This is a genomic window from Arcobacter sp. CECT 8985, from assembly GCF_004116495.1.
Classification (GTDB): domain Bacteria; phylum Campylobacterota; class Campylobacteria; order Campylobacterales; family Arcobacteraceae; genus Malaciobacter.
Map to the genome: position 1 here is coordinate 1 of NZ_PDKC01000004.1, position 57671 is coordinate 57671.

At 26.5% G+C, this 57671-nt stretch carries 56 protein-coding genes (1 of these 56 running past the window's edge); 25 read left to right on the forward strand and 31 right to left on the reverse strand.

Features of this window, described 5'->3' with window-relative positions:
* The 5 genes from CRU93_RS03035 to CRU93_RS03055 all read right to left on the reverse strand — a co-directional run.
* The coding region (locus tag CRU93_RS03035) for a fumarate hydratase (RefSeq protein WP_258238816.1) at positions 1-274 on the reverse strand (274 nt) is incomplete at its 3' end.
* A gap of 50 nt (positions 275-324) precedes the next feature.
* Positions 325-1308, reverse strand: a complete 984-nt coding sequence (locus CRU93_RS03040) for a CoA ester lyase (RefSeq protein WP_129102713.1) — start codon at positions 1306-1308, stop codon at positions 325-327.
* A gap of 125 nt (positions 1309-1433) precedes the next feature.
* Positions 1434-2486 (reverse strand): MaoC family dehydratase, encoded by a 1053-nt coding sequence (locus CRU93_RS03045; RefSeq protein ID WP_129102714.1) that lies wholly within the window; start codon positions 2484-2486, stop codon positions 1434-1436.
* A 10-nt stretch (positions 2487-2496) separates the two neighbouring features.
* Entirely contained in the window at positions 2497-5016 is a 2520-nt protein-coding gene (locus tag CRU93_RS03050) for an aldolase/citrate lyase family protein (RefSeq protein WP_129102715.1), read from the reverse strand.
* Between the two features lie 14 nt (positions 5017-5030).
* Positions 5031-6164 carry a CoA ester lyase gene (locus CRU93_RS03055; protein ID WP_129102716.1) on the reverse strand — a complete coding sequence of 378 codons (1134 nt, stop codon included), beginning with the start codon at positions 6162-6164 and terminating at the stop codon, positions 5031-5033.
* A 414-nt stretch (positions 6165-6578) separates the two neighbouring features.
* Here CRU93_RS03055 and CRU93_RS03060 point away from each other — a divergent pair, with 414 nt between their 5' ends.
* On the forward strand, positions 6579-7310 hold the full coding sequence (locus CRU93_RS03060) for an IclR family transcriptional regulator (RefSeq protein WP_129102717.1): 732 nt from the start codon (positions 6579-6581) through the stop codon (positions 7308-7310).
* A gap of 13 nt (positions 7311-7323) precedes the next feature.
* Here the strand turns inward: CRU93_RS03060 and CRU93_RS03065 are convergent, their stop codons facing one another.
* The 3 genes from CRU93_RS03065 to ccsA all read right to left on the reverse strand — a co-directional run bounded on the left by CRU93_RS03065 (position 7324) and on the right by ccsA (position 12161).
* On the reverse strand, positions 7324-8613 hold the full coding sequence (locus CRU93_RS03065; protein WP_129102718.1) for a M20/M25/M40 family metallo-hydrolase: 1290 nt from the start codon (positions 8611-8613) through the stop codon (positions 7324-7326).
* 58 nt (positions 8614-8671) lie between these two features.
* A complete protein-coding gene (locus tag CRU93_RS03070) occupies positions 8672-9286 on the reverse strand; it encodes a thioredoxin fold domain-containing protein (RefSeq protein ID WP_129102719.1) in 615 nt (204 codons plus the stop codon).
* 79 nt (positions 9287-9365) lie between these two features.
* The gene (gene ccsA, locus CRU93_RS03075; protein WP_258238821.1) at positions 9366-12161 is read right to left on the reverse strand and encodes a cytochrome c biogenesis protein CcsA; all 2796 of its coding nucleotides are present in this window, start codon (positions 12159-12161) and stop codon (positions 9366-9368) included.
* Between the two features lie 191 nt (positions 12162-12352).
* On the opposite strand from ccsA, the gene cmoB reads away from it, so the two are divergent.
* A complete protein-coding gene (gene cmoB, locus CRU93_RS03080) occupies positions 12353-13267 on the forward strand; it encodes a tRNA 5-methoxyuridine(34)/uridine 5-oxyacetic acid(34) synthase CmoB (RefSeq protein WP_129102721.1) in 915 nt (304 codons plus the stop codon).
* On the opposite strand, the gene CRU93_RS03085 is transcribed toward cmoB, so the two are convergent.
* From CRU93_RS03085 to CRU93_RS03095, 3 genes are read right to left on the reverse strand one after another with little or no spacing between them, the layout of a single operon-like run.
* Positions 13264-14238, reverse strand: a complete 975-nt coding sequence (locus tag CRU93_RS03085) for a GGDEF domain-containing protein (RefSeq protein WP_129102722.1) — start codon at positions 14236-14238, stop codon at positions 13264-13266. The two genes, cmoB and CRU93_RS03085, sit on opposite strands and share 4 nt — an antisense overlap.
* A 9-nt stretch (positions 14239-14247) precedes the next feature.
* Positions 14248-15207: a GGDEF domain-containing protein gene (locus tag CRU93_RS03090; protein ID WP_129102723.1), complete on the reverse strand. Its 960-nt coding sequence runs from the start codon at positions 15205-15207 to the stop codon at positions 14248-14250.
* A gap of 12 nt (positions 15208-15219) precedes the next feature.
* On the reverse strand, positions 15220-15813 hold the full coding sequence (locus tag CRU93_RS03095) for an MBL fold metallo-hydrolase (protein WP_129102724.1): 594 nt from the start codon (positions 15811-15813) through the stop codon (positions 15220-15222).
* Positions 15814-15875: 62 nt separating this feature from the next.
* On the opposite strand from CRU93_RS03095, the gene CRU93_RS03100 reads away from it, so the two are divergent.
* The gene (locus CRU93_RS03100) at positions 15876-16694 is read left to right on the forward strand and encodes a ferritin-like domain-containing protein (protein ID WP_129102725.1); all 819 of its coding nucleotides are present in this window, start codon (positions 15876-15878) and stop codon (positions 16692-16694) included.
* 4 nt (positions 16695-16698) lie between these two features.
* The gene (locus CRU93_RS03105) at positions 16699-17232 is read left to right on the forward strand and encodes an AAA family ATPase (protein WP_129102726.1); all 534 of its coding nucleotides are present in this window, start codon (positions 16699-16701) and stop codon (positions 17230-17232) included.
* A 17-nt stretch (positions 17233-17249) separates the two neighbouring features.
* Here CRU93_RS03105 and dnaJ read toward each other — a convergent pair whose 3' ends face one another.
* Positions 17250-18380, reverse strand: a complete 1131-nt coding sequence (gene dnaJ / locus CRU93_RS03110) for a molecular chaperone DnaJ (protein ID WP_129102727.1) — start codon at positions 18378-18380, stop codon at positions 17250-17252.
* A 70-nt stretch (positions 18381-18450) separates the two neighbouring features.
* Here dnaJ and recR point away from each other — a divergent pair, with 70 nt between their 5' ends.
* A complete protein-coding gene (gene recR, locus CRU93_RS03115; RefSeq protein WP_129102820.1) occupies positions 18451-19023 on the forward strand; it encodes a recombination mediator RecR in 573 nt (190 codons plus the stop codon).
* Here recR and CRU93_RS03120 read toward each other — a convergent pair.
* Complete coding sequence (locus tag CRU93_RS03120) at positions 19020-19436, reverse strand: PAS domain-containing protein (protein WP_129102728.1); 417 nt, start codon at positions 19434-19436, stop codon at positions 19020-19022. The genes recR and CRU93_RS03120 overlap by 4 nt on opposite strands.
* 13 nt (positions 19437-19449) lie before the next feature.
* Complete coding sequence (locus CRU93_RS03125; protein WP_129102729.1) at positions 19450-20847, reverse strand: methyl-accepting chemotaxis protein; 1398 nt, start codon at positions 20845-20847, stop codon at positions 19450-19452.
* Positions 20848-21092: 245 nt separating this feature from the next.
* Here CRU93_RS03125 and CRU93_RS03130 point away from each other — a divergent pair, with 245 nt between their 5' ends.
* From CRU93_RS03130 to CRU93_RS03140, 3 genes are read left to right on the forward strand one after another with little or no spacing between them, the layout of a single operon-like run.
* On the forward strand, positions 21093-21266 hold the full coding sequence (locus tag CRU93_RS03130; protein ID WP_129102730.1) for a uracil-DNA glycosylase: 174 nt from the start codon (positions 21093-21095) through the stop codon (positions 21264-21266).
* Positions 21267-21303: 37 nt separating this feature from the next.
* The gene (locus tag CRU93_RS03135; RefSeq protein WP_129102731.1) at positions 21304-22800 is read left to right on the forward strand and encodes a PAS domain-containing sensor histidine kinase; all 1497 of its coding nucleotides are present in this window, start codon (positions 21304-21306) and stop codon (positions 22798-22800) included.
* A gap of 2 nt (positions 22801-22802) precedes the next feature.
* Entirely contained in the window at positions 22803-23723 is a 921-nt protein-coding gene (locus CRU93_RS03140; protein WP_129102732.1) for a dUTP diphosphatase, read from the forward strand.
* 16 nt (positions 23724-23739) lie between these two features.
* On the opposite strand, the gene CRU93_RS03145 is transcribed toward CRU93_RS03140, so the two are convergent.
* Positions 23740-24786 (reverse strand): sensor histidine kinase, encoded by a 1047-nt coding sequence (locus tag CRU93_RS03145; protein WP_129102733.1) that lies wholly within the window; start codon positions 24784-24786, stop codon positions 23740-23742.
* 72 nt (positions 24787-24858) lie between these two features.
* Here CRU93_RS03145 and CRU93_RS03150 point away from each other — a divergent pair, with 72 nt between their 5' ends.
* Entirely contained in the window at positions 24859-25611 is a 753-nt protein-coding gene (locus CRU93_RS03150; RefSeq protein ID WP_129102734.1) for a response regulator transcription factor, read from the forward strand.
* A gap of 52 nt (positions 25612-25663) precedes the next feature.
* Positions 25664-26221: a response regulator transcription factor gene (locus CRU93_RS03155; protein WP_129102735.1), complete on the forward strand. Its 558-nt coding sequence runs from the start codon at positions 25664-25666 to the stop codon at positions 26219-26221.
* Positions 26222-26233: 12 nt separating this feature from the next.
* On the opposite strand, the gene CRU93_RS03160 is transcribed toward CRU93_RS03155, so the two are convergent.
* From CRU93_RS03160 to CRU93_RS03185, 6 genes are all read right to left on the reverse strand, one after another.
* Entirely contained in the window at positions 26234-26734 is a 501-nt protein-coding gene (locus tag CRU93_RS03160; RefSeq protein WP_129102736.1) for a gamma carbonic anhydrase family protein, read from the reverse strand.
* Positions 26735-26792: 58 nt separating this feature from the next.
* Entirely contained in the window at positions 26793-29378 is a 2586-nt protein-coding gene (locus CRU93_RS03165) for a M14 family zinc carboxypeptidase (RefSeq protein ID WP_129102737.1), read from the reverse strand.
* Entirely contained in the window at positions 29379-30878 is a 1500-nt protein-coding gene (locus tag CRU93_RS03170; RefSeq protein WP_129102738.1) for a helix-hairpin-helix domain-containing protein, read from the reverse strand.
* On the reverse strand, positions 30841-31791 hold the full coding sequence (locus CRU93_RS03175; protein ID WP_129102739.1) for a RimK family alpha-L-glutamate ligase: 951 nt from the start codon (positions 31789-31791) through the stop codon (positions 30841-30843). Before CRU93_RS03175 ends, CRU93_RS03170 begins: the two co-directional genes overlap by 38 nt.
* The gene (locus CRU93_RS03180; protein WP_129102740.1) at positions 31784-32890 is read right to left on the reverse strand and encodes a M20 family metallopeptidase; all 1107 of its coding nucleotides are present in this window, start codon (positions 32888-32890) and stop codon (positions 31784-31786) included. Before CRU93_RS03180 ends, CRU93_RS03175 begins: the two co-directional genes overlap by 8 nt.
* Before the next feature lie 166 nt (positions 32891-33056).
* Positions 33057-34292, reverse strand: coding sequence for an argininosuccinate synthase (locus CRU93_RS03185; protein ID WP_129102741.1), 1236 nt, complete (start codon positions 34290-34292; stop codon positions 33057-33059).
* A gap of 67 nt (positions 34293-34359) precedes the next feature.
* Between CRU93_RS03185 and CRU93_RS03190 the strand changes: the two genes are divergently transcribed.
* The 4 genes from CRU93_RS03190 to lptB are packed head-to-tail and all read left to right on the forward strand — an operon-like array spanning position 34360 to position 36746.
* Positions 34360-34617 carry an RNA-binding S4 domain-containing protein gene (locus tag CRU93_RS03190; protein WP_129102742.1) on the forward strand — a complete coding sequence of 86 codons (258 nt, stop codon included), beginning with the start codon at positions 34360-34362 and terminating at the stop codon, positions 34615-34617.
* Between the two features lies 1 nt (position 34618).
* Positions 34619-35605, forward strand: a complete 987-nt coding sequence (gene trpD, locus CRU93_RS03195; protein ID WP_129102743.1) for an anthranilate phosphoribosyltransferase — start codon at positions 34619-34621, stop codon at positions 35603-35605.
* A gap of 6 nt (positions 35606-35611) precedes the next feature.
* The gene (gene tsaE / locus CRU93_RS03200) at positions 35612-36031 is read left to right on the forward strand and encodes a tRNA (adenosine(37)-N6)-threonylcarbamoyltransferase complex ATPase subunit type 1 TsaE (RefSeq protein WP_129102744.1); all 420 of its coding nucleotides are present in this window, start codon (positions 35612-35614) and stop codon (positions 36029-36031) included.
* Positions 36024-36746, forward strand: coding sequence for an LPS export ABC transporter ATP-binding protein (gene lptB, locus CRU93_RS03205; RefSeq protein ID WP_129102745.1), 723 nt, complete (start codon positions 36024-36026; stop codon positions 36744-36746). Before tsaE ends, lptB begins: the two co-directional genes overlap by 8 nt.
* Here lptB and CRU93_RS03210 read toward each other — a convergent pair.
* The 3 genes from CRU93_RS03210 to CRU93_RS03220 all read right to left on the reverse strand — a co-directional run bounded on the left by CRU93_RS03210 (position 36736) and on the right by CRU93_RS03220 (position 40330).
* On the reverse strand, positions 36736-38055 hold the full coding sequence (locus CRU93_RS03210; protein WP_129102746.1) for a diguanylate cyclase: 1320 nt from the start codon (positions 38053-38055) through the stop codon (positions 36736-36738). The genes lptB and CRU93_RS03210 overlap by 11 nt on opposite strands.
* A gap of 69 nt (positions 38056-38124) precedes the next feature.
* Entirely contained in the window at positions 38125-38850 is a 726-nt protein-coding gene (gene kdsB, locus CRU93_RS03215; protein WP_129102747.1) for a 3-deoxy-manno-octulosonate cytidylyltransferase, read from the reverse strand.
* Between the two features lie 13 nt (positions 38851-38863).
* Positions 38864-40330 (reverse strand): PAS domain-containing sensor histidine kinase, encoded by a 1467-nt coding sequence (locus tag CRU93_RS03220; protein ID WP_129102748.1) that lies wholly within the window; start codon positions 40328-40330, stop codon positions 38864-38866.
* A gap of 65 nt (positions 40331-40395) precedes the next feature.
* On the opposite strand from CRU93_RS03220, the gene polA reads away from it, so the two are divergent.
* From polA to CRU93_RS03245, 5 genes are all read left to right on the forward strand, one after another.
* Positions 40396-43077, forward strand: coding sequence for a DNA polymerase I (gene polA, locus CRU93_RS03225; protein WP_129102749.1), 2682 nt, complete (start codon positions 40396-40398; stop codon positions 43075-43077).
* 102 nt (positions 43078-43179) lie between these two features.
* A complete protein-coding gene (locus CRU93_RS03230; protein WP_129102750.1) occupies positions 43180-43881 on the forward strand; it encodes a response regulator transcription factor in 702 nt (233 codons plus the stop codon).
* A gap of 14 nt (positions 43882-43895) precedes the next feature.
* A complete protein-coding gene (locus CRU93_RS03235; protein WP_129102751.1) occupies positions 43896-44087 on the forward strand; it encodes a hypothetical protein in 192 nt (63 codons plus the stop codon).
* Positions 44087-44347 (forward strand): DUF2116 family Zn-ribbon domain-containing protein, encoded by a 261-nt coding sequence (locus CRU93_RS03240; RefSeq protein WP_129102752.1) that lies wholly within the window; start codon positions 44087-44089, stop codon positions 44345-44347. The genes CRU93_RS03235 and CRU93_RS03240 overlap by 1 nt, the downstream gene beginning before the upstream one ends.
* Complete coding sequence (locus CRU93_RS03245) at positions 44319-45617, forward strand: PAS domain-containing protein (RefSeq protein WP_129102753.1); 1299 nt, start codon at positions 44319-44321, stop codon at positions 45615-45617. The genes CRU93_RS03240 and CRU93_RS03245 overlap by 29 nt, the downstream gene beginning before the upstream one ends.
* On the opposite strand, the gene lgt is transcribed toward CRU93_RS03245, so the two are convergent.
* The 4 genes from lgt to argF all read right to left on the reverse strand — a co-directional run bounded on the left by lgt (position 45607) and on the right by argF (position 50142).
* On the reverse strand, positions 45607-46428 hold the full coding sequence (gene lgt, locus CRU93_RS03250) for a prolipoprotein diacylglyceryl transferase (RefSeq protein WP_129102754.1): 822 nt from the start codon (positions 46426-46428) through the stop codon (positions 45607-45609). The two genes, CRU93_RS03245 and lgt, sit on opposite strands and share 11 nt — an antisense overlap.
* A gap of 4 nt (positions 46429-46432) precedes the next feature.
* Complete coding sequence (locus tag CRU93_RS03255) at positions 46433-47728, reverse strand: (Fe-S)-binding protein (protein ID WP_129102821.1); 1296 nt, start codon at positions 47726-47728, stop codon at positions 46433-46435.
* A 119-nt stretch (positions 47729-47847) separates the two neighbouring features.
* Positions 47848-49215 (reverse strand): oxygen-independent coproporphyrinogen III oxidase, encoded by a 1368-nt coding sequence (hemN, locus tag CRU93_RS03260; RefSeq protein ID WP_129102755.1) that lies wholly within the window; start codon positions 49213-49215, stop codon positions 47848-47850.
* Positions 49216-50142 carry an ornithine carbamoyltransferase gene (gene argF, locus CRU93_RS03265; protein ID WP_129102756.1) on the reverse strand — a complete coding sequence of 309 codons (927 nt, stop codon included), beginning with the start codon at positions 50140-50142 and terminating at the stop codon, positions 49216-49218. It abuts the gene before it with no gap.
* 195 nt (positions 50143-50337) lie between these two features.
* On the opposite strand from argF, the gene CRU93_RS03270 reads away from it, so the two are divergent.
* The 3 genes from CRU93_RS03270 to CRU93_RS03280 are packed head-to-tail and all read left to right on the forward strand — an operon-like array spanning position 50338 to position 53243.
* Positions 50338-52452: a ribonucleoside triphosphate reductase gene (locus CRU93_RS03270; protein ID WP_129102757.1), complete on the forward strand. Its 2115-nt coding sequence runs from the start codon at positions 50338-50340 to the stop codon at positions 52450-52452.
* Entirely contained in the window at positions 52430-52591 is a 162-nt protein-coding gene (nrdD, locus tag CRU93_RS03275) for an anaerobic ribonucleoside-triphosphate reductase (RefSeq protein WP_129102758.1), read from the forward strand. The genes CRU93_RS03270 and nrdD overlap by 23 nt, the downstream gene beginning before the upstream one ends.
* Positions 52572-53243: an anaerobic ribonucleoside-triphosphate reductase activating protein gene (locus tag CRU93_RS03280; protein ID WP_258238817.1), complete on the forward strand. Its 672-nt coding sequence runs from the start codon at positions 52572-52574 to the stop codon at positions 53241-53243. The genes nrdD and CRU93_RS03280 overlap by 20 nt, the downstream gene beginning before the upstream one ends.
* Here the strand turns inward: CRU93_RS03280 and CRU93_RS03285 are convergent.
* A complete protein-coding gene (locus CRU93_RS03285; RefSeq protein ID WP_129102760.1) occupies positions 53220-53909 on the reverse strand; it encodes a response regulator transcription factor in 690 nt (229 codons plus the stop codon). The genes CRU93_RS03280 and CRU93_RS03285 overlap by 24 nt on opposite strands.
* 210 nt (positions 53910-54119) lie before the next feature.
* Here CRU93_RS03285 and gshB point away from each other — a divergent pair, with 210 nt between their 5' ends.
* The gene (gene gshB / locus CRU93_RS03290) at positions 54120-55151 is read left to right on the forward strand and encodes a glutathione synthase (protein WP_129102761.1); all 1032 of its coding nucleotides are present in this window, start codon (positions 54120-54122) and stop codon (positions 55149-55151) included.
* Between the two features lie 7 nt (positions 55152-55158).
* Positions 55159-55368, forward strand: a complete 210-nt coding sequence (locus CRU93_RS03295; protein WP_129102762.1) for a hypothetical protein — start codon at positions 55159-55161, stop codon at positions 55366-55368.
* Positions 55369-55385: 17 nt separating this feature from the next.
* Here CRU93_RS03295 and CRU93_RS03300 read toward each other — a convergent pair whose 3' ends face one another.
* Both CRU93_RS03300 and hemB read right to left on the reverse strand, forming a co-directional pair.
* Positions 55386-56612: a PAS domain S-box protein gene (locus tag CRU93_RS03300; protein WP_129102763.1), complete on the reverse strand. Its 1227-nt coding sequence runs from the start codon at positions 56610-56612 to the stop codon at positions 55386-55388.
* Between the two features lies 1 nt (position 56613).
* Positions 56614-57591, reverse strand: coding sequence for a porphobilinogen synthase (gene hemB / locus CRU93_RS03305; RefSeq protein ID WP_129102764.1), 978 nt, complete (start codon positions 57589-57591; stop codon positions 56614-56616).
* Between the two features lie 60 nt (positions 57592-57651).
* Here hemB and ribA point away from each other — a divergent pair, with 60 nt between their 5' ends.
* Positions 57652-57671, forward strand: partial view of a GTP cyclohydrolase II gene (gene ribA, locus CRU93_RS03310; protein WP_129102765.1) — the beginning only. Its footprint extends 562 nt past the window's final position; only the first 20 of its 582 coding nucleotides appear in the window; it begins with the start codon at positions 57652-57654; the stop codon falls past the right edge of the window.

Below are 57671 nucleotides of genomic sequence, written 5' to 3' on the forward strand. Positions count from 1 at the left end.
CTTCTAGTTCTTTACTTAATTCTAATTTTGCGTTTAATCCCACTTTGATAAATATATTTACTGATCCTGTATCTTGGCATAATGGTCTGTGCCCCATCGCACACATCTTTGAGTTTATTAGAATCTGCGCTATCGCATTTTTTGCTGCTTGTGATTCCTCTTTTTCATATGCTTCTACCATTGCTTTTACAAAATCTTCTGGATGATAATATGATATATATTGACAGGCCCCTGCTATACTATCTATTATATCTTGCTCTTTTATTATTTTCATTTACATTATTTCCTTTCACTTACGAAGTGACGCATATTATACATATTTGTTTATGAAAAAAATCTTTTTGTCACTTCTTCTTGTAATTTTTGTCCAGAAAAGTGACCTCTTTGCACAAGTTCCCAAAAATATCTGTATGTAGCTCTATCATGAAGCTCTCCATCATACTGAATTGGTCCCCATTCAGCATCTTGAGCTTTCAATAAAATATTTTGCGCTGCTTGTAATTCTGTAAAGTCTGGTTTCATTGCATCTACAATAGATTGAATTTGTGTTGGATAAATTGACCACATTCTCATAAATCCAAATTCATTTCTTGCAATTTCTGCATCTTTAAATGTTTGATATGGATTTTTTAAATCAAGTGTAACATTATGACAAGGAATAACATGATTTTGGATAGCTGCTTGACAAACTCTAGCTTTTGCTGCAGCTATTAATCTATGAGTAAATTGCCCAGGACTTCTCATATTACTTGCTGGAATTGCTCCTTGATAACCAGAAACAAAATCCATTAAACCAAAATCTAATACTTGAAGCCAAGGTAAAGTAGCAATTTTTTCTACATCATTTAATGCACCATGAGTCTCTATTAAAATATGAATAGGTATTTCTTTAGTGATGCCTGATTCTTTTGCTACTTTTTGAATATACTCAACTTGAGTTTTTACATCTTCATAACAAGTTGATTTTGGTAAAGTAATATAAGCAAGCTTTTCTCCAGCACCAGCTACTAAAATATCAACATCTTGTCTCCAATCTGCATGAGAAAAATCATGAATTCTTGTCCCCGCCATACCATATGGATTTGCTTCAGAATTTACAACTCTTACAATCATATTTGCATGTTCTACTTCTTTTCCTGTTTCTGCTCCATCTTCGCAGTCACAAGTGATATCAAATACTGGACCTAATTTTTTTTGCATTTCAAATGCTTTTAAAATTAGTTTTTCACTTCCCGCAAAATGCTCGCATGAAGGGATAATTGGTAAAGATTTTCCTGATTCGAATAGTGCTTTATTTGGATGTGTCATAATATTTTCCTTTTTAAGTTTTATAAATTTTAATGTTTGTCTTTTATTTAATGTTTTCTTTTTTATGTAAGTAAATTTTACTAAAAGAAACAAAATCCTAAAGAAGGCAACGAATTACCTTTGTCTTATTTACTTTTTTTGGGAATTACTACAGTGTAATCTAAATCTAAAACTACATTTGGTAGGTATTTACCATTTTCATCAAATATTGTTTTAGTCTCTTCAGGTCTTTGGTTTTTAAGACCAACAGTTCTTAATCTTAGTAATCCAATATCATCTCTTTTGTGATCAATTGTTTCAATTATTTCAGTATATGCATAGATTGTATCTTTTGCATAAGTTGGATTTGCATGTGCTCCACTATTTATAGAGTAAATCCATTGTGCATTTTGTAAACCGTTAAATGAAATACTTCTTGCAATAGAAATAACATGACCACCATACATAAGTCTTTGACCCATTAGTGTATCTTTCATCATAAAATCATCAAAATGTACTTTTGCATTATTTTGGTATAATTTTGTTGCTAAAGTATGGTCACTATCATCAATTGTAATACCTTCTGGATGATTTAATCTTTCACCTTTTTCATAATCTTCAAAGAAAAACTTTCCACCTGTTGCATTTGTATCAATATCTTTTTGAATAGGAATATTAATATTTTCTACAATTGGTTGAGTTTTTTCAAATGTTGGAATCTGTTTTATTCCAGTTATTTGATCTTTGTTCTTTTTATGAACCATAACCCATCTTTTTAAATTTAGAACCTCTTGCTCATCTTGGTTATAACCAATTGAATGAACATAAACAACTCCACTTTTTCCATTTGAATTCTCTTTTAATCCAATTACTTCTGTTTCTAGTCTTACAGTATCACCAACATATACAGGATTTGCAAAACTAACTTCTGCATAACCTAAATTTGCAATTGCATTTAAAGATATGTCTTGAACTGACTTACCAAATGTTAAGTGAAACATTAATAAATCATCAAGGGGTTTGTTTTTATAACCCATTTTTTGAGCTAAAACATCTGACGAATGCAATGCAAATCTACTTCCTGTTAAGGCGATGTAAAAAGATACATCACCATCTGTAATTGTTCTTGGAAGAGGGTGTACTATTTTCTGTCCAATTTCGAAATCTTCGAAAAAGTTACCTAAATTAATTTTAGACAAAATAAACTCCTTACTTATCAAAAAGGTTTTGACCTAATGCTTTATATGTTTCATATAAAGAAATTCTTTTTTTGGCCCATTTTATTCTAGAACTATCAATTAGTTTATTGTTATAAACAATAACTTCTCTACCATCTTTTGCTGCTTCTTCATATTTCTCTATCATCTCTTCGTATGCAGAAATATCTGTTTGTTTTGGAGTAAAAATATCATTTATATACTCAATTTGAACTGGATGAATTAATGATTTTCCATCAAATCCTAAATAATAAGCATCTTTTGTTGAATCTTCACAAGCAAATTCATCATGTACATCATAATATGGTCCATCTATTACAAATTTACCAAATGCTTTTGCAGCAAGTGCAATTTGTGATAGATAATTAAACATAGCTTTTGAGCCTTTTTTCATATCTATTTGAAGTCTATTAGCAAGTTTATTTGAACCAGCAACAACAACTTCAACTCTTGAACTTGCACTACAAATTTCTTGAATATTTAAAACAGAAATAGGTGTTTCAATCATTATCATTAAAGTTAAATTTTTATCAATTTCATCAATAAGTCTTACCGCTTCTAAAACATCATCTTTTGAGTCAATTTTAGAAAATAAAATACCATCAATATCGATTTTTTTTGCTAACTCTAAATCTTTTTTAATATCTTCTGTATTTAAGTTATTAACTCTAATAACTTTTTCAGAGTCACCAAAATTCCCTTTAAATTCATCAAAAACAGATTTTAAAACTTCTCTTCCTACTTCTCTTTGTCCTTGTAAAATTGCTTCAAAGTCAAAAATAACAGTATCTGCTAATACAGTTTTTGCTTTTTGAACATTTTGTTTATTGTATGCAGGAACAAAAAGCATAGATCTTCTTGCTCTATATTCAATAATATGTTCTCCTGCTGCTCTTGCTTCTTCTGCATCTTGAATATTTTTTATAAGTTGTTTTCTTAATACTTTTCCGTTTTTAGTTCTTGGATAATCTTTTAAACTAAATATTTTTTTAGGAGCTTTATATTTAGCTAAATTTGCTTGTGCAAATGCTAATATTTCAGCTTCTTGTTCTTTAGTTAATTCTTTATGACCAATAACTGCAATAGAAACTAATGTTTTATCTTTTTCTAATTCAAATCCAAAAGCAACACAATCTGCTACTAATTTATGAGTTTTTACTACTCTTTCTACTTCATGTGGAGATACTCTAAATCCAAATGTATTGATGATGTCATCTTTTCTACCAATAAACCAGATATATCCATCTTTATCTTTTTTTGCATAATCACCAGTAAAGAAATATCCATCATGCTTAGCTTTTAATGTCTCTTCTTCTAATTGCCAATATTCCAAAAATAGTCCTGGATCATCAACACCAATACTGATCATTCCTTCCTCTTCAACACCAACTTCTTCAAGTGTTTCAGGATTTAAAAGTTTTACAGTATGTCCTGGTTGAACAAAACCTGCACTTCCTGGTCTAATTGGATTATTAACTGAATGTGAAATATAATAAGAACATTCACTCATTCCAATTGCTTCAAAAATATCTTGTTTAAATCTTTTTCTCCAAGCTTCAATCATCTCAGTTGAAAGATGTTCTCCTGCACTCATACAATATCTCAAACTTGGACAATCATCAATTGTAAAATCTGTTTTTTGAATGATTTGTCTATATATTGTAGGAACACCAATAAAAATTGTACACTCATGTTTTTTGATTAGATCAATCCATGTTGAAGCATCATTTGCTCCTTCATATGCAATAACTGTATGTCCATTATATAAAGGATCCATTAATGCAGAACCTAAAACATAAGTCCAGTTAAATTTCCCAGAATGCATAATTCTGTCATTTTTCTTAAAGTTAAACCAATATTCAGTTGCAGGAGTTCTTCCTACAAGTGATCTATGAGAGTGCAATACTCCTTTTGGATAACCAGTTGTTCCTGATGTATAAACTAAATATGCAGGTTCACCTGATTTTGCATTATAATGATTTGGTGTTTTATCTGTATTTTTTAATATTTCATTTAGTGCATATACATTAATACCTTTTGGTTTTTTGTAATCATCTATACTATCTATTCCTGCAACTATAATAGTTTTTAAGTTATCCACATTTTCTAAATATGGAACTAAATTCTCATACATAGATGAAGACATAACAATTGCACTTGCTTGTGAATCTTCTGCAAGGTATTTAACTTCTGATCCACTTAAAAGTGTTGATGTAGGAACAGCAATAATTCCTGCTTTAATAGCACCAAAAAATGAAATAGGGTATGCAATAGAGTTTTTTAAGCATACTAATACTCTATCTCTTGGTTCTAATCCAATTTGTGTAAGGAAGTTGCAAACTTGGTCAGATTTTTCAGATAATTGTTTATAAGTTATTTTATCTGTTCCAAGTTTATCATCTTCAATTATCATTGCAGTATTGTTTTCATTTTCTGTTCCTAAATGTGCAGAAGTACAAGCAACCCCAATATTTAAAAATTCAGGTACATTAATTTTAATTGTAGAACTCATCTTTTAACTCCTTACTATATTTGACCATATGGCCAGTTTTCTCTAAATGTATGTATTGGCATTTTATTTAGTACTGTTAATGCAAAATCTTGATGTTCTGTACTCAAACTTCTTAAAGCGTATGCTCTTAAAATATTTTGTAATGCTTTTCCGAACATTGGTGGATCTAACATCTCACCTTCAAATCGAATAGCTCCACTTAATAGAGCATCTGCTTCAATAGCAGCTTTTAGTATACCTACATCTTTTTCTATTTCTTTTGGACTTGGTGTAAATGCAACTTTACATACATTAATATGGTTTGGTGTAATTACTTGTTTACCTGTAAGTCCCATTGCACACTCTTTTTTTGCATGAGAATATACATGTCTTGAAGCATCATCTCCATGTAAATCTAACCATCTTCTAATATCTTTTTTCTCTAAACAAGAATCTGGAAGCGAGTTTGGAGTAAGCATTACTTCAACTCCACCAATTACTCCTGCACCTTTAATTCTTGCTTCCATTGTAAGAATATTAAAAAATGTTTTTAATTCATCAATCCATCCATCTGGAGTGATTTTATAAGCCATTGCTTTAGAAAAATCATGAATTCCAAAAACTACATGTTTTACAGTAGAATAGTCCATCAAATCAGCTGCAATTTGTAGTGACTTAGGATGTTCAATAATTGGTTGAATTGTTAAATTTGCATTTATTGAAACTAACCAAGATGAAAGATCTCTAATCTCTGCATCACCATATACTTCTCCTGCTTTTGCTAAAACAATAACATCAATATATTTATGAATTTGTTTTAACATTTTTAAATCCTCTTCATACTCTTCTGTTCTAAAAGGATTAATTCTTACTGCTATTTGAAAGTTTCTTTGGGGAAACTTTGGTAATTCTTGAATCAAAAGCTCTCTACTCATTGCTTTTTGTCTACAGCCATCTTCTAAGTCAAAAAGTACAGTATGTGCTTTTGTTTTATATGCATGTTTTTGCAATCTTAGTTTTGCTTGTTCCATACTTTCATATGAACCATCTAATGGATTAAATTTAATAGGTGGATAATATATTTGAATACCCGGCCAATAACCACCAAGAACTGGAGTTAAATCATCATTTGCCGTTAATTTTGATAAATCTAAGTGTGATGAAGTCATAATTTTACCTTTTAATTTATTTTCTATTATTTGTTTATGAATTTTTCCAAATGGATCTCATTTAGAAAAATTAGGTAAAATCACAGGATTACTGTGATGTCTTGATGACATTAAGACATATGAAAAATAAACTATTACATAATTTTTACATATAAAAATATAATTAATATTAATTTAATAATCTCTGTAGATACCATCATATAGTCTCTTTTGTGAGAATTATAAAAGGGAGTTTCACATAGTGAGAAAAATATTTTTGTTCTTCTCATATACTAAAAAAAATATTTTGAAAAAAAATTAAATTTTACATATTTGTAACATAATTTATCTTTGGTGGTTAATAAAATGGTATATAAATTCTGTTTAATAAAAACAAAGGTATCATAATAAAAAAATAAAAAAAAGAAGATTATTGTGCAAAGACAAAATAAATCATTATCAAAAGGTTTATGTGTTTTAAAAGAGATTATGTCTAGTAATAAACCCTTAACTGCAAATATTTTATGTCAAAAATTACAAATAGATAAAAGTACAATGTCAAGATTGATTACAACATTAATGCAAGAAGAATTTATTGAGTATAAAGATAATACAAAAGAGATTATTCTAAGTGATATCTTAAGAAAAGTAATGCATAAAGACAGTAGAGAAAAAGTTGTTGAGAAAACAAAAGCTTTACTCGATGAAATTTTTTATTTAACTGATGAATGTGCATATATTGGAATTTTAGATAATAATTCAGTTTTATATTTAAATCAAGTTGATAAATCAAAAAGAGTATTAAAAACTATAGATTCTGTTGGTTTGCATGCTCCTTTACATACAAATGCTTTTGGTAAAGTTATATTAGCTTTTTCTAAAGATGTTGATATAGAAACAATTGAATTAAAAAAGTTCACAACAAATACAATTACTAGTATAACAAAATTAAAAAAAGAAATAGAACTTGTATCTCAAAAAGGGTATTCAGTTGGTATTGAAGAACATGAATTTGGTTTATGTTCTGTTGCTGTTCCATATTTTAATAAAAGAGGGCAGTTTGTTGGACCTGTTGGAATATCTGGATTGTCAGTAAGAATGAATGAAGAAAAACTTCATCAATTGGGACAAAAAATATTTAAACTTGTAAATTCAAAATTTGTATAAAAGAGTTTTTCTTTTATACAAATTTATCTGTGATCTCTTTTACTACTTCAAAAACTTTTTCAACTGATTTTATACTAACTTGCTCTTTTTTCGAGTGAGGGAAGTTTATAGTAGGTCCTATAGAAGCTACTTTTATATCAGGAAACTTATCTTTGAAAATAGCACACTCTAGTCCTGCATGAATTGCTTCAAGTGAAGCATCTTTATTATATTTTTTATATGTTTCTAATACTATATTTGTAAATTCATTAATATCTGGTTTCCAAGCTGGATATTTTCCTGCTGTTGTTACTTCAAAGTTGTGATTTTTAAGAAGAACTACTGTTTCTTCTTTAATAGCTTTTAATTCACTATTTTCCATTGATCTTGCACTTAACTCTACATTTATACTATCTATTGTAGTTTCTATTTTAGCTAAGTTAATAGAGTTTAAAACTACACCTAAGTTTTTATCATATCCTCTTACTCCATTTGCAAAAGTATAAAGAAAATCAATAATTTTGTCATCAAAAATATTTAAATGTTCTGATTTTGTATCAATTTTTTCAATTTTCATATTTTCATGTGAAGAGATAGGAGTTTTGTTTGTTGCAATTATTGCTTTTGCATTTGCTGGTATTGAGTTGATTCTCTCACCTGCATTTATATCTAAAAGTTTTGCATCACACTCTTTTAATGTTTTAGCTAATAGTTTAATAGCATTAGGAATATTTTTATCAATATCAACGCCACTATGTCCACCTTGTAAATTTGATATTGAAATTTCATATAAATCAAGATTTTCATCATTTTTTATAATTTTTTTATTAAAGTTTTTTCCAAAAATATCAACTCCTCCTGCACAACCAATACAAATTTCACCTTCTTCTTCGCTATCCAAATTTAGCATATATTTTGATTTTAATTCCAAATTTAAATTATTTGCTCCAATAAGTCCAATTTCTTCATCACTAGTAAATAAAAATTCACAATCATAATTTTGGCTCATAAGATAAAGCATATATGAACATCCCATTCCATTATCACTTCCAAGTGTAGAGTCCTTTGCTTTTAAAATGTCACCTTCTTGAAGGATTTGTGGAACACAATTATCACTTAAGCAAACAATATCATAGTGGCTTTGAAAGCTTAATTTTGAATTTGAATTCTCTTTTTTACATAAAATATTATTTGTTTCATCTATTAAACATTGATAGTTATATTTTTTAGCGTACTCTTTCATAAAGTCTATAAATGGCTGATGAGTTCCACTACATCTAGGAATATTAGTAATTTCTTTAAATATTTCAATTATTTGGCTCAATATTAATCCCTTTTATTTAAGATAAAAAAGATTATAACCTTTTAAGATTAAGATATTTTTATTTTATAAAGCTTTTTATAGTAATATTATTTTTTTTATAATATTCAATCAAACTATTATATACTTCACCACTTTTTCTATCTTTATTTTTATAAAGCCGATTTTTTATAAATTCTAAAGTTGAAATTAGCTGTTCTTTTGATATTAATCCTGTTAATGAAAATATTTCATAATTGTGCATATCAAGAAAGATTAAAGTAGGGGTTGTATCGATATTATATAAACTAGTCATAGTTTGTGTATCTATTTTAAGTTGTTTATCTTCATAGTCTATTATATGGCTTTGTTTTTTACTTGTATCTATATAGTATGCATTTACATTAATTTTTAGTTTATTTTGCAACTCTTTTGATGATAATAATATTTCTTTTAATTTAGTTGATTTGTTACTTTTGTCATTTGTAAAAAATATTATGGAATCTTTTTTATCTAAAATGATTTTTGAATTATTTTTAAAAATTGATTGAACTTTTTTATCAATTACTGATATTTTTTTCTCTTTTTTTTCTATTTCTTTTTTTGAAGGCTTTTTCTCAAAAAAATAGTTTTCATTGTAATATATTCCAAATGAAAATAAAATTGCAAAGATTGTTAAAAAAATTAAGTTTTTCATTTGATAACTTTAGCAAAAGATTGCTTAATAAAAATTAGAAAAAACTAAGAAAGAGAACTTTCTTAGTTTTATGAGATATTTATTTGATAGTATCTTTCATATCTCTGTTTTTTGAAGCTAACGCAATAGTAATAATTACAGTTGCTGTTACATAATATACCCACATTGGAATTGGAACAGGATCACCTGTTGCATATGAATGCATTCCTGATAAGTAGAAGTTTACTCCAAAATATGTCATTAAAATTGTACCAAATGCTACTAATCCTGCAACAGATAAAGCAAAAGGAGTATTTAAGTTTTTAATAAATCTCATATGTACAACAAATGCATAAATTACAATTGAAACATAGGCCCAAGTCTCTTTTGGATCCCATCCCCAATATCTACCCCATGATTCATTTGCCCAAACACCACCAAGGAAGTTTCCTATTGTAATTGCACTTAATCCAATAATTAACGCAACTTCTGTAATAGCAACAACATTTTTAATATTTTCGTCTAAATGTGGTCTATTTTTTCTAAAAATAAACATAATTAAAGACATATAACATAAAATTGCTGCTAATCCAAAGAAACCGTATGAAGCTGTTAATATAGATACGTGAATAGTTAACCAATATGATTTTAATACAGGAACTAGATTTGTAATTTGTGGATCTATACTTGTTAAGTGAGCAGTAAACATAAAGATACTTGCAACAATTATTGCAGCACTTAAAGCCAATAATGATCTTCTAAAGAATACAACTCCTGCAAATACTGCTGACCAAGAGATATATAATAATGACTCATAAGTATTAGACCAAGGTGCATGTCCCGAAATAATCCATCTTACACCCATTCCAGCTGTATGAATTGTAAATAAAATAGCTAATAAAATAAAGAATACTTTAGTAATTTTAACTGGTTTGATTTTTGGATTAAATACAACAAAAAATGCAACAATAAGCATTATAAGACCAAGTATTAAATAAGCAATTGTTAGTTTAAAGAATACATCAAGTTTATTAAATAAAATCTCTTGATTTATCTTTGATTCACTTGGAATAATATCTGCACCAACTTTTTTCTGATATGTACTAATCATATCAATAAATTTATTAGCTGATTTATAATCTTCATTTATAACAGAGTTTACAAAACCTCTTGTCATTGTCTCTACTGCTACTTTATTTTGTCCTTTAAAATAAGTGAAAGCATCTAATGGAGTGTACCATGTATTATTTTCATTTGATGTACTATCTTTTACTTTTGGAAAGATTTTAAATAAACTTGCATTAAAAACCATATATGAAACATTTAGTTTTTCATCTAGTTTAATAATATCTTTTTCAAAAGTTCCTCTTTCAGAAGGTTTTGCTCTTGAAGCTATTTGTGCTTCTTTTTGAAGTTTATATTTACCATCTTTTGTAAATACATCAGAAAATGCAATATATTTTCTTGATACATCAATTCCTAATAGTTTTTTTAGTTTTGGAGTTTTGATTTTAATCATTCTAATGTTTCTCCAAACTGAAGGATTAGTTAACATTCCAAGAACAATTTGATTTGCATCCATACCAAACATAGAACCTCTTGAAGATATTTTGTGAAGAATTTCATCATTTAAACTATCAATAGGTTTCATTCTACCCATACCACTTTGAGTTACCAATTGTGCAAATTTATCTGCAGTTACTTTTGAATCTTTTTTAAAAGCATTTAAATAATTCATAACTGTATCTTGAGAAGATATTGCAATACTTTGAGTTTCAATTGCTTTTGCATCAGTTGTAAGTGAAAAACTTAATAAACAGGCTAATGCTAAAGAAGCAGCTGTATTATTTTTTAGATATTTTGTTAATTTCCAAAATCTACTTTTTTTATCAAAAAGGTTCCAAATTAAACCAAGTGATAATAAAAAGTAACCTAAGTAAGTTGGCCATTTTCCTGGATCATGATTTACAGACAATACTGTTCCTTTTTCATCTTGATCATATGAGCTTTGGAAGAATAAGAAATTTCCTTCATGTAAAGTTCTATTCATAAAAATTCTATAATCATATGGATCTTTATTTGGTTTTAAAACTGTTACTTCAGATGCATAAGATGATGGTGCCATACTTCCTGGATATCTATCAAGTTGGAAGTCTCTTAATTTTATTGCAAAAGGAAGTTTAAGTAGCTTTGAACCATATTCTAAAGTTACAACAGTATCCCCAAAGTCTTCTACTTTCACTACACCTTCTTGTCCTCTTTTACCTGGAAGTTTTATAGTTTTTGTTTTTCCATTTAATGTAACATCTACTGATAAAATTCCCATTGAAGCTTTACCTTTTTTAACAAAAAGATATTTGTTATATTCTATATCTAAAACTTTATCATTAAATCTTATTTTATGCTCAAAATTATTTGTAGCTTTTACAATACTAGCAAATATTTTTTTAGAAAAAGAATTATTATCATCACCGTAAATAGTGCTTGCAAACTCTTTTTTATACTCTTTATAGTAAGTCGCATCTTTTTGGTTTATTTTTATTTGTAAATAAGGTTCTAAAGATATCATTTTATCTTGGCTTTGACCTTCTCTTATGTGCATGATACCTTCATAACCTATATATCTTGTAATACCTGCACCTAATAAAATAACTACAAATGCAGTATGAAAAATAAATCTTGCTGGATGCTTCCACATCTTGTATTTAAAGATTATTCCACAAAGGTTTATAGTTGTTAAAACCAATGCTGTTTCATACCAAATGTTGTTATATACTAAAACTCTAGCTGTTGAAGTACCATAATCGTTTTCTATAAATGTAGCAACAGCTGCACCAACTGCTAAAATCATTAGCAAGGTAAGTGTTGTTTTAAAAGAAAACAAAACATTTGTCACCTTTTTCAAATTAAATCCTTTTATCTTTTTATCATTTAATAATACGCATATATTATATAAATTCATCGTGAATTTTATGTGTAGTTTTCTACATATAAAATTAATCAAGGATTATAACAGAATAGATTTTTATTTTTTATGAACAATATTATTAAAACATCTTTTTAACAAATACTTAATATAATTGCGTTATGAATATAGAAGAACTAAAAAAAGAAAAACAAAAGTGTTTAGAATGGAAAAATGTAAAGCCTTGGTATGAGCAGGTAAAAAAATCTTTTGGTATTACTAAAGATAATTTACATATAGATTATGGTGATTGGTTTACTGTTGGAAATAGACAGGATTTAACTGATGAAGAGTATCAAACAATTGTTGATACTGCAAAAAAATTAATACCTTGGAGAAAAGGTCCATTTAATTTATTTGGATTAGAAATAGATAGTGAATGGCAAAGTAATATTAAATATAATCTTATTCGTCCACACTTTAATTTAAAAGATAAAGTTGTTGCTGATATTGGTTGTAACAATGGATATTATATGTTTAGAATGCTTGAAGATAAACCAAAAAGATTAATTGGTTTTGATCCATCAGCTTTAACAATGTTACAGTTTGAGTTTATAAATCATTTTGTTAAATCCAATATTATTTATGAAAAATTGGGAGTTGAGCATCTAGAGTATTATAATCATACTTTTGATTTTATTTTTATGTTGGGAGTTTTATACCATAGAGCAGATCCAGTAGGGTGTTTAAAATCACTTGCAAAAGGATTAAATAAAAATGGTGAAATATTAATTGATACTTTTATGATTGATGGTGAAGATGAAGTTGCCTTAACGCCAAATAAAAGATATTCAAAAATACCAAATATATATTTCATTCCAACAATTTCAGCACTTAAAAATTGGCTTACTAGAGCAGGGTTTGAAAATATTGAAGTACTTGCTGTTACAACAACAACATCTGAAGAACAAAGAAAAACACAGTGGTCATTTGATCAAAGTTTGGAAGATTTTTTACATAAAGATGATAAAACAAAAACAGTAGAAGGTTATCCTGCACCTAAAAGAGTTTATGTTAAAGCAAAGAAGAAGAATTAGAATAAATCTATTGTATCTTCTTCTGATAAGTCTTGATAGTTAAATACTTGGCTTCTACCTTTATTTTTGGCTTCATATAGAGCAATATCAGCATTTTTTATAGTATTGTCAATAGATTTATTATCACTAAACGAATATGTATCATAACCTATACAAATAGTTTTTTTAAGTATTTGTTCAGGATTATGTGATACCTTAACACCAACTTTAGCAAAGTTTTCAATGATTCGATTAGAGATGTTTTCTACTTCACTATCATTTTCTGTGCTTAAAATTGAGATCAAAAATTCATCACCTGTTAATCTTGCAACCATATCAAATTCTGATATATTTGAATGAATAACTTTAGCAAGTTCAATTAAAACTCTATCCCCAATATCATAATCAAATTCATCAATAACAGCTTTAAAGTGATCAATTCCTACCATTAAAAAATAGATTTTTTTATGCTCTTTCCCAGATAAAGTTATCTGTTTATTTAAATTTTCTACTAAGTAGTGTCTATTATAAACATTAGTAACAGAATCTAAAGATTGAGATTCTATATAATTTTTCTTAATTATTCCATTTTGTAAAATAGGAGATATTTGAAAAAATGCTGATTCAATTATTGAATATTTGTTATCTAAAATATCAAAATGAGATTCTGATGATGCACAAAAAGATACTATTGCATTTAAATTAGTATGTGTATTAATAATAAAGAAAAAAGACAATTTATCATCTAAATAAAATTGGTCACCTTTTTCTAATATCTCTTCTTTACTATTTGTTTCTATATTAAATAAAGAAATTGTAATATTATCTATATCAAAAGTTGAGTGTAACCAATTATAAATATCATCACACATTTGCAATATATTTGATGCAAATTGCAATTGATCATATAAAGCAAAGATATCTTCTAATGCTTTAAAATCTTCTTTATTTGTTGCCGATGATTTAATTAAATTTAAAATATTTTTTCTCAATGTTATATCCTAAAATAGATCTATTGTATGCATTTTATTTTCACTATATAAAAAACACTTATTTCTACCCATATTTCTTGCTTCATAAAGTGCATTATCTGATGTTCGCAAAATCTCTTCAATGCTATAAGCATCCTCAGGGAATAAAGAGATTCCAATACAAATTGTCTTGTAAAGAGTTTGCTTTGTTGCTTGGTTTACAATTACACCTTCTTTACTAAACAAATTAATAATTTTCTTTGCAAGCATCTTTGCATTTTCTTCATCACCTACATTTAGTAAGACAACAAGAAACTCTTCTGCTTCAACTCTAACAACAAGATCAGATGCTCTAACAGTTCTTTTTAACAAATTTGCAAGTGTTGTTAGAACCTTATCTCCAATTTTATAGTCAAACTCATCAATTACAGCTTTAAATTTGTCAATTCCAATCTTTAAAAAAGCAATTTTTTTACCTTCTCTTTTAGATAAAGATAAAATATTATCTAAATAAAGTTCCAAATATTTTCTATTATAAAGTCCAGTAATTTGATCCTTTAACGAAAGTTGCTTTATGCACTCTTCTAAATATTTATTATAAAGTGTTTGAGAGATAATGTCAAATGTTGTTATCAAAACTTCATAATTATCTTGTAATTTATGATAATTTTTCTTATTATTAACTATTAGTTCATATGTAATTTGAGTATTTTTGCTTAGGTTAATACTATAATCAAGAATAAAATCATTTTTTTCATTCTCTTTAGATTTATAAATATATTCAGAATATTTATTTATCTTATCACTAAATAATATATTAATTCTTGATATTTCATAACAGTTTTTCAAAGATAATTCTAAATATTTTAAAGAATCTGAAAAAATTTTAATTAACTGTTTCTCTTCATTTATTGTAAATTCAGAATATAAAAAATCTTGATCTTTTTCTTCTAATATTTGTTTAAAAGAATTAACCATTTTATTACTCATCTAGTGCCTTTATTATAGATAATTTAACCAATTTCTCAATGACTCTTTTTCTTGAAAAAGAGTTGTATGTGCTCCATGACCTGGAAAAATTCTGAAATTTTTATCCCATTTTAAAACTCTATTAATACTATCTTTCATATCTTTAGGATTTGAAAATGGAAAATCACATCTTCCAATAGAGTTTTTGAAAATAAAATCACCTGTAAAAAGGTTATCTTCTATTTCTATGGCTGAACAACCTGGAGTATGTCCTGGGAAAAAGTGAAATTTTACTTTTATTCCATCAAAGTCTATTTCTTCATCATGTTCAACTAATATATCAGCATTTGAAGGAGGAAGTTCAAGACCACGTAAAGGATTTCTTAACATAAATTCATCATCTTTGGGACAATAAATTTTTATATTTAAATCTTCACTTAATTGTGCATTTGACCAAACATGATCAAAATGACCATGGGTATTTAAAATAGCAATTGGATTAGTTGTATTTTGTTTTACCCATGAAGTTGCACCTACACCTGGATCTATTATTAAATCTTTTCCATCAATTGTGACAATATAACAATTTGTTTGATAATCACCCATAGGTTGTCTTTTTATTTGCATATGTTAAACCTTACTTAGATAAAATCTATATAATATATATTATAACAATATAGAGGTAAAAGATGCATTATTTTAAACAATTAGAAGAGATTTTGTTAGCTCAAGAACCTAAAAATAAATTTGAATTATTCGAAATATTTTATAAAGAGTTTAAAAAAACTACGATTGATTTCTTAGATTCATATCAAATTAAAAATATCAAAGAACCCTCTTATCAAAATATTTTAAATATTGTTCCTCCCAGTGAAGCTAAACCAAGAAAATATGTAAATACAAAAGAGGGTAAAGCTTTTTTATTACATACAATTGCTCATATTGAATATAGTGCAATTGACTTAGCTTTGGATGCAGCACTTAGATTTAAAGGACTTCCTAGAAAATATTATGAAGATTGGCTTGAAGTTGCAGAAGATGAAATAAGACATTTTTTAATGATAGAAAAACTTTTAAATGAACTTGGTACTAAATATGGAGATATACCTGTTCATACAAATTTATTTGAAGCAATGGTTTTGACTCCAGATTTATTAAGTAGAATGGCAGTTGTTCCAAGATATTTAGAAGCCAATGGATTAGAACAAAATCCAAAAATTATGGAAAAATTGAAATCTAATCCAGATCAGTTTAATAAAAAAATATTAAATGCTTTAAATATAATCTTAGAAGAAGAGATCACACATGTACAAAAAGGTGATAAGTGGTTTAAGTTTGAGTGTAAAAAACAAAAATTAAATCCAGAATCTACATATCTTGAAATATTAGAAAAAGTCTATCCTGGTAGTACAAATAAAAAGTATAATATAAATTTTGAAGCAAGAAAACAAGCAGGGTTTTCTTGTAATGAATTGAAATTTTTATCAAAACAAGAAAGTTGTCTTTAATAATATGAACGAGTCATCAATAATAATTTTAATTGTAGGCGCAAGTGGAGTTGGTAAGGATACTTTAATTAGACAATTTAAAAATAAAGAAGATATTAATGTTGTAAGAAGATATATAACAAGAAAAAGTAATGAACATGAAAATAATCATTTTATAACAAAAGATAATTTTAAAAAGTTACAAATGCAATCTTTTTTTATCTCTTCATGGTTTGCACATGACAATTTTTATGGTATTCCTAAAAATAGCTTAAAAGCTAAAACAAATATTATTTCAGTATCTAGAAGTGTAATAAAAGATTTTGAAAATAAATTTAACAACGTTTTTACTATTAATATTACACTTGAAAAAAATGAATTAAAGCAAAGATTATTAAAAAGAAGCAGAGAAAGCCTTGAACAAATAGAAAAAAGGTTAAAAAGAGCTGATTACGAAGTTGAAGCAAAAAATTTAATAGAATTTGAAAATAATGAATCCATTGAAGTATCTAAAAGTAAGTTTTATGATTTAATAATAAGTATAAGTAAAGAAGTTTAATCTTCTTCACTTATATTTTATGAGAACCATTTTTTTACTTTATCAAACATATTCTCAAAGCTTGATTCATGTGGTTTACTCTCTATACCAAAACTTTCTTGAAGTTTTTCAAGAAGTTCTTTTTGTTCTGCATTTATTGATTTTGGATAATTTATTTTAACTTGAACAATTAAATCACCTTTTCCATAACCTTGAACAGATTTTACACCTTCATTTTTAAATGTAAATTGTTGTTTATCTTTTGTACCTTGTGGAATTGTTAATTCAAGTTCATTTCTTAAACCTGGAATTTTAATTTTTCCACCTAGTGCCACTTGTGTAAAGAATAGTGGAATTTCAATATAAATATCATCACCATTTCTAACAAAATGAGAATCTTCTTTTACTGAAATTTGAATATATAGGTCACCTCTTGTTCCATCTGGAGCAATGTTACCTCTTTTTGAAACCCTAATTCTATTTCCATCATTTACACCTTCTGGAATATCGATTTCAAATGTATCTTCTGTTTCATGATATCCTGTACCACCACATTTTTTACAATCATCAATTTTTGCTTCACCTGTACCATTACAAGTAGGACATGTTTGTGCAAATGTCATAAATCCTTGTCTCATATGCACTTGACCTTGACCTTGACAAGTAGGACATGTTGATAATTTACCATCTTTTGCACCAGTTCCTTTACAAGAACTACACGCTTCTTTATATTTATAAGTTATATCTTTTGCAGCTCCAAAGACAGCTTCATTAAACTCTACAACTATCTCTATACCAATATCTAGATTATAGTTATAAGATTTTTTTTGTCTTCTGCTACCAAAACCACCGCCACCACTGAAGGCAGACCCGAACATCTCTTCAAATATTGAACTTAAATCATCAAAGCCAGCACTTGAAAAACCACCACCTTGTCCGTGACCTTCTAGTCCTGCTTTACCATATCTATCATATATTGCTCTTTTTTCTTCATCACTCAATATCTGATATGCTTCATTTATAGCTTTAAATTTTTCTTCGGCTTGAGTATCATCTGGATTTTTGTCAGGGTGATACTTCATTGCCATTTTTCTATAAGCTTTTTTTATTGAACTTTTGTCTGCATCTCTACTTATTTCTAATAATTCATAATAATCTATTTCAGTCAATATTAGTACTCCTAACATATTTTTGGCGATTTTATCTAAATTATGATAAATGTTTGATATAATAATTTCTATGAAAAAAGGATTAGAAAAATTTTATGAATTAGTTGAGGCTTTTGAGTCTTTACCAACAGTGGGTAAAAAGTCTGCATTAAGACTTGCTTATCATATTGTAATGAACGATAATTATTGTGGTGTAAAATTAGCACATAGTATAGAAAGTGCAATTAAAAATATAAAAAAATGTACTAAATGTGGCTCTATGAGTGAACATGAAATTTGTGAATTTTGTTTAGATGAAACAAGAAACCAAAAGATGCTTTGTATAGTTCAAAGTGCAAAAGATATATTTGTTATTGAGGAATCAAAGCAGTTTGACGGATTATATTTTGTTATTGAAGAATTAGATGAGCATAATATGAATAAATTAATTGATTTAGTAAATGAAAATAGGGTGACAGATATTTTATTTGCTATAACTCCATCAATTTCAAATGATGCTTTTATACTTTTTATAGAAGATAAGCTTAAACAGTTTGATATAAACTTTATGAAAATAGCACAAGGAGTGCCAACAGGTGTTAGCTTAGAAAATGTAGATTTGATATCCCTTTCTAAAGCAATAGAAAGTAAGGTTATTATTTAACTAGCCTTACTTATATTCTCTTCTTCTATCCATTGCTTATAAATTACTTCAATATCTTTTATTTCTTGCTGTGAAGCTCTTCTTCTACAAGATAAATATCCATCTTCATTTTTAGAGTTTTGAAATGGATATATTGTTGCATAAACCCAATAATATCCACCAGATTTTGTGGCATTTTTTACATAGCCAGTCCAAATTTTATTTTGTTTAATTGTATTCCATAAATCTTTAAAAGCTTTTTTTGGCATATCTTTATGTCTTACAATATTATGAGGTTTACCAATTAATTCATCAAGAGTATATTCTGCAATTTCACAAAAATCATCATTTGCAAATGTAATATTACCTTTTTTATCTGTTTCACTAACTAAAAATGCATATTCATTTAATACTGTTTCTTGTCCATTAGCCATAATTATTTCCTTATTAGAATTTTTTATTTTTGGCATCTTCAACTAGGTTTTGAGCCATATTTGAGATATTTTGTGCAATATTTGTTACTTGAGAAGTTTGATTTGCATTTTCTTGTGTAACTTTATCAAGCATTGTTATTGTGTCATTGATTTGTTCAATCCCTGTCATTTGCTCTCTTGATGCACCACTAACATTATCAATAATTGATATTGTTTCTTCAATTCTATTATTTAACTCTTCATACCCTGTAATCATCTCTTTTGAAATAACTTTACCTTCATTTGCTTTTGAAGTTGCATGTTCAACTAAATTTTTAATCTCTTTTGCAGCTTCGGCACTTCTATTTGCAAGGTTTCTTACTTCTTGAGCAACAACAGCAAAACCTTTACCAGTTTCACCTGCAGTTGCTGCTTCAACTGCTGCATTTAATGATAATATATTTGTTTGAAATGCAATTTGATCAATTACTGTAATTGCTTCATTGATAGAGTTGACTTGATCATTTATATTTTCCATTGAACTTGCAGTTTTTGTAGCTAGTTCTCTACCATTTGTCACTGAATTTCTAACATATGTGCTAAGTTCTGCCATCTCTTGAGCATTTGATGCATTACTTCTTGTTATTGATGTAATCTCCTCAACAGCAGCAGCTGTTTGTTCTAAACTAGCAGCTTGTTCATTTGCCTTTGTAGATAAACTATTCATTGCATTTTTCATTGTGATAGAGTCACTTTGCAATAATTGTCCATTTTTTAAATTTAATTTCGCATTATCAATTAAATTATTTCCAAGTATATTAATACCTTCCATTACACTTAACATTCTATCTTTTAATGTATCTGGAATATCTATATTTTTAGTAAAATCATTTTCAGAATATTTTTTAAGAGTTGATTCTAGATTCTTCATATGTTCTTCTGTAGTATCTAACATGTTATTAATTGTTTTTTTTAGAGTCATAATCATAGGATTTTGTGTATCTGAATTAACTCTACAATCATAAATACCTTGTTCAACTTTATTTAACACTAAAACAACTTCGCCCAATACTCTCATATCATTTTTTCTCATTTTATCAAATGAATCGCAATAATCATTCAGATTTTTTAAAATATCACCAATTTCATCTTTTTTTATATACTCAGCTTTTTTAATTTTATTTGATTTCATAAAAGCATATTCCATGAAATCATCTAAAAAAACCCTTATTCTATTTATTCCACCTGTAATTCTATTCATTGCTGAATAATTTGTATATGCAATAATAATTGCAAAAAGAATATTAACTATAATAATTGAGCTAATATTTGGTGTAGTAATTATTGATGTAATACTAATAACAGCAAAGGCAATTTGTGCCAAAATCATGTTGATTAGTATTTTATATTTAGTATGAATGTTTTTAAACATTTAAACCCTTATTCTGTATTTATATTAAGTAAATTCAATAGTAAAATATTTACTATGCAGAATTTATTCCCTAAGTCATAAAATAATAAAATTATTATTTTTGACACTGTGTTTATGACTTTGCTTCCATAAAAAATAAAACAAATTCAAAGATTATAAAAGTGTAATATTTATTAATTAGTAATTTTATTTAAAGAATTCTTAATATAAAATGAATGTTAATAAATTTTTGCTATAATTACAAAATGAATGAAAAAATCGTATGTCAAAAGTGTCAGTATTATTATGTAACATGGGAACCAAATAATCCACATGGATGTAAGGCTTATGGGTTTAAATCAAAAATGATACCTTCAATTGTTGTAAAAAGTTCAAGCGGTAAAGCCTGTACATTCTATAATCCAAAACAAAGAGAATAAATAGTAAAATTATTATAATTATTTACATAGGTTTTCAATGAATTTACAAAATTACATTAATCTTTTTGAAAAGAATAAAAATTTAATAATTAATGATTGGCTAAAAAACAATAAACTTAAAGAGATTTTAGATTTAAAAAATATTAATGAAAATCTATTTACTCAAAATTACGCTAATTATATTTTTAATTATTTTTTAATTATTATAACAAAAAAAGAAGAATCTAATAATTGTCCTTCAATTGATAACTTAATTAAATATTTTAATATGTGTGGTTTTAATTCTGAAGAACTTTTTTATGTATGTTCAGCTTTTAAAAGGGCTATTATTAAATTTACATATGATAGCAAAATAAATAGTTTTGAACTTACTGATGAACTTTCAAATTTCTTTGATTTAAATTTTTCTATTGTTTTATCAAAATATACAAAAAAAATAAAAAATGTAGAATATAAATTAAAAAAATCTTTATCTATTGTGAATAAATATATTATATTATCAAAAACTGATAAATATGGCGTAATTACTGAAGTTTCACAAGCTTTTTGTGATATCTCTGGATATTCTCAGAATGAATTAGTAGGTAAAAAGCATAATATTGTTAAACATCCAGACACAAATATATTTATTTTTAAAGAGCTTTGGCAGACAATTTTATCAGGAAAAGTATGGAAAGGCGAATTAAAAAATAGAAAAAAAGATGGTACAGCTTATTGGGTTTATGCAACTATTGAACCTATTTTTGATAAACTAGGTAAAATACAAGGTTTTTATGCTATAAGACAAGATATTACATCTAAAAAAGAGTTTGAAGAACAACAAAATATATTAATTCAACAATCAAAATCTGCAGCCATGGGAGAGATGATTTCTATGATTGCTCATCAATGGAGACAGCCTTTACAAGCTATTTCTATTTTAATACAAAAACTTCCATTGATGAAAATGATTGAAGGTGATATACCTGATGAAATAATAAATCAAGTTGTAACGGATGCAGGAATTCAACTTGATTATATGTCAAAAACTATTGATGATTTTAGAGACTTTTTTAAACCAAATAGAAAAAAACAAGAGGTTAAAGTTTCTGAATTAATAAATAAAACAATAGATTTTTTAGCGTATATGTTAAAGATTGATACTATTAAATTAACTAAAGTTATAGAAGTTGATTCTACTTTAATAGTACATAAAAATGAAGTTGTGCAAGTTTTAATAAATATAATCAAAAATGCACGTGATGTAATGGTTGATAATGATATAAAAAATAGAACAATTGATATTAGATGTTTTAATCAAAATAATCATGTAATTATTGAAATAGAAGATAATGCAGGTGGAATACCTGAAAATATAATATCAAAAATATTTGAACCATATTTTTCAACAAAAGAGAATAAAAATGGAACGGGTCTTGGTTTATATATGAGTAAAACTATAATAGAACAACATAGTTTAGGAAGAATTTCAGCTTTTAACTCAGATAAAGGTGCCGTTTTTAAAATTGAATTACCACTAAATACAGGAGAATAAATTTGTTATACAAAGATTTAAAAATAGTTACAAAATCATTGGGATTTTTAACAATTGAAGATTTTGCCAAGTATATTGGCGTAACACCAAAAGATGTTTTACAATGGGAACAAAAAGAAGAAGTTCCATATACTATATCATTGATTATACATCTTTTAAAAGGTGAAAAACCTTTACCAAATAATAGCACTTTAGATAATTTAGTTGAAGAGTGTTTACCTCTTGCAACATTGCTAGAAGAAGCTTCATCTTTCCCTCATAAATTAGAAGAGATGTTTTTATTACAAAAAGAGTTAAATGACTCTACAAATGGTAAAAATTGGGAATTGGGAATTAATAAATTTGATAAAGAGATTAATTGGTTAAGATGTATTCATATGGAAGTAGCAGAACTTATTGATTCTGCACCTTGGAAACATTGGAAAAATATAAATGCTGAACCTGATATGAATAATGTACATGTTGAATTAGTAGATATTTGGCATTTTCTAATGTCTTATATTCTTCAAGAAACAAATGTGCCTAAAGCTGTTTCTTTAGTAAATACACATTGTATTTATGAGGCAAATGAGGAAGTAGATGTTAAATCAATGATAAAAGAATCTGAAAAATTATCATATATTGCATTAGCTATTCAAACAAATAATATGCCTTCATTTAGTGGAATTGAAAGATTTATTGACCAATTCTTTAGATGTTGTAAAATTTCTGGACTATCGTTTATGTGGTTACAAAAGCTTTATATAGGTAAAAATTGTTTAAATAAATTTAGACAAGATAATGGATATAAAGAAGGAACTTATTTAAAAGAGTGGGATGGTAAAGAAGATAATGTAGTTATGATTAATATTTTAAAACAAACAGAAAATGTAAGTTTTAAAGAGTTATATCAAAAATTAGATGATGCTTACAAAAGTCTTTAAAATATAGAGTTTATCTCTATATTTTAATATCAATATAAAAACAAGCCCCATTATTTTGATTTTTAACATTAATTGAACCATTAAAATGCTTTTCTAATATAACTTTACACATATGAAGTCCTAGTCCAGTACCATTTTTTTCATGTTTAGTTGAGAAATATGGTTCAAATACTTTATGTATAATTTCTTTGTTTATTCCTCCTGCATTATCACAAATAATAATTCTTATATAATCTTTTGTTGTTTTAAATTTAATAGATATATGTCCATTTTTTATATCATTCTCTTCAATTGCATCAATAGTATTATTTAATAAATTTATAATTATTTGAATAAGTTCATTTTTAAAAGTAAAAATTTTGTCTAATTTTTGGTTATCTAATTCTATTGTAATTTTTTTTGATTTTAAAGTTGGTTCAATCATATCTACTGCAATTTTTATAATATCTTTTATATCTAAATACTCTTTTTGTTTATCTTCTTTAAAAAAGTTTCTAAAATCATCAATTGTTTTGGACATATATTGAAGATAGTTATTTATATTATCAAAGTCATCATCTAATATCTTTAACTCTTTACTATTAGATTTTAAACTCTTAATCTTTAATTTTGCAATAATAGAGCTAATTGCAGATAATGGTTGTCTCCATTGATGTGCAATCATTGAAATCATTTCTCCCATGGCTGCTAGTCTAGACTGCTTGTAAAGAAGTGAGTCTTTTTCTCTAAACTCTCTTAGATCAAGTATTGTTACAATCTTATAATCTTGTCCATAAAGATTAATATCTTGTATTTTTAAAATGGCAGGAATTAAATCTCCATTTGTTGCTACTAAAGTTACTTCTTGAAATAAATGTTTATTAAATTCAAGAAATTTTTCTGTAGTAGATGGAATTAGTACTCCTGTTGCAAGATTTCCTATTAATTCATCTTTTGTTTTATATTCTAATATTTGTAATAAAGAATTATTAACATTAACAATAAAACCATTTTTTACTAGCAATGCACCTTCAATTAAAGCATCTAGTATTCTTTCAGTATCATTATATTCATATGAATTCATTTTTTTATCTTACTAATTAATTTATTATATTGTATAATTTTTTATCTTACTAATAATTGATTTGGAGGAAGAATGGTAGATTATGTTCTGTTAGAAGAGTATTGTAAAGATATTTCAATTTTATTTGTTGAAGATGATAATAGTATAAGAAAAGAGATGAAAGAGCTTCTAAAAGAGTTATTTCACACTGTTGAAATATCAAATAATGGAGAAGATGGGTGGAATAAATATCAAGAATTTTATAATACCAATAATAAAAATTTTGATATCGTTTTGACAGATGTAAAGATGCCAAAAATTGATGGTTTAGAATTAATAAAAATGATATATAAACAAAATCCTTCTCAAATAATTATTGTATTGTCAGGAGAAAGTGAAACTTATCATCTAATAGAATTTGTAAATTTAGGAATAAATCATTTTTTAGAAAAACCATTAAATTACGACAATTTTATAAATGAAACATTTAAATTATGTGAAAAAATTTATAAAAATAAAAATCAAAATAAAATAGAAAATTTTAACCATATTAAGTTAAATGATAATCTCATATGGGATATACAAACAAAACAATTATTAAAAAATAATAAAGATGTAAAATTGACTAAAAAAGAGAATCTTTTAATTGAACTTCTTTTAAAGGTCCCTGAAAAAACAACTTCAATTGAGCAAATAGTTTCTATTTTATGGGAAGATAATATTGATAAAAATGTAGATATAAAAAATCTAAAAAATATAGTTTCAAGATTAAGAAAAAAATTACCAGAATTAAGTATAGAAAATATTTATGGCTTAGGTTATAAAATCAATATAGTAAAGAATTAACACTTTTATAATACCATTTTTTTATATAATTGCCTTTGTGAGGAGAAGTTATATGAATAGTAAAATAAATTTAGAATTAATGGAAGATTTAACAGTTTTATACGTTGAAGATGAAAAAGATATTAGAGATAATTTAGAAAAATGTTTTCTTTCTATTTTTAAAAAGTGTATTGTTGCAAAAGATGGGAAAGATGGTGTTCAAACTTATATGAAACATCAAAAAGAGATTGATATAATTATTACAGATTTAAATATGCCTTATATAGATGGTATTGAAATGATAAAACAAATAAAAGCAATAAATCCAAAAATTTCTTTTATAATTACAACTGCATATAGTGATAAACAATATTTAATAGATTCAATTAATTATGGAGTAAATCACTATATTTTAAAACCTTTCAAAATAGAATCTTTATTAAAAGAAGTAGAAAAATCATACCTATCAACACATTTTGTAAAAAAATTAAAACAGCAAAGTGAACAAATTGAGAGTTTATCTAAAGTTTTTAATAGTACTAAAGATGACTTAATGAAAGAAAATGATAAAGAGTTAAATAGTAAATTGGTTTTAATTGATGAAATTATACAGTTATTAGATAGAAGATAAAACTCCTATCTATTAACAAAAATCATTTTTATATTCAACATAATGTTGGGCATGATTAATTAATTTATCTACATCTTCTTTTGAAAGTTGTTTTACAACTTTTGCAGGACTTCCCATAATTAAACTATTTGCAGGGAATTCTTTACCTTGTGTTACAAGTGAATTGGCTCCAACAATTGAACCTTCACCTATTACTGCATTATCTAAAATAGTTGCACTCATCCCAATTAAACAATTGTTTTTTATTGTACACCCATGTAACATTACTTTATGTCCTATTGTTACATTGTCTCCTATAATTGTTTGAGTATTTGTATCTGTATGAATCATTGATAAGTCTTGAATATTACTTTTTTTACCAATTTTAATTTTATTTATATCTGCTCTTAATACACAACCAAACCAAACTGAAGAGTCTTCTGCTATTTCAATATTTCCAATTAAATCAGCACTTGGTGCAACCCAAGCACTATCATGTATTTTTGGGTAAAATTCTTTAAATTTTAAAATCATAACTCATCCTTTTTTTAAAGTAAAATATTATATCTTCTAAAATAAAAAAATTCAAATACTATTTTGCTTTATACTCCAAAATAATTGGTTTTGAGTAATTAGGCACATCATCATATGTAAATATTGCAAAATATTTATCTTTATCTTTTGCTCCAAAATCATCATATGTATAGTTATCTTTGCCTGCATATATTTTTTGACCATCATGTGAACTAAGTGGTTTTCTATATGGGTTTTTGATAACTTTTACACCAACTAAATCTTCTTCTTTAGGATTTTCCCATGATATTTTGATTTTTCCATTTTCTATTTCATATTTTGCATTTGAAATTTGAGCTAAAGGAAATCTTCTTTTTGGGATATGTTCAATAATCAGCTTGGGAGCTAATTTATCATTTGATATTTCCCAAGATATTTTTTTATTTTTTATTGATTTTATAGAAGAGGTTGGTGTTAAAACAAATAAAATATTTGCTTTATCTTTTAGTCTTTCATTCAATTCTCTTTTTGCAAATGAATCAAATACAAAATATTGAGTTTGATTGTTTTTTAAATCATTTGCACTAACATCATATCCTATATTTTGAATGATTTTTCTTTTTAAAATGCTACTGTAGTTTTTCTTTGTCGTATTATCAATAAATTCTAGGTGGAACCTTATATCATCTTTTATATAGTTATTTGTTGAATTAAGTTCAATATATGCATTTGTAATAACTGTATACTCATATGAAGGTAAAGATGATAGATTGAATTCCAATGCACAATAAATTTTATTGCCATTTTGATCAAATCCAGAATTTATTTCATTTTCAAATATTTTTTGTTTTGCTATTGTAAAAATAGATTTTGCATATAGTTTATTTATTGTTGGCTCAATTGTATATGTAAGTTCTAGTCTTGGACGATAATTTAATCCAAAACCAAATTTTCCATAACCTATGTCCCATTGCATCATTTGAGATTTTCTTCCTACTTTTAGTTCAGTTGGTCCCTCAACTCTAAAAATCACTTTTTCATTTTCGATTTGTGATGTAAGAGCTAAGGATTCAATTCCTGATAATTCCCATTTTCTCCATATCCCTTGTGTAAGTTGATCACTTTTTGTTGGTCTTCCTATATAACTAATAACTTTTGCATTTTCAACTTCATCAAAATCTGTAATATCTTCAATGGAGTCTTGATCAATTATAGCAATATTCCATTCACCAAATTTTTCAATTGTTGTGGATACTCTGTTTATTGGATATAAATTTAATGAAGCTGATTTAATTACAGCATTTGCAGGAATTGTTTTTAAATCAATTGTAATGATTGAGTAAGAAACGCCTTTGTTCTCATCTACTCCAACAAATAAAGAATTTACACCAAAATGCTTATCATTATTATTTACATTTTCAGCTACATATCCTGTTTGAGATGCATTTGCATAATAAGTTCTTGAGTATTCATCATATTCAACATCTGTTCTTATCTTTATTTGAGGAGAGAAGGGTGATTTTAATTTTTTTCTTTTATTGACAGCTCTTATATTAAAATAATAGTTTGTATTTGATTGAAGATTTGTATCACTAAATTCCAAAGCTTGTGTTCTTGCAATAAGATTTGATTCTTTACAATACATTTTATCTCTTTTATTTCGATATATTTCAAAGAAAATGTCTTTTGTTACTTTTGCATTCCAACTTAAATTTACATGATTTGATCCAATCTCTTTTACTTCAAAATTTTCTACTCTTTTTAATGGATTATCCTTATCATAATTTGGAACTTCTTTAAGAGCTTCAATTAGTGCAGGAATATGTTCTCTTAAGTGCTCATTCATATCATCCAAATAATCACTTATATTTCTTGTTCCTACCTCAACAACAGTTGCTAATATATCTTTTGAATAATAAAATTCTCTTCCACTTCCTCCAATTAATTTTGCAGGTGGCTTACCTTGGTGTATTCCATACTCTCTACTTGATATTTTTTTTATTTTATCTGCCATATTTGCACATAATACATTTAAATCTGTTGTTTCAAGTGTATCTTCGTGCCTAAAATCATGTGCGGGGAAAAATACATTTCCTTGACTATGATAGTCAAGAGCAATAGTAATATTTTCATGACTTTCAACGAAGTCTTTTAAAGCTTTTGTTTCTGGTTCACTAAAAGGTTCTGGACCTCCATATATATTTGATGTTGTCAAATTTGATTTAATAAACCCTACACTAAAGTTTCTATTTAAATCCACACCATATGTTCCATCTGCATTAACTCTTCTATTTTTTCTCCAAAATGAAAAATGTGTTTGTGAATATGTAAAACCATCTGGATTTGCGCATGGAACCATATAAATGGTAGCACTTTTTAAATATGCTTCTAAAGTAGGATCTATATCAATATTATTTAAAATATATTCAGCAAATACAATTGATAACTCATGTCCAATCCATTCTCTTGCATGAATTGTCCCAGTAAAGAATAAAGCAGGCTTTTTGTGGGCAGTCTCAATATCTGCTGAAATTGTAATAATATTTATATCTCTTTTTTCCCAAGTCTTCCCAATCGATGATAACTCAAAATTTTTAGGAAATTTTTTTTGAAATTCTTTAAAAATTTGAGTTGATTCATCATAAGTTCTATAAAGCCTTTTCATCTATTCTCCTATTTTAAATCTGGATTTTAATTGCGATAATTTTCTTTTTCCAATACCTTCAATATTTTCAAGTTCATCTAATGTTTCAAATTTCCCAATCTCTTTTTTATATTCTAAAATAATTTTAGCAAGTTTTTTCCCTATACCTTTTATTTTTAATAACATTTCGCTATTTATATTATTAATATCAACTCTCATATCGCAAAGGTTATTATCCCAACATTTTAACATTTGTTCATCAATTGCTTCTAATTCAAGTAAATCTGTAGAATCAGTAATAATATTTTCTTGTATAAACTCATGTATTTCAATAGCTAATTCTTCTTGCATAGATTGAAGAGTCATTATATCAGTTAATGAAGCATTATTTAGATTTAATTTTTTTAATTGTTTTTCCTCTGCTTTTTTATTTTTATCAAAATATTTAGATAATTCAAGTCTTGTTTCTACTATATTATTTGGAAAATCTTTATAAAAACTTTCACAAACTTTTTCCATATCAAAATTTTCAGTATCATTTTTTATAAACTCACCATCTGAACTTGGTTTATATTTTGAAAAACCAATATGTCTCATAGTTCTTAATAACTTAGAATCAATTTTGCCTAACTCTTCCCATGAATATATTGGAACATGTGGGATTTTGAATTTTCCTTTTGTAAAATCCCACATTAGGTATTGTCCAATCCAATCTCTTATATAAGGAAATGCAGCAAATGCAGTCGCACACTCAAGTATAAATGCTTTGCCTGTTTTTTCACATATAGCAATATCACAAGCCCAATATTCTGCTTTTGCAGCTTTACTTGCTTTAACTGCTAATTCAAGTGCATTCATTGGAACATTGTTATAAGACATATGTCCACCTTGAGAAGTATTTGTAATCCATTGATTTTTACCTGAATATCTCCAAAATGCACAAACTGGTTTATGTCCTATTAACATAACTCTTATGTCTCCATTATCTTTTAAATTAATTGCATCTTGTGTATAAATAGGATTATATTTCTTTTTATTAATTAACTTTTCTGCTTCATTATAATTATTTACTTTATGTACATAATATCCTCCATAATTTGAAGGGCCATAGCTTCTTTTTATTATTTGTGGATATGAAGCTTTGTGTTTTAAATATTTTAATCCTTTTTCTTTTTCATAAAAGATCTTTGTTTTTGGAATACTTAAATTATGTTTTTTACAAAACATTGTTACATTTTCTTTTGATTTATTAGAAAATTGACTTTGTATAGATGGAACAAATCTAACATTTGGTAACTCTTTTGATATCTCAACAAAAGTATCATATGCTGTTGCAGGAATATTACCTATTAGAACATCAATTTTTTTCTTTTTAATCTCTTTTATAAATCTTTCTTTGTCATTTTTCCAATGATATACAACTTTTTCTATTTTATCTGGCCAACCTTTGAAATTTGAATTATCAAAAAATCTCAAAACGTAATCAAGATACAAGAAACCTAACTTTGGTAGCTTTTTCATAATATTCCTTTTTATTATATGTTTTTTTATCAATTAAATCTACAATCAAATCAATTTTCTTATCATTGTAGTTAATACCTAATTTTTCTTGTTCAGGAGTTGCAAAAGCTGGTATTCCATTTACTTCTAATACAACATATTGTTTTTTCTTTTCATCATAAATGATATCAACACCTGCAATTTCTAGTCCTGTGATTTTTGCTGCTTTTAATGCAAGATCTATTACTTCTTGATTCTCTTCTCTTAAAAATACACTTCCTCCACTTGTAATATTTGTTCTCCATTCACTTTTCTTAGCTCTTCTTCCATATGAACCAACATATTGTCCATTTACAATATCTACTCTATAATCAGTATTATTGTTTTTTATAAATTCCTCAACATAATAATATCTTGTGTTTATTTGATTTAAAAATGGTAGTAACATATCAAGAGTAGCTTCATTCTCTATTTTTGTTAAACCAACACCACCCCAGCCATCTGTTGGTTTATAAACCATTTTTGACCATTTTTTTAAAATACTTCTTAAATATTCAATATCATCTCTATGGCATAATTTATAATCAGCTGTAGGAATGCCATGATTTCTTAAAAGAAATGAAGTTTGAAATTTATCTTCTGTTAATTCAAATGAATTAAAATTATTAATCATAGGCATTACTTTATTAAGAGCTTTATATAAATACATCTGATATTGAGTTTGTTCTCCAGCATTATAAGAGAAAAACAAATCTAACTTTTCAAGTTCTATATTGTTATAAATTATATGTCCATTTTTTGAAATTGCTTTTTTTAGATTTATATCAGCTATTACATCAATATCTCTTTGTTTTAATTTATTGATGATTTTTTCTTGAATCCTATTACCCCCACCATTTTGGTAGAGCCACATCCCAATAGTTCTTTTACACATCATTCTTCCTTATTTTTTGGAAATATAATAAAGTTTTTGTAACAAAATCAATTCTTTGTTCAAAACTAGACTTCAACGCTTTTTCATGTTTTGTATGATCATATTGTCCATAAGGACCTAAGCCATCAATTGTAATTACATTACAAGACGAAAAAATATTTGCATCACTCACTCCCCCACGATGTTCAGTTTTTATTTTTGTTTTAGTAATATTTTCAAGTTTTTTTATAAAGTCAAGTTGTTTTTGATTTTCTTGCATTACATCTCTTTGAATAGAACCCTCAAGTTTTGATTTTGTTCCTTTTACATATGAAGTATTTGTAATTTCATTTAAAGCATGTAAGAGTCTATTCTTTTCTTTATTTGTAGAAAATCTAATTTCAAGAAGTAAGTGTGAACTAGCAGAGATAGTATTTGCTCCAATTCCTCCTTCAAATTTTCCAACATTAACTGTTGTGCCTTTTTTTATATTTGTTAAAGCTATTAGTTTTTGCATTTTATAAGAAGCTTCAAGATTTGCATCAATACCTTTTGTATATGAAGTTCCTGCATGGGAAGCTTTACCCTTACAAGTTATATTAAAAGTTCCCACGCCTTTTCTTGCTGTTACAACTTCTAAGTTTTTCCCCGCAGCTTCAAATACTAAACATATATCATAATTATTAGCAATTTTTTTACTGATTTTTTTTGAGTCATCACTGCCTGATTCTTCATCACTTACAAGTAAAAAATCAATATTATAAATCTCTTTATTTTTTTTATAAACATTTCTCAATGATTGTAGTGCAACAATATTCCCACCTTTCATATCACACACACCAGGACCATAAATGTACTTTTCATCTTCAGTAAAGTTTTCAAATGTATTAGGAGGGAAAACTGTATCATTATGTCCAAGAAGAAGAATTTTTTTGCCTTTAGTCTTCTTTGAAAGATATAGATTATGATTTCCAATATCATTTCTTTTAAAGACTTGATGAGTAAAACCAAGTTTTAAAAGCCATTCTGTCATATATTTTGAGACATTATCAACTCCAGCTTTATTTTTTGTGTATGAGTTAATTCTAATTATTTTTTCTAAATCTTTAAGATATGTCATAATCTAGTCCTTTTATATATTATATATTAGGAAAGTGACAATTCGAATACAATTAGAAAAAAATATAAAAAATTATTATATAGTTGTAAAAATGAAACACTAGACAAAAAAATAGGACAAGTTAACTCTAACTTGTCCTATATAAATTATTTATTAAAAGTAAAAATTATTTTCTTTTTTGTCCTGCAATAATAAATCTTAATGCATTAAGTTTAATGAATCCTTCGGCATCTTTTTGATTGTAAACTTCATCTTCTTCAAATGTTGAGTGAGCTTCAGAGAATAATGATTTTTCAGATTCTCTACCAACTACAATCACATTTCCTTTATAAAGTTTTAATTTAACTATACCTTCTACTTCTTTTTGTGTTTCATCAATAGCAGCTTGAAGCATCTCTCTTTCAGGAGAGAACCAATAACCACTATAGATTAGTTTTGCATATTTAGGCATTAATTCATCTTTTAAGTGAGCAGCTTCTCTATCAAGAGTAATTGATTCTATTGCTCTATGAGCTTTAAGCATAATTGTTCCACCTGGAGTTTCATAACAACCTCTTGCTTTCATTCCTACATATCTATTTTCTACAATATCAATTCTTCCAATACCATGTTTATTCCCATAATCATTTAAAGTTTTTAATATTGTTGCAGGAGACATTTCTTCTTCATTAATAGCAACTGGATCACCATTTTTATATCTAATTGTAATATATTCAGCTTCATCAGGAGCTTCTTCTGGTGAGTTAGTCCATAACCACATTGATTCATCTGGTTCTGTACTTGGATCTTCTAAAGCTAAACCTTCATAAGAAATATGTAAAAGATTTGCATCCATTGAGTATGGACTTACTGCAGGATTTCCATTTTCATCTAAATGTTTTTTTGCAATTTCAATTCCATTTTCTTTTGCATAAGCTAATAGTTTTTCTCTTGAATTTAAATCCCATTCTCTCCATGGAGCAATTACTGTAATATCAGGATTTAAACCTAAGTATCCTAATTCAAATCTAACTTGGTCATTCCCTTTTCCAGTTGCTCCGTGTGCAACTGCATCTGCACCCATTTTTTTTGCAATTTCAATTTGTTTTTTTGAAATTAGAGGTCTTGCAATTGATGTTCCTAATAAATATTCACCTTCATATATTGCATTTGCTCTAAACATTGGGAATACATAATCTTTTACAAACTCTTCTTTAATATCTAAAATAAAAATATTTTCAGGTTTAATTCCCATTGCTAACGCTTTTTTTCTAGCTGGCTCTACTTCTTCTCCTTGTCCTAAATCAGCTGTAAAAGTAATAACTTCTGCATTGTATTCATCTTGTAGCCATTTTAGAATAATTGAAGTATCTAATCCTCCACTATATGCTAAAACAACTTTTTTTACTTCTTTTTGGCTCATGACATCTCCATAATATTATAAAATTCTTTTGGATGTATTTTATCTAAAATTAGCTATAATCATCATTATGAGATGTGATAAATTTTTAAATGCAGTAAATATAACAAAAAGAAGAGCAGTTGCAGAAGATATGCTTGCACACCAAGTAGTCTTTGTCAATAATTTACCAGTTAAAAAATCCAAAGAGATTAAAATTGGAGATATAATAGAAATAAGATATCTAGAAAGAAGTGAAAAGTTTAAGGTTTTACAAATACCAACAACAAAATCTACTCCAAAATCAAAAATGGCAGAGTATGTAGAAAAACTTGAAGGTGGAAAATAGTATGTTTAGCTTAGCAAAATTAAAATTTGATGATATGTTTGAAAATAGGCTATCAAAAGAGGAAACAAGAGACTATTTAATTGAACTTTATGAAAGAGGTGAAACATCTGCTGAGATTGCAGCAGCTGCTAGTGCCATGAGAGAGCATATGGTTCCTCTACCTATAAATTATGAATTGAAATCAAAGGCTATTGATGTAGTTGGAACAGGTGGAGATAAAAGTTATAGTTTTAATATATCTAGTACAGTTTCATTTGTATTAGCTGCTTGTGGTTCTTATGTTGCAAAACATGGAAATAGAAGTATTACAAGTAAAAGTGGAAGTGCTGATATGTTGGAAACTTTAGGCATTAATCTTGGTTTAGATTCACAAAGTTTAGTTACAATGCTTGAAAAAACTGGATTTTGTTTCATGTTTGCAGGTAATCATCATCCAGCAATGAAATATATTATGCCAATTAGAAAATCTATTGATCATAGAACAATATTTAATATTTTAGGTCCACTATCAAATCCTGCATCAGTTTCAAAACAGATGATAGGGGTGTTTTCAAAAGAGTATGTTGGAAAATTAACGGATGCTTTAAATCTTCTTGATACAAAAAGAGCTATGGTTGTAAGTTCAAATGATGGAATGGATGAAATTTCTATTTCTGATGTGACTTTTGCAAATAGTTTAATAAATGGCAAAATAGAAGAGTTTGTAATAGATCCACAAGAGTATGGTCTTAAATTAGCATCAAAAGATTCTATTGTTGGGGGAGATGCAATAGAAAATGCCAAAATTACTAAAGCAATATTAGAAGGTGAGATAAAAGATTCTAAGTTAGATATTATTTTACTAAATACAGCTGCGGCATTAGTTGTAGATGATAAAGCAAGAGATATAAAAGAGGGTATTGAAATTGCAAAAGATGCAATACTTAGTGGAAAAACAAAAGAAAAATTAAAAGAGATTATAGAAATCTCAAATAAATTAAAAAAGTAGTTTAATTTGCAAAAAGAGTTTGAGTTAGAACTAGATAATTTAATTGTAATTGTTGATTATTTAAAACAATTAATTTTACAAAAAGGTGATTGTGTAGTATTGTTAAGTGGTGATCTAGCAAGTGGTAAAACTACCTTAGTTAAAAATTTTGTAAAAGCATATGGAGGTGATGATTTAGTTACTTCTCCTACCTTTTCTATTCAGACAATATACTCTAATGATATTTTTCATTATGATATATATAATAAAGGCCTAGAAGAGTTTATATCTTTAGGATTATTAGAAGAGTTTGAGAAAAAAGGTATTCACTTTGTAGAATGGGGTGATGAAAGATTAAAAGAATTATTAATTTCATATGGTTTTAATGTAATAACAGTAAAAATTGAAAAAAAAGAAAATAGAAGGCAGTATAAAATTGATGCATAAATTAGAGATAAAAGACATAACAAAAAAGATTAAAAAAACAGAGATTTTACATGGTATTTCTTTGGATATACAAAGTGGTGAAATTGTGGGATTATTAGGACCAAATGGAGCAGGTAAAACTACAACTTTTTATACTGTTTGTGGACTTGTAAAACCAACTAGCGGTGAAGTTTTTTTTGATGGTATAAATATTACAAACTTACCTTTACACCAAAGAGCAATTAAAGGAATAGGGTACTTACCTCAAGAATCGTCAATTTTTAAAGATCTAAGTGTTGAAGATAATCTTTTTTTAGCAGCAGAAGTAATAAGTAACATAAAAGAAGAACAACATAAAAGAGTAGAAGAGTTATTAGAAATCTTTAATATTGAACCAATTAGAAAAAGAAAAGGTGTTTCTTTATCAGGTGGAGAAAGAAGAAGAACAGAAATTGCAAGGGCATTAGTATCAAAACCTAAATTTTTACTTCTTGATGAACCATTTGCAGGGGTTGATCCAATTGCAGTAAAAGATATTCAAGAAATTATCAATCAATTAACTCAAATTGGAATAGGTATTTTAATTACAGATCATAATGTAAGAGAGACTCTTCAAATTTGTGATAGAGCATATGTTATGAAAAATGGCTCTTTATTAGCTTCAGGGAAAAGTGAAGAGATAAAAAGTGATGGAAGTGTTAGAGAACATTATCTTGGTGAAGATTTTAACTTTTAATTATAACTCTATTTCTTCCTTGTTTTTTTGCTTCATATAAAGCTTCATCAGCTTTTTCAATAAAACTATTTTCAGTATCACCTTTTTTAAGAGTTGTTACTCCAAAACTTGAAGTTATTTTTTCCGGAATTGAATCATCTTTAAATTCTTCAAGTGCAACTCTTATTTTTTCTGCAACTTTAAAAGCTCCTTCTAAGTTGGTTTCAGGAAGTAGTACAATAAACTCTTCTCCACCCCATCGAACAATTGTATCATGTTCTCTTACATTTTTAGAGACTATTTTTGCAATAAATTTTAGTACTTCATCTCCAAGATTATGACCATATTTATCATTAAATATTTTGAAATGATCTATATCAAAAAGAATTAGAGATAAGTTATTTTCATATCTTTTATCTCTTCTTATCTCTTTACCAAATATTTCATGAAATTTTTGTCTATTAAAAAGACCTGTCAAAAGATCATGATTTGCTTGATATTCTAATAGGTTTGATTTCTCTTTTAATTCTGTTATATCTGTTAATGAAATTACATAAAAGTCATTATTTTTGTAAGCATCTATATTAACAGTAAAAATTCTATCTTGTCTATCTTGATTAGTGATTTTTACAATTCTATCTACTTCATTCAAATTTATTAGATATTTAATCCAATTTTTTTCATCACCAGTAATTGAATTTAAATTAAAACAGGCTTTCTCTTCTTTAAAAAGTGAAGTAATACAGGGAATTTTTGAATTAAACTCTTCTAATGAGTCAACATTAAAAAACTCTAAGAACTTTTTGTTTACATTTGTTATTGTATCTTTACTACTAACAAATATAATATTATCTTGCGAGTCAAGGATAGATTTAATTTTTTCTATACCTTCTTCAACTCTTTCTTCTAAAAATAAATTAGTCTCTTTTAGTTGTTTTTTTAAAAAAATTGGTTCAATTGCTTTTATCATACTTTCAATTAGTTGATATAAATCAATAGGTTTCATTGCATATGCACTTACACCAACATCAATTGCTTGCTTTAAAAAATCAGGATCATTATGCGCACTTGTAATTACAATTGGTACTTCTTTGTTGATTTTTCTGATCTCAGCACACATTTCTAAACCACCCATTTTAGGCATATTTATATCTGTTACTATTAAATCTATATCTAAATTTTCTTTGAATGCTTCAAGACCTTCTTTACCATTTTCTTTAATAATAATTTCTTTTACTATGGCTTTTATAGTTCTACCTGTAAATTCTCTTACATCATTTTCATCTTCTACATATAAAACTTTTACATTTTTTAGTACTTCATTATTCATTTTTTACCTTAGCGAAATATATTATTATTGTATTTTACTTTAATAATCTTATAAATTATCTTATAGGTCTTATTTTCCAAAGATTTTTAACGCATTTTCTAAATCTTTTTGAGTATCGATTCCAAACGATTTTGACTCTACTTCTACCATTGCAATATTATATCCATTATCAATTGCTCTTAATTGTTCAAGCTTTTCTGTTGATTCTAATTTTGATTGTTTTAATGAACAAAATTTATTTAAACTTTTTTTTGTAAATCCATAAATACCAAGATGTCCATTATAGTTTATATTTTCTACATGATCTCTATTATATGGAACTTTTGCTCTTGAAAAATATATTGCATCTAGATTATCATCTAAGACAACTTTTACAAGATTTGGATCATCTGCTAAATCTGAACTAATTTTTTTAAAACAACTAACTATCATTGTTTCTTCATTGTTTTGTTTTACTTTTTTAACTCTTGTTATAACAGCATTTACAACTTCTGGTTCTATAAAAGGTTCATCTGCTTGTACATTTATAATTATCTCATCTTCATCAAGATCTAATTTATTTACTGCTTCATTTATTCTATCTGTTCCGCTTTGATGTTTATTTGAAGTTAAAACTGCTTGAAAATTGTGCTCTTTTGCTAAATCTAAAACTTCTAATGAGTCAGTTGCTATTACTACTTTATCTAAAGCACTAACTTGTGTTGCAGTTTTTATTACCATTGGTAGACCTAATATATCTGCTAATATTTTGTTTTCAAATCTACTTGAATTTAATCTTGCTGGTATAATAATCATTTTTTTCCTTTTTTTATATTGGTAAAGCTAATTTAAATGTAGCTCCAGTATTGTGATTAGTGACAGTTATCTTCCCTAATAAATGCATTTCTGTAATTATTTTTGAAGTATATAACCCTAAACCAACACCATGTTTAGATTCTTTTGTAGAGAAATATGGTTCAAAAATTTTATCAATTATCTCTTTTTTTATTCCACCTGCATTATCACTTATCTCAAAATATACTATATCGTTTGCATAATAACATTTTAATTTAATCACAGGATTTTTAATAGAATTTCTTATTATTGCTTCTTTAGAATTTATTAAAATATTGACTAAAATAGTAATAAGTTCATTCTTATATGATTTAAATACTGGAATATCCATGATATCTTTAATAATATCAATATTGTTAGTTTCAATATCTTTTTTTAAAATTTCAATTGCTTTAAATATAATATCTTTTGCAAAAATTTCTTCTTTATCACTTTTTATTTTTACGAAATTTTGAAAATCTTCGATTGTATTTGATAATTTTTGCGCATCTTCTTTGATCTCTTGAAGGCTTTTTATAGCTTCTTGTTGGTCTTGTGTGCCTAATGATAAGTCTAATTCAAGTTTTTGTGCTCGAATTGAAATTATATTTAAAGGTTGTCGCCATTCATGTGATAAAACTTGCAAAGTTTCAGTCATTACAGCAAGTTTTGATTGTTGTATTAAAATATCATCTTTTTGTAAAACTTCTTCTTGTAAGTTTTTTGTCTCAACATTTAAATTTATTTCATTTGTAATATCAAAAATTAATGAAGTATATCCTGTGATATCTCCATATTTGTTAAAAGTAGGTTTTGTTTTTACATCAATCCAAAAAATAGTATCATTTTTTCTTTTTGCTTTTATTTTTCCTTTCCACTCTTTGTATTGTAAAGTAAAAACTAATATTTCATCAAATATATCAGAATCTTTATCAGAAGATTTAATAATTGATGGAGATTTATCAATCAATTCCTCTTTTTCAAATCCACTTAATAGCATAAAAGCAGAACTTACACTTGTAATAAGACCAGCAGTATTTACATGAATAGAAGCAACATAATTATCTAAGATTTCATCATCTGAAATTTCCTTTGTAATGTCTTTTGTATTTATTACAAAATATTTTTTATTGCGCATTGTTGATAATGTAATTTTTAAATAGACTTTTTGATAATCTTTTCTAATACATACAATATTAATATCAGACTCATATCTATTTGATAAATTTTTTTTCATAAGTTCGACAAAAGGTTTTTTGTATTCATTTTTTATTAAAGAGATAAAACTTTTGTTTAATAACTCATCTTTAGGAAAACCTAAAATTGGAATAAATGCATTATTAAAGTAGATAAACTTACCAGTCAAATCAATAATTCCAATCCCATCCCAAGAATTATTTATTATCTCTTTTAATTCATTATTATTTTGTTTTAACTTGTCTATATCGAGTTCTTCTGACATACAAAACCTTATTTTTAGTATTGATATTATATTATAAAAACTTTAAAAATTTATAAGTAGGTAATATGAAAAAAACAATAACAGTTATAGATACATTCGGATTTTTATTTAGAAGTTATTATGCTCTTCCTCCTTTAAAATCTAAAAGTGGATTTCCTACAGGTTTATTGACGGGGTTTATGAACTTTATTGCAAATATAGGAAAAGATTTCCAAACAGACTATTTGGTTTTTGCACTTGATTCAAAGGGTGATACATTTAGAAATGAAATATATCAAGAATATAAAGCACAAAGACCTGATGTTCCTGAAGATTTATTAAAACAACTTCCAGTAGCAATTGAGTGGATTGAAAAGATGGGATTTCAAACTGCTTCAAAGGTTGGTTTTGAAGCTGATGATATAATAGCTTCAATTGCTCATGATGCCAAACAAAAAGATTTGGAAGTAAGAATTGTAAGTCATGATAAAGATCTTTATCAATTAATAGATGATGATACTGTATACCTTTTTGATCCAATAAAAAAAGTAGTTGTAAATGAAGATAAATGCTTTAGCAAATATGGAGTTATGCCAAAACAATTTACTGATTACCAAGCCTTATTAGGTGATAGTGCAGATAATGTTCCTGGAGTAAAAGGTGTTGGTGCAAAAACAGCAGAGGCATTGATTAAAGAGTATGGAACACTTGATAATATATATGAAAATATTGAAAATATTGAAAAAACAAGATGGAAAAATTTACTTGAAGCAAATAAAGAGATGGCTTTTATTTCAAAAGAGTTAGTTACATTAAAAATAGATTGTCATGCAATTGATGATGTAGAAAATTTTGTCTTACCAAAAGAGAATCCAATATTAAAAATTGCTGATATTTTAAGTGAATTTGATTTAAATAGAATTATTGATAGAGTTAATAAAGATGGATTAAATTATAAAACACAAATTCCAAAAAAAATACAAAGACTTCAATTTGATGCAATACTTCTTGATACAAAAGAGAAATTATTTGAAGTATTAAATTCTATAAAAACAGATACAATAGTTGCTTTTGATACAGAAACTACTGATTTAGATACAAATAAAGCAAAAATTGTTGGTTTTTCATTTTCTTTTGAAGAATCAAAAGGTTATTATATTCCCGTAGGGCACAACTATTTAGGAGTTGGCTCTCAAGTTAGTTTAGAAGATGCAAAAGAAGCCTTATTAAAATTAAATGAGTTTAAACTAATTGCACAAAATTTTAAATATGATTATGAAATTATAAAAAATAATTTTGATATTGAAATGAATCTTTATGCAGATACAATGATTATGTCTTGGCTTTTAAATCCAGGTTCAAAAGTAGGATTAGATGCAAAAGCAAAGGAATTATTTGATCATGAAATGATTTCTTTTAAAGATGTTGTTAAAAAAGGTGAAGATTTTTCAAGTGTACCAATAGAAAAAGCTTGTGAATATGCAAGTGAAGATGCTTTAATCACATTAAAACTATATTATAAACTTCAAGAAGAGTTTGAATCTACACATACTAAATATTTATTTGAATTAGGTCAAACCTTGGAGTTTGATTTTACAAAAGTGTTAGCATATATGGAACATAATGGTATAAAAGTTGATGTTTCTGTACTTGAAGAATTAAAACAAAAAAATATAAAACATCTTCAAGAACTTACATTAAATATTTATGAATTAGCAGGAAATGAATTTAATATTAATTCTCCAAAGCAATTAGGAGAGATACTATTTGAAAAGTTAGGACTTAAAGCTTCGAAAAAGACTAAAAGTGGATATAGTACAAATGAAATGGTTCTTCATAAACTTTATGATGAACATAAAATAATTCCTTTACTATTAAACTATAGAGAGTCATATAAGCTACAATCTACATACATTGAGCCACTTTTACTTTTAGCAAAAAAAAGTGAAGAGAATAGAATATTTACTTCATTCTTACAAACAGGAACTGCAACGGGAAGATTAAGTAGTAAAAATCCAAATCTTCAAAATATCCCTGTAAAAAGTGAAGCAGGAGCATTGATTAGAAGTGCATTTATCCCTAAAAATGGTTATTCACTTGTTGGTATTGATTATTCTCAAATAGAACTAAGATTACTTGCTCATTTTAGCAATGATGAAGCATTAGTTCATGCATTTAATAGTGGATTAGATATACACAGACAAACTGCAGTGAAAATTTTTGGAGAAGAGCAAGCAGATAATAATCGTTCAATTGCAAAATCTATTAACTTTGGATTAATCTATGGAATGGGAAGTAGAAAACTTGCTGATACACTAGGTATTCAGCCCAAAGAAGCTAAAGCATACATAGAATCATATTTTAAAGCATTTAAAAGTGTAAAAGATTATTTAAAAAGTATTGAAGATTCAATTTTAGAAGAAGGCTATGTTGAAACATTATTAAAAAGAAAAAGAATTTTTGATTTTGATAGCGCAAATGGAATGCAAAAAGCAGCTTTTTTAAGAGAAGGTGTAAATACTAAGTTTCAGGGCAGTGCAGCTGATTTGATTAAGTTATCTATGCTTAAAATTTGGCAGAAATATAAACATAATAATGATATAAAAATGTTATTACAAATTCATGATGAATTAATTTTTGAAATTAAAAATGAAAAAATAGATGAAATAGCAGAAGATTTAGTAAAAATAATGGAAAATATAGTTGAACTTAAAATTCCATTAAAAGTGTCTAAAAATATAGGAAAAAGTTGGCAAGAGCTGAAATAAAATTATAAAATGTATAAATTTCTTATTTATAAATAATTTTTCTTTGACAAAATATACTTTTTCTGCTATTATTTTAAAAAATTAATATCAAAGAGAACAAAGATGTTAAAAACTGAAAAAAATATAAGAAAATTATACAATGCAAAATTATTGGTTATCAGTAGTGATAAAGAAGTAAAAAACACTATTGAAAACGAATTTGATGATTACTTTAAAGAGTTGAAATTAGCTACTGGTGGGCAAGAAGCTTTAGAATTAGCATGTTCAAACAATTTTGATTTAGTTGTTATTGATACAGAAATTTCTGATTATAATTTTGATGAACTTTGTTCTGAAATATCAAACAAAGTTTCATCTTTACCTAAAATTATTATTTCGAATGAAGAAAACAATGATGATATAATAACAGCAATAAATAATAGTGCTTATACATTTATGTCTAAACCATTAAGAGTTAAAGATATTAAATTAGCTATTATTATGTGTTTAAATCAAACAAAAAGAGGGGACAAAGTTGAGTTCCAAAATGGTATATATTTTGATGAATATAGAGATCAATTTTTTAAACCAGGTGGGGTATTAATAGACTTTACAAGATTGGAAAAATCATTCTTAAAACTTCTTATTCAAAGAAGAGGTGAAATTACTGACTACGATACTATTAAAGAAGTAGTATGGAAAGGTAAAAATATGTCTATTTATACAATGAGAAATATTGTAAATAAAATTAGACAAAAAACTTACTATGAAATTATTAGAAACCACTCAAACAAGGGTTACGTTATTGAAGAACCTCAAAAATAATTGAGATAAATTATATGGAAGAAAAAATACTTTCTAAAGAGGAGTTAATCCAACTTTTTGAAGATGAAAAAATAATTGATTCTGGGAAAGGTTGGATTATGGGTGAAAAAGAGATTGAAATAATTGCACTTCATGACGTTGATCCAAAATTTCTTCAAGATGTAACTAATGCAAAGTTTTATAAAATAATAGTAAAAGGAAATTAATGTCACACTGCCCATTTTGTAAAAAAAAGATTGCCATGAGCAAAGCTTTTTGTTCAAGAAGTTGCAAAGAAAATTATTTTCAACTAATAGCAATTCAAGTGCCAAAACCTTTTTTAAAAAGAATATTCGTTTTTTGTGATGCCGAACAAAGAGAAAAAGAAATTGAAAATTTTGCATCAAGACATGGCTGGAGATTAGATTTATTAAAGAATAAAATTGAAGAATTAGCTATTGAAAACGGTTATAGAACAGAGAATTAGTAATCCAATTGATTTTGAACTTTTAAAAGATTCAATATTAGTATTTATTTCTGATGAGAATGAACAAAATAATCCAATAATTAACTCTTTATCTACAAAATTTAAAAAAATTGAAAAGATAACATTTCAACATAAGCTTCAAGAATTAATAAATAATCAAAATTATATTTTTTTATTTAATATAAATAAAAACTCTAATTATAAAGACTTGATAAATCAGATTCAAAATAAAAAAAATGGTAATGTATCTATTATTATATCAATTAATACAGAAATAATTGAGGCACTAAGTAATATAAATATTCTAACATCAAATATACTATTTAATTTTTCTAATGAAAATATCATATTAGAAACTATTTGTAATGCATTAAAATATGAAAAAAATTGTTTTTTTAAGGAATTAGAGAAGAAAGAACTTAATTTATATAAAGATATTTTAAATAAACAAAGTTTAATAAGTGAGATTAATTTAGAAGGTATTATTCTTTATATAAATAGTGCTTTTTGTGAAGCTTCAGGATATGATGAAGATGAGTTATTAGGTAAGCCTCATAAAATAATAAGACACCCTAATAATTCTTCTAAAATTTTTGAAGAATTATGGGACACGATAAAATCTGGAACGATTTGGAAAGGTAAAATTAAAAATATAACTAAAGATGGTAACTCCTATTATGTAAAATCTATTATATCTCCAGTTTTTGATATTAATGGAAATATAATTAAATATGTAGTGAGTGAATATTTAATTACTAAGTATGAAAAAGAGAAACAGACTTTAAAAAAATATATTTTACAAGAAAAATCTAAAAGAATAAAAGAAGAGAATGACATTGAAAATAAATATAAAGAGTTATTAAAATTAGCAATTGAAAGTAAAGATAAACAAGTGGCAATTTTTGTTTCTGAACTACATAAAGAGATAAAAGTTTTGCGTTCAAGAATAGAAGATGATAAAGGAAGAATTTTAAATTTAGAACATAAACTTTCTGATGCAAATAAAAAAATAGAAGAAAATCACGATGATTATTTACAAAAATTATCAAAAATGAGAACAACAACAAGAATTAGCTATGAAAAATACGAAAAGTTTAAAAAACAAAATGATTTATTACAAGAAAAATTAACAAAAGCACAAGAATCAATTGTTGTTTATCAAGAGTATATTGAAGATTATAGAAAAAAAATAGATGATTTAAATGATGTAATTAAATCATATGAAATTGATAAAAAAAAGGAAAAAGAAAAGGAAACTTCTAAGAAGTAGCCTTATTCTTTGGTTTCACTTTTATATATACAATTGTACAAAAAAGTGCAAAAATTGCTGACTGAAGCATTCCCATTGTAAGCCAATCACTGTAAATAAATCCTAGTTGTATATCTGGCTGTCTAAAAAACTCTGCAATAATTCTAGCAACAGAATATAAAATACCATATAGAATTGCTAATTGACCATTAAATGTTTTATACTTTCTTACAATAAAAAGAATAATAAAGATTAGAATTCCTTCTAAGAATGCTTCATAAAGTTGAGAAGGGTGTCTTAATGTACCATTTACATATATCCCCCAAGGAACATCAGTCACTCTTCCAATTAATCCTTGATTAAAAAAGTTTCCTATTCTACCAAAAACATAACCTGCAGAAACACCAAGTACAGCAATATCAGCAATAAAAAGAAAAGAGACTTTATTTTTCTTAGTAAATAAATATGAGGCAATAAGAAATCCAATTACTGCCCCATGATAACTCATACCTGAAATACCTGTATATTCACCATTAATAAAAGGATTGAATATTTGCCATGGATGGGTTAAATAGTACATAGTATGGGGATCATAAAAAAGTACATAACCAAGTCTTGCACCTAAAATAACTCCTATTTCTGCCCACCAAATATATGCATCAAATATTTGTTCTTTTATAGGTATTTTATCATACTTAATAAACAATTTTGCTACAAATATTGCACTTAATAAAGCAAGTGCATACATAATTCCATACCAATGAACAGAAATATTTCCTAATTGAAAAGCTATAGGATTAAAATGAGAATAAATATGTTGCCAAAATTCCATATAACTACTCTATTGCATCTGCAATTAATTCTATAGGGTTTTTAAATTGAACATTTTCAACTTTCCCTTGATGTAAAGAGTTTGTAAGTTGCATTCTACAGGCACTACATTCTGCACTTACTATTTGTGCATTAGTCTCTTTTATCATAGCTGCTTTAGGTAATCCTGCAGCTTTTGCAAAATGGTATTTTTCAGTTTGCATTGTAACACCACCAAAACCACAACATCTATTAGAGTCACTCATCTCTTTGATTTCATAGTTATGAGATAATAAATTTCTTGGTTCTTTCCATACTCCTTGCATTTTTTTAGCATGGCATGGATCATGATATGTTATTAAAGTATCAAATTTTTTATTTGATGCTTCAAGTAATTCATTTAGTTTAGTATTGTTTTCAAGCCATTTTGTAGCCATAAATACTTTTTTAGAAATCTTTTTTGCTCTTTCTTTCCACTCTGGTTGGTCGTGTAAATAATGTTCCCAGTCTTGATTTATCATTGCACTACATGTAGCTTCAGGAATTACAATTGCATCAACCTCATCAATCCATGTTTCAAAATATGCAATATTCTTTTTTACTAGATAATCAACAGTATCAAAATCACCTGTAAAATAAGCAGGAGCTCCACAGCACAACTGTTTTTTTGGTATAAATATATCTAAGTTTAGTTTTTTAAGTATTTTTACTAAAGAATCACCTGTATTTGTATATGTATAATTACTCATACATCCAATAAAAATAGCAACTCTATTTTTTTTACCTTCTTCAACTATTTTATTTTTAGCATAGATGTTTTCTGGATATTTTTTTAGAAAACTTTTTCTATCTGCAAAAGGTAAAGCTCTATCTTTTTTTACAATTGGCAGAGAAAATCTTGGTAGGGCAGTTTGTTTTTCATTATCAAGTTTTAAAGCACATGTTTGAAACATCCATCCTAGTTTTGATAAAAAATCCATTGTTTTTCTATGTCTTAGTAAAGTAAAAAATAATTTTTTATACCATGCAATACCATATTTTTTTGCAATATCTCTTCTAACTTGTTCAATAATCATATCAGTTGGTAGATCATTTGGACATACATCAACGCAATTTGTACACAAAAAACATGATTCAAATATGTCTTTCGCATTTTTATCTAATTCAAGTTGGTCTCTTTTATAGGCTCCTAGTAGATCAATAAAACCTCTAGGACTTGTAGTTTCATCTTGATTTATATTAAAAATTGTACAAACAGGTTTACATTTACCACATTTTACGCAGTCATCACTTATTGTTGTGTAATCAAATTTATTATTCATATTCACTTTTTATAAACCTTTTAGTATTAAAAAAATTTTATTTTATAAAAGCACATAATATAGTAAAAATAGTTAATTTTTGATGAATTTTAATATATATAAATAAGAATATTCTAAGACTAAATAGTCTTAGAAAATCTTCTTTTATTTTCAGGTATTTTTTTTAGATATGCATCAAATGGCATACATATATTTCTAATTAGCATTGTTCCAGTAGGAGATACTTGGATTTTCTCATCATCCATACTAACTAGTTCAGCTTCAACAAACTCTTGTAATAATGGCAAGTCTTCTTTAAAATATTCATTAAATTTGATATTAAATTTATTTTCAACTCTTTTTATATTTAAAGAAAAATTACTCATTAATTCCATAATGACAAATTGTCTAATTTCATCATCTTTGCTAAGTTTATAACCTTTAAATGTTGGTAATTTACCTTCATCTAATGCTGCTTCATATGATTTTAAATCTTTATAGTTTTGTGCATAATAATCTATACCATTTCCAATAGAAGTAAGTCCAATTCCAATTAAATCAGCTCCACCTTTTGTTGTATAGCCTTGGAAATTCCTATGTAATTCACCTTTTTTTATTGCTTTAAATAATTCATCTTCAGGTTTAGCAAAGTGATCCATTCCAACCATTTTGTATCCATTAGTTGTAAAGAAATCAATAGTATCTTTTAAAATAACAAGTTTTTGACTAGCTGGAGCAAATGTTGATTCGTCAAATTTTCTCATTGTTTTCATAAGCCATGGAACATGAGCATAATTAAATACAGCTAATCTATCAGGATTAAGTTTAATTACTTGTTTTATTGTTTCATGGAATGTTTCAGCAGTCTGATGAGGAAGTCCATAAATTAAATCAACATTTATTGATTTAATTCCTGCTTCTCTTGCAATATTCATAACATTTTGAGTTGTTTCATAAGGTTGAACTCTATGTATGGTTTTTTGTACTTGATCATTTAAATCTTGTACTCCAAAACTTAATCTATTAAATCCACCTGCTTTTAAAACTTCCATATGTTCTTTAGTAAAAAATCTAGGATCAACTTCACATGAAATTTCTGCATCATCACTAAAATTAGGAAAAGTTTGTTTTAATAAAGAAATAATTTCTTTCATTTGTTCAGGACTAAAGTATGTAGGTGTTCCTCCACCAAAGTGCATTTGGCTTACTTTTCTATTTGTATTTAAATATTTTTTTAAAATAGAAAGCTCTTTTTTTAGATACTCAATGTATCTTACTTTTTTGTCTTCTTTTGATGTAAATATTACATTGCATCCACAAAAATAACATGCACTTCTACAAAAGGGAAGATGTAAATATAGTGAAATATTTCTATTATCATCTTGATTTTTATAAAGTTCTATTAAATCTTCTTGTGTAAACTTATCACTAAACTCAGGAGCAGTAGGATACGAAGTATATCTAGGTCCTGGTTTAGAGTATTTTTCAAATTTTTTAAAATCTATCATTTATTTATCTCTTTGTTTGTCTAGCCAAACCATTACACCTTTTTGTGCATGTAGTCTGTTTTCTGCTTCTTGGAATATTAAACTTTGTGAACCTTCAATTACTTCTTCACTTACTTCATAACCTCTATATGCAGGTAAGCAGTGTAAGAAAATTGCTTTATCATTCGCAAGTTTCATCATATTCTTATCTACAATATACCCATTAAAATCTTTTATTCTTTGTTCTTTTTCTTCTTCTTGTCCCATTGATACCCAAGTATCAGTTGTTACAACAGTTGCATTTTCTACTGCAACTTTTGGATCATTAGTAATTACAATTTTTGCACCTGATTCTTTTGCCATTTTAAGCGCATTGTTTAAAATATCTTGATTAACTTCATAACCTTTTGGTGTAGCAACTCTTAATTCAAAACCAAGTTTTGCTGCTAGATTAAGCCAAGAGTGAGTCATATTATTCCCATCTCCAATATATGCAACTACTAAGTTATTTTCTAATCCTGCTTCTTGAATAGTTAAATAATCAGCCATTAATTGAACTGGGTGATACTCATCAGTAAGACCATTTATTACTGGAACTTTTGAATATTTAGCAAACTCTTCAAGTTTACTTTGTTCAAAAGTTCTAATCATAACCATGTCAACCATTCTTGATATTACTCTACTTGTATCACTCATTGGTTCACCTCGACCAAGTTGAATATCATTAGAAGATAAAAATAGTCCAATCCCACCTAATTGGTAAATTCCTGTTTCAAAACTTACTCTTGTTCTTGTACTACTTTTTTCAAAAATCATACCAAGTGTTCTTTTTGGCATATAATCTTTAAAGACTCTATTTTTTGTCTCTTTTTTAATTTTTTTTGAAAGCTCTAAAATTTCTAATATTTCTTCTTTAGTATAATCTGCTAATGTTAAAAAATGTCTCATACTATCTACCTTTTTATAATAAAGCTTTTATTATATATAAGTTGACATTATTTATTTCTTAATTAAATAAAACAATTAATACAAAACACTAAAAAATCGCTGTAAAGCCCATAAAATAACACTTTTGTGACTTTTTATGTTATGAGCCTTTAAGAGTTTCTACTCTAAAATTTCACTTGTTTGAAAGGAAAATAGATGGTAAATAACGTATTAAAAAGAGACGGAACAACAAAAGAATTTCAAAGTTTCAAAATAGAAGATGCAATAAAAAAAGCATTTAAGAGTGTACATGTAAAATTTGATAATAAAATATTTTTTAATGTAATAGACACATTAGAACAAAAAAGAGTAATTGCAGTAGAAGATATTCAAGATACAATCGAGAATGAACTATTTAAAGCCGGCTATTTTGAAGTGATGAAATCTTTTATGTTGTATCGACATATGCATAAGATGCAAAGGGAGCATGTTCTAGGCTTAGATAAAGATACAACGTATATAAATTGTACTCAAACAACAGAAGAGTATATAAATAAAACAGATTGGAGAATTAATGCAAATTCAAATACTGGATATTCACACGCAGGTTTAATTAATAATAGTGCAGGAAAAGTAATAGCAAATTATTGGCTAGATAAAATATATTCTAAAGAAGAAGGATATGCACATAGAAATGCAGATTATCACATTCATGACTTAGATTGTTTGAGTGGTTATTGTGCAGGTTGGAGCCTTAGAGTTTTACTAGATGAGGGATTTAATGGAGTTAGAGGAAGAGTTGAAAGCGATGCTCCTAACCATTTTAGAGAAGCATTAGGTCAAATGGCAAACTTTTTAGGAATTTTACAAAGTGAATGGGCAGGAGCTCAGGCATTTTCTTCATTTGATACATATCTTGCACCATATGTTTTTAAAGACAAATTATCTTATACTGATGTGAAGAAAAATATTAGAAGTTTTATTTATAATTTAAATGTACCAGCACGTTGGGGACAAAGTCCTTTTACAAATGTTACAATTGATTGGACAGTTCCTGAAGATTTAAAAGATCAAATTCCTACAAAAAGACAGATGCACCTTTTAAAAAATCTTAATGATGAAGAGCTTTTAGAACAAATTAAACAAAAAGGTTATTCAAGTTTCGAAGAATTAACATATAAAGATTTTCAAAAACAAATGAATATGATTAATAAAGCTTTTTATGAAGTTATGACAGAAGGTGATAAAACAGGACAACCTTTTACTTTCCCTATTCCAACAGTTAATATTACAGAAGATTTCGATTGGTATGGTGAGAATACTGATATTTTGTTTGAAAATACTGCAAAGATTGGATCTTCTTATTTTCAAAATTTTATTGGTAGTCAATATATAAAAGATGAAAATGGAAATTTAATACCAAATGATAAAGCTTATAAACCTGGACATGTAAGAAGTATGTGTTGTAGGTTGCAATTAGATTTACGAGAGCTTCTAAAAAGAGGAGGCGGTTTATTTGGTAGTGCAGAGATGACTGGAAGTGTAGGTGTAGTTACTATAAATATGGCAAGGTTAGGTTATCTTTATAAAACTGATAAAAAAGCCTTATATGAAAGATTAGATGAGTTAATGGAACTTGCAAAATCAACATTAGAGAAAAAAAGAGAGTTTATTCAAACATTGTATGATAGAGGATTATTTCCTTATACAAAAAGATATTTACCACACTTTAACAATCATTTTTCAACTATTGGTATTAACGGTATTAATGAAATGATCAAAAACTTTTATGAATTACAAGAGGATATATCAACTGAAAAAGGAATTTCTTTTGCCCATGAAATATTAGACCATATGAGAGAAAAAATGGTGTATTTCCAAGAAACAACAGGTAATTTATATAATCTTGAAGCAACACCAGCAGAAGGAACAACATATAGATTTGCAAAAGAAGATAAGAAGAGATATAAAGATATAGTTCAAGCTGGTTTTGATAAAAATATTTATTATACAAACTCTTCACAATTACCTGCTGATTATACAAATGATATATATGAAGCTTTAGATTTACAAGATGATTTACAGTGTAAATATACAGGCGGAACAGTTCTTCACTTATATATGAAAGAAAGAATTAGTTCAACAGAAGCTTGTAGAAAATTAGTTAAAAGTGTAATTTCAAATTACAAACTTCCTTATATTACTATAACTCCTGTTTTTTCTATTTGTCCAGTACATGGATATATAAGTGGAGAACATGAGTTTTGTCCAAAATGTGATGAAGAAATTTTATTAAAGGAGAAAGAAAATGCAAAATTGTCAAATGCCTAAACATTTAGAATCAAAAAGAACAAAATGTGTTATATACACAAGAGTTATGGGATACCACAGACCAGTGGAGAGTTTCAATATAGGTAAAAAAGGTGAACATAAACAAAGGGTTAAATTTCTTGAAAAAAATAATATATGATATTACGCCTTTTACTACGTTAGATTATAAAGATAACTTATCTTGTATTGTATGGTTTATATCATGCAATATGAGATGTCAATATTGCTATAACACAAATATAATTGAGTGTAAAGATGGTAATTATGAAATAAAAGAACTATTTGAATTTTTGGAAAAAAGAGTAGGGCTTTTAGATGCTGTTGTTTTAAGTGGTGGTGAAGCAACTATGCATGATTTATTACCAATTTGCAAAAAAATAAAATCTATGGGCTTTAAAATTAAATTAGATACTAATGGAACAAATAAAAAAATAGTTAATGATTTAATAGAAAAAAATTATTTAGATTTTATATCTTTAGATTTTAAAGCAACAAAACAGAACTTTAAATCAATTACAAACTCAAAATTATATAACAATTTTTATGAGACTTTATTATATCTTATTAGTATAAATTTTGATTTTGAAGTTAGAACAACACTACATGAAGATTTATTGGATGAAAAACAATTAAATGAAATGATAGATACACTTTACAATGCTGGGTATAAGAACAGCTTTCATATTCAAAATTTTTTAAATGTAGAAAACTATTCAAACTTAACAGAAGCAAAGAACTCAATTAATAAAGATCTATTAAGCGATAAATTAAATATCTTGTGGAGAAATTAAATAACCCTGTCCAGAAATATTTTTAACTAGGTTTTTAGATGTTTTGGATCTAAATCTTTTTATAAAAGTTCTTAATCTTTCATCTGAAGATTCTTCACCTTCCCACAAAGTATCTTTTATTTTGTCAACTTCTACAATATTAGGATAATTTTTTATTAATAAAAATAAAAAGTTTTTTTCTCTTTTTGTTAGATTAATAATTTTCTCATTTTTAAATAAATTATTTTTATTTTTATCATAATAGATATCTTTTGAAAGTTTAAATACTCTTTTTTTATCCAATTTTGTTACTAATTTTTTTAAATAATCTAAAACTTCATCTGGATCAAATGGTTTTATAAAATATTTTGTAATACCAATATCAATTGCATTAAGAAGTCTTTGTTTTTCAGAAAAAGCACTAAGAACAATTACTGGAATATTTTCATCAATCTCTTCTTTTATCTTTTTTGTCATTTCTAAACCATCAAGTTTAGGCATCATAATATCAGTAATAATAATATCAGGCTTTACACTTTTTACTTTTTCTATTGCTTCTAAACCATCTTTTGCAAGAGTAAAGCTAAAAAAATAATCACCAATTGCTTCTTTTAATAGTTTTGAAATATTTTGTTCATCTTCAACAAGTAATACCTTAAACTCTTTTAACAAATAGTCAGTTGACATAGATATCTCCTAAATTTAAATATCTTTTAAATTATTATTATAGAATTTTTTTTTAAAAGATAGATAAAAATAACTATATATTTAAAAATATTTTAAAAAAAATATTTTTAAAATACCGTAATAAGGCAATTTAGTAGAATTAAGTTTTTATTAAGCTTATAAGTTGTGAAAAATGATGTATAATACACTATTAATTTTAAAGAGGAAAAAATGCATATAGGTTTTATTATTGAACACTGGGATAATCTTGAACCACTTAAAAGTTCAACATTAACAATAATACGAGAGTGTGTCAAAAGGAATCATAAAGTATCTATACTTTATACAAATAATTTAACAGTTAGAAACAATATTGTTCATGGCTTTATCCAAACTATAAATGAAATGGATAAGATTCCTGAAAATATAGTGACATTTTATAAAAAAGTGCAGTTTGAGAAAAAATTAACTGCACTTCATGCCTTTGATTGTATTATGTTAAGAAAAGACCCACCAATAAATCCATTGGTACTTAATTTTCTTGATGCAATAAAAGATGAAACAGTGATAATTAATGATGTTGATGGGATAAGAAAAGCTAATAATAAACTTTATACTACAACATTTCATGATCCAAATAATACATTTTTGCCTGTTACTCATGTTTCAGGAAGTAAAAAGTATATCAATAAAATAATAGAAGAATCAGTAAGTGAAAAACTTATTTTAAAGCCTCTTGATGGTTCAGGTGGCAAAGGTGTAATAGTATTAGAAAAAAATGCAAAATCTAATATTAATTCACTTTTAGATTTTTATATTGATAAATCTGGTGATAAATATGTTATTTTGCAAGAGTATATTCAAGGTGCAGAAAATGGAGATGTTAGGGTTTTAATGCTAAATGGAAAATATTTAGGTGCATATCATAGAAAACCTGCTGAGGGTGAACTTAGAGCAAATATACAAGCAGGAGGAACTGCACATAAGTATACTTTGACACAAAGTCAAAAAAATGTTTGTAGAAAAATAGGTGCAAAGCTATTAGCAGATGGATTATATTTTGTTGGATTAGATATGATTGGGGATAAAATTCTTGAAGTTAATGTTCTTAATCCTGGAGGAATTACAAATATAAATAGATTAAATAAATTGAAGCTTCATCAAAATGTAGTTGATTTTTTAGAAGAAAAAGTAGAAGAGAAAATAGAAAAAAGAGCAGAGTTAGAGTATTTACTCAAAAGATTAAGTGAATTAAGGGAGTAGTTTTGAGATGGACGTACAAGAAATTCAAAAAAATTCAGAAGTTTCAGAATCTGTTGTGGAAATAGTGAAATTAATAAAACATGAAAGAAATTTTGAGAAAGCTGCTGAAATTGTAATAGCAAAAAATTTGACTATGTTAAATATTGTTGAAAGAACATTACGATTGCAAACGTTTGAATTAGCAAAACTTTGTGATGCTGTTATTTCCAAAAAATAGATAAGAAGTAAGTTTTCTTACTGCTTATCTAAAGGAATATTTATAATAAATTGTAATCCATTCTTATAATTTTGTGCTAATATAGAACCATTTAAACTTTTTTCAATAATCATTTTTGACATAAATAACCCAAGACCTGTTCCATTGCTTTGATGTTTTGTTGTAAAATAAGGTTCAAAAATTTTATCAAGGGTTTTTTCTTCAACTCCATTTGCATTATCTAAAAATATAACTTGTGCAAAATTACTATTTTCTATTGTTGTTTTTTTTATTTGAATATATATAATTCTATTTATAACTTTATTTTTATTAAATGCATGTGCAGAGTTTTGAAGAAAATTAATAATAACTTGTGATAGTTCATTTGATACTCCAAAAACATCAAGATCAATATACTCTTTTTTAATTGTAATATTCTCTTTTTGAATAAGTTTTCTACTAATATTTAAACTCTCCTCAAGGGCATCTTTTAAATTGAATTTCTTTTTTTCTTTATTTGGATTGAAAAAGTTTGAAAAATCATCAATTGTTTGAGACATATTTGCAATAATTTCTTTGCTATCTTTATAATATTTTGTCATATTTTCATTATCTTGTGCTGTTGCACATTTTTTTAAGTTAAATAAAGCAAGATTTAATTCTGTTAGAGGTTGTCTCCATTGGTGAGCTATATTTGCAAGCATTTGTCCTAAACTAGCCATTCTTGATTGCCAGAATAAGATTTTTTGTTTTTGTTTATTTTTTTCTATTTCTTCTTGAACTCTTTGTTCAAGATTTTGATTTAACTCTTTTAGTTGTTTTGTTTGTTCTTGAACTCTCATCTCAAGAGTTTTATTTAGAAGTTTTAGTTCTTTATCTTTTTTCTCTAGATTTTTTTTTAGTTCAACTTCTTGTGTTACATCATAACGAATTGCAATAAACTCTTCAATATCATCAAAATCATCTAAAATAGGAGTAATTGTAGTATTTAAATATACACTTTTACCATCTTTTGTTAAGTTTTTAACAGTTGATTTATAAGTTTGTCTTTTTTGTTTGATAGTTTCCCATAGATTTTTAAAATGTTCTTTGGGAACATCAGGGTGTCTCACTATATTGTGATTTTTCCCTAATAATTCCTCTTTGGAGTATCCAGAAATTTTGCAAAACTCATCATTTACAAAAGTTATAATTCCATTTATATCTGTTTTTGAAACAATATTACTATTTTCAATTGCTTGTTGATAAGTATTTGCATTTTTCATATTAATTATTTTTATTTAAATATTCACAAGCCTCTTTTGCATGATAAGTAATAATCATATCTGCACCAGCTCTTTTAAAACCTATTAATGTTTCTATCATAATTCTTTCATAATCAACTAATCCTGCAATTCCTGCATTTTTAAGCATTGCATATTCACCACTTACATTGTATGCACAAACAGGTAAATTTGTATTATTTCTTAATTCTCTAATAACATCCATAAATGCTAATGCTGGTTTTACCATTAATATATCAGCACCTTGTCTTTCATCTTCTAAAGATTCTTCTAAAGCTTCAAGTCTATTTGCTGGATCCATTTGATATGTTCTTCTATCACCAAATGAAGGAGTAGATTCTGCAACATCTCTAAAAGGTCCATAGTATGCACTTGCAAATTTAGTTGAATATGCCATAATTGGAATATCTTGATAACCATTTTCATCCAATGCAGTTCTTAAAGTTTCAATAATACCATCCATCATTCCACTAGGAGCAATCATATCAATACCTGCTTTAGCGTGAACAATTGCTTGCTGTGCTGAAATTTCTAATGTTTTATCATTATCAACTGTATGTGTATGTGGGTCTAAAATTCCACAATGTCCATGGTCTGTATATTCACAAAAACATAAGTCACTAATAATATACATATCAGGGAATTTTGCTTTGATTGCCTTAGTTGTTCTTGCTATAATACTCTCTTCTGATAAACATTCACTACCAACTGAATCTTTTACATCTGGAATTCCAAATAAAATAATTGATTTTAAACCAATTGAATATATATATTCACACTCTTTAATTATTTCATCTATACTCATTTGAAAAACACCAGGCATTGAAGGTACTTCTGTTTTAATACCTTCTCCTTCTCTTACAAATAGTGGATATATAAAATCATTATTTGATAATGTTGTTTCTCTTACTAAATTTCTTAAGTTTTCATTTAATCTTAATCTTCTAAAACGTTTAAACATTTTTTTTACCTTTATTAGATATAATCATAGTTATTTTATCACTATAAGGTTTAAAAGAGGATGAAAATAAAACAATCAAA

Excerpts from the sequence above, each read along its gene's own strand:
- CRU93_RS03040 (WP_129102713.1), bottom strand. The coding sequence starts at position 1,308 with ATGACACATCCAAATAAAGCACTATTCGAATCAGGAAAATCTTTACCA.
- CRU93_RS03050 (WP_129102715.1), bottom strand. The coding sequence starts at position 5,016 with ATGAGTTCTACAATTAAAATTAATGTACCTGAATTTTTAAATATTGGG.
- CRU93_RS03055 (WP_129102716.1), bottom strand. The coding sequence starts at position 6,164 with ATGACTTCATCACACTTAGATTTATCAAAATTAACGGCAAATGATGAT.
- CRU93_RS03070 (WP_129102719.1), bottom strand. The coding sequence starts at position 9,286 with ATGAAAAACTTAATTTTTTTAACAATCTTTGCAATTTTATTTTCATTT.
- cmoB (WP_129102721.1), top strand. The coding sequence starts at position 12,353 with ATGAATATAGAAGAACTAAAAAAAGAAAAACAAAAGTGTTTAGAATGG.
- CRU93_RS03090 (WP_129102723.1), bottom strand. The coding sequence starts at position 15,207 with ATGAGTAATAAAATGGTTAATTCTTTTAAACAAATATTAGAAGAAAAA.
- CRU93_RS03095 (WP_129102724.1), bottom strand. The coding sequence starts at position 15,813 with ATGCAAATAAAAAGACAACCTATGGGTGATTATCAAACAAATTGTTAT.
- CRU93_RS03100 (WP_129102725.1), top strand. The coding sequence starts at position 15,876 with ATGCATTATTTTAAACAATTAGAAGAGATTTTGTTAGCTCAAGAACCT.
- CRU93_RS03105 (WP_129102726.1), top strand. The coding sequence starts at position 16,699 with ATGAACGAGTCATCAATAATAATTTTAATTGTAGGCGCAAGTGGAGTT.
- recR (WP_129102820.1), top strand. The coding sequence starts at position 18,451 with ATGAAAAAAGGATTAGAAAAATTTTATGAATTAGTTGAGGCTTTTGAG.
- CRU93_RS03120 (WP_129102728.1), bottom strand. The coding sequence starts at position 19,436 with ATGGCTAATGGACAAGAAACAGTATTAAATGAATATGCATTTTTAGTT.
- CRU93_RS03125 (WP_129102729.1), bottom strand. The coding sequence starts at position 20,847 with ATGTTTAAAAACATTCATACTAAATATAAAATACTAATCAACATGATT.
- CRU93_RS03130 (WP_129102730.1), top strand. The coding sequence starts at position 21,093 with ATGAATGAAAAAATCGTATGTCAAAAGTGTCAGTATTATTATGTAACA.
- CRU93_RS03135 (WP_129102731.1), top strand. The coding sequence starts at position 21,304 with ATGAATTTACAAAATTACATTAATCTTTTTGAAAAGAATAAAAATTTA.
- CRU93_RS03145 (WP_129102733.1), bottom strand. The coding sequence starts at position 24,786 with ATGAATTCATATGAATATAATGATACTGAAAGAATACTAGATGCTTTA.
- CRU93_RS03150 (WP_129102734.1), top strand. The coding sequence starts at position 24,859 with ATGGTAGATTATGTTCTGTTAGAAGAGTATTGTAAAGATATTTCAATT.
- CRU93_RS03155 (WP_129102735.1), top strand. The coding sequence starts at position 25,664 with ATGAATAGTAAAATAAATTTAGAATTAATGGAAGATTTAACAGTTTTA.
- CRU93_RS03160 (WP_129102736.1), bottom strand. The coding sequence starts at position 26,734 with ATGATTTTAAAATTTAAAGAATTTTACCCAAAAATACATGATAGTGCT.
- CRU93_RS03165 (WP_129102737.1), bottom strand. The coding sequence starts at position 29,378 with ATGAAAAGGCTTTATAGAACTTATGATGAATCAACTCAAATTTTTAAA.
- CRU93_RS03170 (WP_129102738.1), bottom strand. The coding sequence starts at position 30,878 with ATGAAAAAGCTACCAAAGTTAGGTTTCTTGTATCTTGATTACGTTTTG.
- CRU93_RS03175 (WP_129102739.1), bottom strand. The coding sequence starts at position 31,791 with ATGTGTAAAAGAACTATTGGGATGTGGCTCTACCAAAATGGTGGGGGT.
- CRU93_RS03180 (WP_129102740.1), bottom strand. The coding sequence starts at position 32,890 with ATGACATATCTTAAAGATTTAGAAAAAATAATTAGAATTAACTCATAC.
- CRU93_RS03185 (WP_129102741.1), bottom strand. The coding sequence starts at position 34,292 with ATGAGCCAAAAAGAAGTAAAAAAAGTTGTTTTAGCATATAGTGGAGGA.
- CRU93_RS03190 (WP_129102742.1), top strand. The coding sequence starts at position 34,360 with ATGAGATGTGATAAATTTTTAAATGCAGTAAATATAACAAAAAGAAGA.
- trpD (WP_129102743.1), top strand. The coding sequence starts at position 34,619 with ATGTTTAGCTTAGCAAAATTAAAATTTGATGATATGTTTGAAAATAGG.
- lptB (WP_129102745.1), top strand. The coding sequence starts at position 36,024 with ATGCATAAATTAGAGATAAAAGACATAACAAAAAAGATTAAAAAAACA.
- CRU93_RS03210 (WP_129102746.1), bottom strand. The coding sequence starts at position 38,055 with ATGAATAATGAAGTACTAAAAAATGTAAAAGTTTTATATGTAGAAGAT.
- kdsB (WP_129102747.1), bottom strand. The coding sequence starts at position 38,850 with ATGATTATTATACCAGCAAGATTAAATTCAAGTAGATTTGAAAACAAA.
- CRU93_RS03220 (WP_129102748.1), bottom strand. The coding sequence starts at position 40,330 with ATGTCAGAAGAACTCGATATAGACAAGTTAAAACAAAATAATAATGAA.
- polA (WP_129102749.1), top strand. The coding sequence starts at position 40,396 with ATGAAAAAAACAATAACAGTTATAGATACATTCGGATTTTTATTTAGA.
- CRU93_RS03230 (WP_129102750.1), top strand. The coding sequence starts at position 43,180 with ATGTTAAAAACTGAAAAAAATATAAGAAAATTATACAATGCAAAATTA.
- CRU93_RS03235 (WP_129102751.1), top strand. The coding sequence starts at position 43,896 with ATGGAAGAAAAAATACTTTCTAAAGAGGAGTTAATCCAACTTTTTGAA.
- CRU93_RS03240 (WP_129102752.1), top strand. The coding sequence starts at position 44,087 with ATGTCACACTGCCCATTTTGTAAAAAAAAGATTGCCATGAGCAAAGCT.
- lgt (WP_129102754.1), bottom strand. The coding sequence starts at position 46,428 with ATGGAATTTTGGCAACATATTTATTCTCATTTTAATCCTATAGCTTTT.
- CRU93_RS03255 (WP_129102821.1), bottom strand. The coding sequence starts at position 47,728 with ATGAATAATAAATTTGATTACACAACAATAAGTGATGACTGCGTAAAA.
- hemN (WP_129102755.1), bottom strand. The coding sequence starts at position 49,215 with ATGATAGATTTTAAAAAATTTGAAAAATACTCTAAACCAGGACCTAGA.
- argF (WP_129102756.1), bottom strand. The coding sequence starts at position 50,142 with ATGAGACATTTTTTAACATTAGCAGATTATACTAAAGAAGAAATATTA.
- CRU93_RS03270 (WP_129102757.1), top strand. The coding sequence starts at position 50,338 with ATGGTAAATAACGTATTAAAAAGAGACGGAACAACAAAAGAATTTCAA.
- nrdD (WP_129102758.1), top strand. The coding sequence starts at position 52,430 with ATGCAAAATTGTCAAATGCCTAAACATTTAGAATCAAAAAGAACAAAA.
- CRU93_RS03285 (WP_129102760.1), bottom strand. The coding sequence starts at position 53,909 with ATGTCAACTGACTATTTGTTAAAAGAGTTTAAGGTATTACTTGTTGAA.
- gshB (WP_129102761.1), top strand. The coding sequence starts at position 54,120 with ATGCATATAGGTTTTATTATTGAACACTGGGATAATCTTGAACCACTT.
- CRU93_RS03295 (WP_129102762.1), top strand. The coding sequence starts at position 55,159 with ATGGACGTACAAGAAATTCAAAAAAATTCAGAAGTTTCAGAATCTGTT.
- CRU93_RS03300 (WP_129102763.1), bottom strand. The coding sequence starts at position 56,612 with ATGAAAAATGCAAATACTTATCAACAAGCAATTGAAAATAGTAATATT.
- hemB (WP_129102764.1), bottom strand. The coding sequence starts at position 57,591 with ATGTTTAAACGTTTTAGAAGATTAAGATTAAATGAAAACTTAAGAAAT.